The sequence below is a fragment of the Winogradskyella eckloniae genome, assembly GCF_013249045.1.
Lineage (GTDB): Bacteria > Bacteroidota > Bacteroidia > Flavobacteriales > Flavobacteriaceae > Winogradskyella > Winogradskyella eckloniae.
Window position 1 is genome coordinate 1 of record NZ_JABRWP010000009.1, and the last position, 57671, is coordinate 57671.

Sequence of the window (57671 nt, forward strand, 5' to 3'; positions counted from 1 at the left end):
TTAAGCCCGTTTGCGCCGATGGTACTGCTTAACTGTGGAAGAGTAGGTCGCCGCCTTTTTTACCGTAACATTCGGTATTGTAAAACCCTTACTATTTTTTTAGTAAGGGTTTTTTGTTTTGTGGTAAATTTTGTTTAAGGTTGGTCTGTGGTTGGGTAAAATTATAATAGACCTTATTTTTTCTTATGAAACATACTATTCATAATTGTATTAATGCCAATCGCAAGAAATACGATAGCAAGAAGGCATAATATGATTGATAAAATAAGAATTACTAGATATAATGGTTTGTCGTTATTACTAAATGCAATATGCAGCATCGTGGGACCTAAAAACATAAATATTAAACAAATTACTAACTGTTTAAGGCCCTTAGTCAATATGTCTTTATCTGTTTTATTATTGTTGTTTTCCATGTTTGATACTCTCTCTAACTGATTTATATTTTGTGAGTAAATCTTGAGCTTCATTTTCAGCAAGATTTAATTCTTCCATAATCATTTTTACCCCTCGTTTAACCAATTTATCATTGCTTAATTGCATATCAACCATTTTATTTCCTTTTACTTTACCTAATTGAATCATACTTGCGGTAGTAATCATATTCAAAATAAGTTTTTGTGCTGTTCCTGCTTTCATTCTTGAACTTCCTGTGACAAATTCAGGTCCAACTACAACTTCAATTGGAAACTCAGCGGTTAGAGATAGCGGACTATTTTTATTACAAGTAATACAAGCCGTTATTATATTGTTTTCATTACAGCGCTCTAAAGCATTTATAACATATGGTGTTGTACCTGAAGCGGCAATACCTATAACAATATCATCTTGAGAAATATTGAGTTCAGTTAAATCTTTCCAACCTTGAGTAATGGAATCTTCGGCATTTTCTACGGCACGTCTAATGGCAGTATCACCACCAGCTATTAAGCCAATTACTAAATGATGTGGAACACCAAAAGTTGGAGGGCATTCTGAAGCATCTAAGATGCCTAGTCTGCCACTTGTGCCAGCACCCATATAAAATAATCTTCCTCCTTTTTTAAGTTTAAATACAACTTGCTCAATGACTTTTTCGATTTGAGGAAGTGATTTTTCGACGGCTAAAGGAACGGTTTTATCTTCATTATTAATGGATGTAATGATCTCATTAATAGACATATGTTCTAAATGATTATAATGAGAATCTTGTTCAGTAGTTTTTTTAAATGCCATAATATAAAGATAAGGGTATTAGATTAAGTGTTCAATTATATTTTTAAACAATTATTCGATAATGTATATGGCTTCTTCAACTTCAGACAAACGAAAATACCCAAATGCGTAATGATCCTCATTTGTTGTATTTATGCAATTACCTCTAACGGTTGCAGGTTGTGTTTCAAATGGTCCTCCACCATCATTATTACCTTGTTGCAATAATATGTTCATAAATTCATAGTATTGTCTAGAAACACCATAATGTCTAATTGTTAATTCATTGCCTGCGCTTAAATCCTCTTCAGAATAAAATCCGAAAATTTGATTGCCATCAATAAATCTGTCTTCGGCCACATCTAAATTAGGCGAATCAGAAATATCAGAATAATATTCAAAAAAATAATAATTGTCTATATTCAATGGGTCGGTAAAATAAACCTTGATTTCGATTTCATCACCTAAAAACCCTCCTTCATTGTTTTGTTCTATATAATCAATAGGTACAACAGATTTTAATGTTTCAGTAGCCGTATAAATTTCATTGTTGTAATTAACAATTAAGGTATATGTTTCGTCAATGACTGGCGTAAAATTGGTAGTGTTATAGATACCAGAATTACCTTCTTCAATAAATGAAAATAGATTGCCATTACTATCTGTTATATGCACTATGGCATCATTGGCTGGTGGAACGACGTCTTCAAAAAAAGGTGCCGAAAGCGATAGTTTAATACTTTGAGAATTACCAGTTGTGTTTTTATACCAATCTATCGATGCTTCAATAACCAACCTAGGTTCTGTTTCATTTAAATCTACATCTATAACGTCTTCACAGTTATAGAGCGTTGTACATAGTATGACTAAATAAATAACTTTTTTCATAATTTAAAATTTAAAATTATAAGATATTGAAGGTACCATTCCAAAGATTGCGAGTTGTACCGCTTCATTAGTTCCTGTATCACTATTTTCTCTATAGGATATACTTGCAGCATTTTTGCGTCCGTAAACATTATAAATTCCAAAAACCCATTCACCTTTAAACGTTTTAGTGTTATTTGGTTTAGGGTTGTAGATCGCAGATACATCTAACCTATGATAGGCAGGTAATCTACTTGAATTTCTAGCTTCGTAATTTGGAATTACAAGCCCGTTATATTCATATTGGCTATTTGGATAGGTTGTAGGTTGACCTGTCTGGAAAATAAAATTGGAACTGAATGACCATTTATTATTCAATTCATAACTTCCGGTTAAGGAAACATCATGGGTTTTGTCATAGGCTGTGTTATACCATTGTCCGTTATTAATACCTGTTTCTGAAACCGTTCGACCTGGTGTTCTTTGTTCTGATTTAGAAAGTGTATACGCTAACCAACCGGTAAATCGTCCTTCATTTTTTCTGAGAAGAATTTCTAATCCATATGCTCTCGCTTCACCATTGAGAATTACTTGTTCTATAGCATCATTTGCTATTAAATCTGCACCATCAATGTAGTCTATTCGGTTTTTTATGGTTTTGTAAAAGCTTTCTACTTCAAGCGAAAATGTATTTTGCTTAAATGTTTTAAAATATCCGACGGCAATTTGATCTAGTAACTGAGGTTTTACATATTTTCCACTCGGTGTCCATACGTCTAAAGGTGTTGGCGATGTAGTGTTAGATAATAAATGTAAATATTGGCTCATTCTATTATAACTTGCTTTAACCGATGAGACATTATTTAATTGGTATGCTATAGCGAGTCTTGGTTCTAAGTTTGTAAATGATTTTATAACATCTGATTTATTAAATGTTTCTGTATCTATGGGTTCAGCTTTTTCATAAATACCAATCTCCTCATTAAACGTTAATGGTAAATCATTTTCATAAATATTTAATTCATCTTGCCCTAAACGAAGAAATGAGCTTAACCTAGTTCCATAACTTACAGAAAGCTTATTACTTAATTTATGTTCGGCATCAATGTAAACAGCATTTTCAAAAGCGTATTTATCTATAAGTTTATAGGGATTAATACCAGAAGTCTCTGTGGTCGGATTTATTTCTCCAGGATTAAAATCGTAGTACATGCTATTTAAACCATATTCAAGTTTAAAATTGTTATTTATGTAATGCTTAAAATCATATTTTAAATTGAAGTTTTTTATTCCAGAAACCCAGTCGAATTCTACAAAACTCAATTCTAACCCGTAATAATAATCTGAATAAATTAAGGACAAATTTGAAAACAATTTATCTGAGAATAAATGATTCCATCTAAAGTTAAGTACAGAATTTCCGAATGTATTTTGAAAACTATCTGAAATTTCAAATACATCACGACCAAAATATCCAGATAAGTAAATATTATTGTTATTATTAATATTGTAACTTAATTTGGTATTTAAATCATAGAAATAAGCTTTGCTATCGATATCAAAAAGAGGCAAAAACAAATGGGCATAACTACTTCTTCCTCCAATTAAAAATGAACCTTTATCTTTTTTTATAGGACCTTCGGCTAATAATCTACTAGAGATTAAACCAATTCCTCCATTCATATGAAACGATTTACTATTCCCTTCTTTTTGATAAATATCTAAAACTGAAGATACACGGCCACCATATTTAGCAGGAATTCCGCCTTTATACAATTTTAAATCTTTAATTGCATCAGGATTAAAAACAGAAAAGAACCCAAATAGATGAGACGAATTAAATATGGTTGCTTCATCTAAAAGAATAAGGTTTTGATCTGCTGCGCCTCCTCTAACATTAAATCCAGAAGCCCCTTCACCAGCATTAGTAACACCAGGCAGTAAGGTGATAGATTTAATAACATCGACTTCACCCAAAACCACAGGCATATTCTTTATGGTCTTTATAGATAATGAGTTCACACTCATTTGAGGTTTCTTGATGTTTAATTTTTCAATATTTTCTGTGATTACAACTTCGTCTAAGCTTTCTGCGGCTTCGATGAGTTTAAAGTTTTTTGTTAGGTTTGATGTGAGTTCTATAGATTCACTAATCGTGGTAAACCCTAGATAACTGATTTGTATTTGGTAGGTACCAGAAGGTAGTGTAATGGAGTAGAAGCCATATTCATTGGACATGGTTCCTGTTTGTAATTCCGGAATAATAATATTTACACCAATGAGTGTTTCATTGCTTTGATTATCAGTTATCGTACCACTTAATGTGAACTTTTCTTGAGCAAAGAGATTAATGCTGCATAAAAATAGGCAGAGAAAAAATCCTCTGGATAGTATTTTCATATGTGATGACTATTATAATGATTGATGATGAGTTTCTGTTATAACGAATAACTAATATTGATGTTACATTAAAAGTAAATTAAAAGCATAAAAAAAGCTTCTCGAAAGAAGCTTTTTAACATAATCTTATGGTAACAAAAATCAGTATTTAGTTTAAAATACCGTTAAATACGTTACTAGGACGCATTGCTTTTGAAACTAATTCTTCGTTTGGATAATAATAGCCATCAATATTTACAGACTCTCCTTGGCAATCTATTAATTCTTTCACTATCGTATCTTCATTAGAAGAAAGCGCTTTAAATATTTCTGTAAATTCAGCTTTAAGATCAGCATCTTTATCTTGGTTAGCTAATGCTTCAGCCCAATATAAAGCCAAATAAAAGTGACTTCCTCTGTTGTCTAATTCATTTACTTTTCTTGAAGGACCTTTTCTGTTTTCTAATAATTTATCAGATGCATCATCTAAAGTTTCTCCTAATACACTCGCTTTTTTATTGTTATTTACAATAGAAAAATGCTCTAGTGATACAGCTAAGGCTAAAAATTCTCCTAAAGAATCCCAACGTAAGTGATCTTCTTCTACAAACTGTTGAACATGCTTTGGAGCAGATCCACCAGCACCAGTTTCAAATAAACCACCACCATTCATTAATGGCACAATTGATAACATTTTAGCACTTGTACCTACTTCTAAAATAGGGAATAAATCTGTTAAATAATCTCTTAATACATTACCAGTTACAGAAATAGTATCCTCTCCAGCCTTAAGGCGTTCTAACGTAAAATTAGTTGCATCAATTGGAGACAAAATTCTAAGATCTAATCCGTCAGTATCATGATCTTTTAGATACGTATTTACTTTTTTAATTAATTCGGCATCGTGTGCTCTATTCTTATCTAACCAAAACACTGCTGGTGTTTGTGAAGCTCTAGCACGTGTAACTGCTAACTTTACCCAATCTTGAATTGGAGCGTCTTTCACTTGGCACATTCTCCAGATATCTCCTGTTTCAACATTATGGCTTGTTAATACATTACCATTAGCGTCGATCACTTCTACTTTTCCATCTGAAGCTATTTCAAAAGTTTTGTCATGAGAACCGTATTCTTCTGCTTTCTGTGCCATAAGGCCAACATTTGGCACTGTTCCCATAGTTGTAGGATCAAAGGCACCATGTTTTTTACAAAAATCTATTGTAGCAATGTAAACACCAGCATAACTACTATCTGGTATCACTGCTTTTGTATCTTGTTGTTTACCTTCAGCATTCCACATCTGACCAGAAGTTCTAATCATTGCTGGCATCGATGCATCAATAATAACATCACTAGGCACATGAAGATTTGTAATGCCTCTGTCTGAATTTACCATCGCTAAATCAGCACTGTGATCTAAGGCATATCTAATGTCATCTCTAATTTCGTCTCTTTTGTCTTCTGGTAATTCACTTAGTTTTTCTAGTAAGTTTCCAAAACCATTATTCACATCTACACCAATGGCATCAAATGTTTCTCCATGTTTTTCAAACAAATCTTTAAAAAATATTCTCACGGCATGGCCAAAGATAATTGGGTCAGAAACCTTCATCATCGTTGCTTTCATGTGTAAAGAAAACAATACACATTGATCTAATGCATCTTCTACTTGTTCTTCTAAAAACTCTAGTAATGCTTTTTTACTCATTACTGTAGCGTCAATAATTTCGCCTTTTAGTAAACTTAAACCTTCTTTTAAGTTTGTAGCATTGCCTTTAGCATCAGTGTGTACAATTTTTACTGTCGTTGCATCTGCAAGCGTAACTGATTTTTCGTTATGTGCAAAATCGCCTTGAGACATGGTTGCGACATGTGTTTTAGAATCTGCTGTCCAAGCGCCCATACTATGAGGATTTTTCTTAGCATAATTCTTAACCGCTTTAGGCGCACGTCTATCTGAGTTTCCTTCTCTAAGTACAGGATTTACAGCACTACCTTTAATTTTATCGTAGCGCGATTTGATTTCCTTTTCGGCATCATTTTGAGGCTCATCTGGATAATCTGGTATTTTAAAACCTTTATTTTGTAACTCTTCAATTGCAGCAGTAAGTTGTGGAACAGAGGCACTAATATTAGGTAATTTTATAATATTAGCTTCTGGTTTTTTTGCTAATTCTCCTAATTCAGCAAGTGCGTCTGCTACTTTCTGATCTTCGGTTAAAAAATCTGGAAATGTTGCTAAAATTCTAGCCGCTAAGGATATATCTTTAGTTTCTATAGAAATGCCAGAAGACTTTGTAAATGCTTTAACAATTGGTAAAAATGAACGTGTTGCTAAAGCTGGTGCTTCATCCGTTTTTGTATAAACAATCTTTGCTGTTTTTGTCATAAGTCTTGTAAATAATTTGAAAAATGGTTTGCTTAAAATTAAGCAGAGCAAATATACGAAAACGTTTGATTTTTCATGTGCTAGATTTGCACTAAAGGGCTTTAATATTTAAAGAATCAATAAATTTTTGTTTAAAATTATCGATTTATTATTTAATCTTTATTTTGAAGCATTTTAGCAATCCAGAAATGTTTTCAGTAGAGAATGTGGCGTTCTTTAATTGGTTGGTAGATGGGTTAATATTTAAGTGAATTGCAGAAGTAAAATCTGCATGTTGCATATTGGTTCTTTCAAAGGTTGAACCATTTAAATCACAATCTTTAAAAAGAACATGCTTGGCTTCAGCTTCTGTAAAATCTACTTGCTGTAATTTACAATTTAAAAATTGGGTATGATTTATTTTTAATTGATAAAAACTACTAAAATTTAATATACAATTTACAAACTTAAAGGACAGTAAAAATGGATTGCAATACTGAAATAAAACACCAAGCAATTTACAGTCTGTAAAGGAAACATCGTTAAAGGACGTATGCACTACATTAACATTACTGAAGTTACAATCTATAAAATTACATTCTATAAAGTTAATATTTGAGATATCTGAATTTTCAAAAGTACAATGGGTAAATGTACAGTCTGTATATTCTGCTTTAGGAAGTAGGAGTGAGGTAAAATATTCATTTTTAAAACTTTGCTGATCTATTAATTGGAGATTCATGAGATACATGTTCTGTTTAATTGTGTTGTTGAAGCGTTTTTTTTTTTTTTGATATAGTACATAAAAAAAGCCATATCACTCAGAACTATCTGTGTTGACATGGCTTTCATAGAAACAGAATTCACTAGACTTACTTAGTTTTCACTAACGCAACGTAATGACCAGTGTCATTAGTTTTTCAGTCATAGGATGGCTATTTCTAATGCGAAACATTTTATATCTTTCAAAATGTATTGACCTGATATGACTTTGTTTCTTAGGTTTGTTTTTCTTGATGATTTTCTCAGAAATTTAGACGTTTCTAAATTTATTGATAACCATTGCTCAGCGTTTTTTGTGTGCACTTTCGATTCCACTACTTTTCTGAACTTTCCACTTTAATAGTATAACCTACATGGTATGCTATAGTATCTTAGTTTCATGATTGTTTAACAAACACTTGAAAAATCAAGTTGTATACAATCTCAAAAAACAACCTCATAACATAAAGAACGAATCTCTATTTACAATTAACTTAAATTTAAATAGACTTCAAAACCAAACGGTGTTTGTTGTTAATTGCATGACTAAAGTACCAATATTTTTTTAAATTCTTATTTTTTTAACACTTTATATATCAACATGTTATAAACTGTAGTTATTAACAATTGTTAAAAACCAAAAAAGCCTTCTTTAAAAGAAGGCTCTTTAGTGTACTATATAAGTTGTACTTATCTTCTAACTTCTTTGATTCTTGCTTTTTTACCAGTAAGACCTCTAAAGTAATAAATTCTAGCTCTACGTACTTTACCACGTTTGTTAACTTCAACTTTCTGTAAAGCAGGTAAGTTTACTGGGAAGATACGCTCTACACCAATTGTTCCTGACATTTTACGAATTGTGAAGGTTTCTGAAGTACCACTTCCTTTACGTTGTAATACTACACCTCTAAAAAACTGAGTACGTACTTTTTCTCCTTCTCTAATTTCATAGTATACTGTGATTGTATCACCAGCACCAAATTCTGGAAAGTCTTTACGAGTTACAAATTCGTCTTGTACAAATTTTACTAAATCCATTTTATTTTAATTTATCAAAATTAATTTAAAGCAACATTCACGATTTTCGCCAGAGGTTGGTCCAAATTGGTTGGCAAAAGTAGTACTTTTTTGTTTATTTACAATAAATACGTGAATGTTTTTTAATGGTATTTATAATTATAGCCTGTATGGAATTAATTTTTGTTTTTTGAAAATTCTGTGAATGCAAACATCGTTAGACCTATAGCAAAAATGAGATATGAAATGCTTTGAACAATTGATGTTGTTGCTTGTATTAATAACATAGTCTCCATAGGTTTATTACTTAATATGGCATTTAGCAGAATACCACCTATAAATGACAGACAAGATAAAAGGTTACCAACTAGAATAATGGATGTCGCTAGTGTTCTTTTTTTAACAAAAAGTACAATAGAGGCAACTAAAATTAGAACTGCTGAAATGCTACCAATAATTGGACCTATATAGAAGAGTAATTCTGTAGAGTCGTTCATAATTATGTGTTAGTCCTCTAAAAGATCAGGTCGTCTTTCTTGCGTTCTTTTATAGGCTTGTTCTTCGCGCCATTTTTCAATTTTAGCAAAATTACCACTAAATAAAACTTCAGGAACTTTCATGCCATCATACTCTCTTGGTTTAGTGTAAATAGGAGGTGCTAATATATTATCTTGAAAGGAATCGGTTAATGCAGATGTTTCGTTTCCTAATACACCAGGAATTAACCTAATCACAGCATCACACAAAACCGCAGCTCCTAATTCTCCACCAGAGAGGACATAATCGCCTATTGAGATTTCTCTTGTGATAAATTTATCTCTTACACGTTGGTCTACACCTTTATAGTGTCCGCACAGTATAATGATGTTTTCTTTTAATGAAATTTGATTGGCAATACTTTGATTAAGTTGTTCGCCATCTGGCGTCATATAAATAATCTCGTCGTACTGACGTTCTTTTTTTAATTTTGAAATACATTTATCTATAGGCGCAATACTCATAACCATGCCTGCACCTCCTCCAAATTGTGTATCATCTATAGATTTGTAATTACCTGTGGCAAAATCTCTTAAATTATGAAAGTGAACCTCTACTAAACCAGCTTCTATAGCTCGTTTTAATATTGAGGCTTCAAACGGACTTTTTAAAAGTTCTGGTAAAACGGTAATAATATCTATACGCATGATAAGTGTTTATTGGTTGCGAAGATAAGGTTTATTGTTTTTTATTAAAGTCTAATTTTAGTTTTGATTACGGTTAATGCACCTCAAGAGCGGATCAAATAAGGTTTATTTATTTGAATCTATAAGCGCTTCTATGACGTCTGAAGTTAATTCAAAACCTTTTAAATCTGGCCATCCTTCCCAAACAACGATGCCATTAGGATCTATAATTACACAATGAGGTATACCTCTAATTTCAAAAATATCATTTAAACGCTTTTCTGTATCAATAGCACTGTAATATTCAATTTCTGGGTAATTTAGTTTTTTAACAGTGGCTTCTGTTTCGTCACTTAATCCAATGACAACGAGATCTTCACTAAATTCTTTATGGAATTTATTTAATTTAGGTATAGATCTTATGCACGGTCCACACCAAGTTGCCCAAAAATCTATAAGAATAAATTTACCTTCCATTTCTGGTTCATCTGACAACCATTTTTCTACCACTAATTCTGGTGCTTCTTTATTTAGAAAAGATTTCGCCCATAATTCTTTGTCTTGCGAAAATGCACTGACATTAATTAGCATTATAATGATAAGACTGAGTTTTTTCATCTGTAAACGTATTTAATGTGAAAGTTACTAAGGTAATAGTAAATTTTTAATATTGAAAAATGGCGTTAAATGAACCTTGAAAAATGGACTAATTTTTTTAATGGTTACAAAAAAAATCCGTAATTAAAATTACGGATTTATATTTTATATTCAATTAGCGTATCCCATTAAGATTTCTGCTTATTTAATTCATCTTGTAATTGACGTCTAACTTTTTGCTCGCGTTCTAAAGCGGTACGTCTGTGTTCTTCAAACTCAGTTTCTACTTCGTCTAATTTGTGTTTGGCTTCTCTAGTCGCAGAGTTGCTTCCTTTAAATTTATAGATAAACAATAACAAAAACGCTAACAAAGCTCCAATAATGGACCACATAATTACATTATAATTGGTTTTGCTGGTTTGCATACCTAATAATGCCATATTGTTTTTTTCAGAATCGGTTTGGTCTAAAATTGTTTGAGTGTCTACTAATTTTACTTTTAAATCTTCAATTTCTTTAGCTTGGTCTCCAACGACTTTTTCCGAATTTTCTAACTTCTTATACGTTGTTTTTAAAGAGTCTAGAACATGCGCTTTTAAGGTTAGTAACCATGCGTATTTTACGGCTTCGTATTTTTGGCCATCTGTTCCTTTGAAATTACCAGATTTCTTAAACACGTATTCAAACTGGCTATCAATAGTGCCACTATTTAAAGATAGCTTATCGTCTTCATCATCTTTATTGGTTTGTGCACTCACAAATTGTAAGCTAAATGTAACTATAAGAATAACAGATACTTTGGTTAGGAATTTCATCTAAGGAATGATTTTAGTTGTATGAGTTTAATTGGTTGCCAAGATAATAATTTTATGAGGAATTCATAAATAATTATGAAACAAATAGCCTCACAATTTTGTAAGGCTATTTTATATACGATTGATATGTGGATTTAGATGTTGATCACTTCAAACCTCAAAAATTTTATAAACGAAACCACCTTTTACAATGTCATTTTTCTTATAAAAAACCGTATTTAAAACACGAAGTTTCTGTGGTCAAAATTGAGGTTAATTGTATGATTACAGAATTAAAGTAGTGTTGGTATTTTAGTAAAATAGGAGGTGTGTCTTTAGGCTTATCTATAATGCAAAAAAAATCTTGTCTAGTTGACAAGATCTTTTTCATTTCCTTTTTCATGTATTCTAATAATAAGCATAGCGTCTTACCTTAGAAATATATTTTGCTAAACGAATTACTTGGTGGCTATAGCCATATTCATTATCATACCATATATATAGTATTGCATTTTTTCCATCTTTTCTTACAATGGTCGCTTTACTATCATATATTGAAGGTGCTGAACTACCAACAATATCGCTAGACACAAGTTCGTCACTCATTTCATATTTAATTTGCTCTACTAAATCACCTTCTAGTGCATATTTTTTCATTATTGTATTCATGCTTTCTACTGAAGTTTCATTTTTCAATTCTAAGCTTAGAATTGCTAAAGACCCATTAGGCACTGGTACACGTATGGCATTAGAAGTTAATTTACCTTCTAAGGATGGTAAGGCTTTGCTTACGGCTTGTCCTGCTCCTGTTTCGGTAATGACCATATTTAATGCAGCTGCTCTTCCTCGTCTATATTTATTATGAAAATTGTCGACTAGATTTTGGTCATTCGTATAGGCATGGATAGTTTCTAAATGCCCTGTGTTTATTCCGAATGAATCTTCTACTGCTTTTAAAATTGGTGTTATGGCATTTGTTGTACACGATGCTGCTGAAAATATTTTAACTTTATCAGGATCATGTTCTGTATGATTTACACCATGAACAATATTAGGAATGCCTTTTCCTGGTGCTGTGAGTAATACTTTTTCTACACCTTTAGCTTTTAAATGTCTGCTTAGTGCGTCTTTATCTCTAAAGGCGCCAGTGTTATCTATGACTAAAGCATTGTTTATACCAAATTTGGTATAATCAATATCTTCGGGCTTATTTGCCGAAATGATTTTTACTGTTGTGCCATTAATTATTAAAGCAGAATTTTTAACATCAATATTTACCATACCAGAGAAATCGCCGTGAACAGAATCATTTCTTAATAATGAAGCACGCTTTTCTAATACCGTTTCGTTAATGTCACCTCTAGTAACTATAGCTCTTAATCTTAATTGTGCACCTTTTCCTGTACGTGTCATTAATTCACGAGCTACTAATCGACCAATTCTACCAAAACCGTACAGCACTACATCTTTTGGTTCAATAGCTTTGTTCTTTTTAGAATTTCCAAGTTTAGCGGCAACAAACGCTGTTGCATTGCTGTACTTTTGGTCTTCCATATGAAACTCGTAAGTTAGTTTTCCTATGTCTAATTTAGCAGGAGGGAAGTTTAAAGCATTGATGGCTTGAGCAATTTCTACAGAATCAAAAATAGAAATTGGTTTTTGTACAAATTCACCAGCATACTCGTGCAAATTTAAAATTTCGCTAACATTTCTGTCTATTAATTGATTTCTAAATAAAACCAATTCAATGGACTTATCGTACCATAAATCACTTATGATTTTTATAAATTCTACTGTTGCTCTGCGACGATCAGCTTGGAAAGCTAATTCCTTTTCGTAAGTGGCATTAAAACTCATATTTTTGTTGTTTAGAGAATATATTAGTTGTAGTTTTTTTGCGAAAGTACTATATTTCAAACGTTTTCGTAGCACAATTTAACGAAAATAAAAACCCTTCAAAGAAAATTACTTTGAAGGGTTCAGTTTACTGGTATTTAATAGGTATTTATCTAAAATTAAAGACCACTTTTTCACCATTAATGTTTATGACTTCAATTTGTAATGGCTCATTTAGTTGCTTTGTTTTTATTGCACTTTGTGCATCTTCTATAGTATATAATTGAGTTCCGTTTATTTTTGTTACAATAGAACCTTCTTCTATACCATTCTTATTCCAGTATGGTTGGTAATTTTTGTCAAAGGACGCAATTTTTACACCATACTCTGTATTGTATTTTTTTAGTTCTTTTTTAGAGGCGTTTTTTATAAAACCAATGGTTTCTAGTTTATAAGTTGATGGTTTTAGTAATTTTACAGGGAATGTTTCTTCCTTACCGTCTCTTAATAATGTCACCTTTACGATGTCTTCTGGACTTTTGGTTTTTAAATATCCGGTTAAGTCAGAAAACTTATGGATTTTTACATTATCTATTTTATTAATAATATCACCCGATTGAATACCTGCTTTTTCAGCTCCAGTATCTTCCTGAACTTCACTTACATAGAATCCTTCTGCTGTTGATGTGCCAAATTCTTCTGCCGATTTACTATCTAAAGCACTGCCAACAACACCAAGTATACCATTTTGAACATTGCCATACTCCATGATATCATTAACAATTTTTCGAGCTATATTACTTGGCACAGCAAAAGAATAGCCAATGTATGAACCTGTTCTAGACGAGATGGCAGTATTAATTCCTATTAAATCTCCATTAGTATTCACTAAGGCACCTCCAGAGTTTCCTGGGTTTACAGCCGCGTCAGTTTGAATAAAAGATTGCGAATGATTACCAGATAGATCTCTAGATTTAGCACTAATAATGCCAGCAGTTACAGTAGATGTAAGATTAAATGGATTACCAACGGCTAAAACCCATTCACCCACTTTGGCATTATCAGAATCTCCAAACGCCATAAATGGTAACTCTTCATCGGTATCAATTTTTAATAAAGCTATATCTGTAGATTCATCTGAACCAATTAATTCGGCCATATACGCCTTATTATTGTTTAAGGTAATGCTAATTTCGTTTGCATTATTAATAACATGGTTGTTTGTAACGATATAACCCGTTGGTGAAATAATTACACCACTACCAGTACCCACTTGAGCACGTTGCGATTGTCGTCCATAGAATAAATCGCGCATAGACATAGGTGCGTTAATAATAGAAGTGTTTTTAACATGAACTACGGCGTCCAAAGACTTATCTGCGGCTTCAATAAAATCTGGTGTAATGGCGTTATTATTGTTAGCGACGTTATGTGTTGAGACAGGTAGAAATACAGGTAGATCTGTTGGTTCATTTACAACGAAGGATTGCGATTCTTTTTCTACAAAAAATTTATATCCACTTAATGTTAATAATCCACCTAAAGCAGACACAAATACTAATATTAAAACTTTTTTCATAATATATTATTTAGGGTTTACTTTTATCTAACGATTAAAATTAATTAATTATTGATTTTGTTTTTTAATTTAACGACATTTTAACTTCAATTTTAACGCGTGTTTAACAACTGTTTTTAATTCGTATTATTCTTATATTTGCCTTTAATTATGAATATGACTTTTTATAAATATCAAGGCACTGGTAACGATTTTGTAATCGTAGATAACCGATTAAATACAATAGATAAAAGCAATACAAAACGTATCGCAGAAATTTGCGATAGACGATTTGGTGTTGGAGCTGACGGATTTATTCTGTTAGAAAATGATGATAAAACAGACTTTAGAATGGTTTATTATAATGCAGATGGTAACGAAAGTACTATGTGTGGTAATGGTGGCCGTTGTATTGTAGCCTTTGCTAAATTTTTAGGACTTATTGAGAATGATACAGAATTCGTAGCTATAGATGGACTTCATCTGGCAAAGGTTGATGATGGTATTGTACATTTACAAATGCAAAACGTTTCTACCATAGAATTACATCAAAATCATCAATTTTTAGATACAGGATCACCACATCATATAGAGCAAGTTTCTAATATTTCTAATGTTGAAGTACAATCTACAGGTGCAAAAATTAGATATGGCGAGCCGTATAATGAAGCTGGTAGTAATGTAAATTTTGTAGAGCAGATTACGACTGATAGTTTTGCCGTTAGAACGTACGAAAGAGGTGTTGAAGATGAAACTTTGTCGTGTGGTACAGGTGTAACCGCTGTAGCTATTGCAATGCACAAAATTGGCAAAGTAAATGGTCAAAAAGTAAGTTTAAAAACACAAGGAGGTTGGCTTAATGTTAGATTTAATGCAGAGGACGATGGCTATAATGATATTTGGCTAATTGGGCCAGCAGAACAGGTGTTTAAAGGAGAATTGGAATGGTAAGTCTTATTGGAAAACAGGTGTTTTTAAGAGCTCTAGAGCCAGAAGACTTAGATTTTGTCTACGCTATAGAAAATGATACAGATTTATGGTATTTAAGCGATACACAAACACCATATTCTCGATTTTTAATAAAACAATACTTAGAAAATGCGCAACAAGATATTTTTGAAGCAAAACAACTAAGACTTGCTATTTGCAATAAAAAAAAAGAGATTCTTGGATTAATTGATGTTTTTGATTTTGATATAAAAAACAAGCGAGCAGGTATTGGTATTGTCATTCAAAAGCAAGAACATAGAAACTTAGGTTTTGGTAAAGAGGCTTTAGAATTATTGGTAAATTACTGTTTTTCATCATTACATTTACATCAAGTGTATGCCAATATTTCAGAACAAAATTTAGCGAGTTTAAAACTTTTTGAAGGAAACGGTTTTAAGAAAATAGGCCTAAAACAAGATTGGAGTTTTAATGGAGAACACTTCAGTAACGAATATTTATTACAACGAATTAACAAGTAACTATGTATATTAAAAAAATTCTTTGGGCTATAGCACTAATTGGCCTAGTCATTAGTGGTGCATTTGCCTATTACATTTATAATGCAATGTTTGCGCCAAATACAAAATTTAATAATGAAGTTGCTTATATTGAAGTGCCAACAAATGCTACGTATCTAGAAGTACGTTCTCAATTAGAACCTTTATTAGATGATATCGATGGTTTTGATGCATTGGCAAAACAGAAAAAATATACAACGAATATAAAAGCTGGTCGTTTTGCCATACGTAATGGTATGAATAATAATGCTATTATTAATTCAATTAGAAGTCAAAATCTTCCAATAAAAATTGCATTTAATAATCAGCATACTTTGGCAGATTTAGCAGGAAGAATTAGCACACAAATTGAAGCTGATAGTTTATCACTAATTACAGCAATGACAGATGAAGCGTTTTTAAATAAAAATGGATTTAATAAAGCAACCGCTTTAGGCATGTATTTGCCAAATAGCTATGAGTTTTTCTGGAATACCTCTGCAGAAACATTTAGAGATAGAATGTTAAAGGAATATAACCGTTTCTGGACAGCGGAAAGAGTAGTAAAAGCCAAAAAATTAAATTTAACGCCTAATGACGTAATTACCTTAGCTTCTATTGTGCATGAAGAATCTAAGCAAGCCACTGAGCAGCCTAGAGTTGCAGGAGTTTATCTAAATAGATTGAGGATTAATATGGCATTACAAGCAGACCCAACTTTGAAGTTTGCAGCATATCAATTACCAAAGTATCAACACACTGTAATAAGACGTGTTTTAAATATTCATAAAGAAATAGAATCTCCTTACAATACGTATAAATATGTTGGATTACCACCAGGACTTATTGCCATGCCAGATTTATCTGCGGTGAAAGCCGTTCTTAATCCTGAGAAACATAATTACTTATATTTTGCAGCAGATGCCAAGCGAATTGGTTATCATAAGTTTGCTAAAACTTTAGGCCAGCATAATAATAATGCACGTGAGTATCATCAATATTTATCCTCTCAAGGAATTAATAAATAAAATAAATAAGACGCATGCGTTTGTACGGCCATATTGTATTTTTCTTTTTGGTTAGTAGTTCGCTTTTAGCACAGTCTAAATTAAATTCTTTTCTAAAACCTAGTGATTCGTTGCATAAATCGCGACGTAATACTGTTGTCATTTCAGAATCCGTTTTAGCGTCTGCAACACTAATAGGTCTTAATCAATTGTGGTATGCAGATTATCCGCGTTCTAGTTTTAAAACTATAAATGATAGTGAAGAATGGTTACAGATGGATAAAATGGGACATGTGTTTTCTTCTTATCAATTAGGTCGGCTAGGAGCAAATTCTTTAGAATGGGCTGGAGTAAGTGAAAAAAATCAATTGATCTATGGTTCTACAATAGGATTCGGGTTTTTAACTGCTGTAGAAGTGTTGGACGGGTTTTCAGAAGAATGGGGATTTTCTTGGACAGATATGGCAGCCAATACAGCCGGAACAGGATTATATTTAGGTCAAGAATTATTATGGAAAGAACAACGTATTATTTTGAAATATTCCTTTCATAGAACAGCCTTTGCTCAACAACGACCAAACACGTTAGGCAATGGAATAACTGAAGAGTTTTTAAAAGATTATAATGGACAAACCTATTGGTTAAGTGCTAATATTAATTCGTTTTTAAAAACAGAAAGCCTTCCTAACTGGTTAAATTTTGCATTTGGTTATGGCGCCGAAGGTATGTTAACAGGTGAGGCTAATGATTTAAGCTTTGAAAATCAAAACAGGAGACGTCAATTTTACTTTAGCTTTGATGTGGATTTAACAAGAATAAAGACCAATTCTAATGTCTTAAAAACTGTTTTTAGCGTTTTTAACGTTATTAAAGTGCCTTTTCCGGCTTTGGAATTGCGTGACGATGGTCGTTCAAAGTGGCATTTTATGTACTTTTAAGTTAAAATTTTAACACTTAAGCGGCTGATTTTTAGTAAATATAAAATAGTTGTATATTTGCACCCGAAATTTGGTAACCTAATTTAGGAAATTATTTTACTGTATAAATTTAGCCGTTATGATTAAAAGTAACATTAAAAATATTTTACTACCGTTTTCAATATGTTTGCTTCTGGCGATATCCTTGTATCCAGATTCTGCTCTAAATCCAGAAACATATTCTACAGAAGGATTAGACCTAAACTATAATATTTCAGAAGATATTGCAATGACTGCTCAAGAGCAATCTTTTAAGTATAATATGTTTACGCCATATTTAGGGAAGTCATTTGAAGGTTTTAAAGAAGCCTTAGCATTTAAAGAATCTAGAGGAAACTATTTTACCGTAAATTCCTTGGGTTATTTAGGGAAATATCAATTTGGAAAAGAAACATTGAAGTTGTTAGGTATCTATACACCAAATCAGTTTTTGTATAATCCAGAATTGCAAGAAAAAGCATTTATAGCAAATATAGAACGTAACAAATGGGTACTTAGAAAGGATATTTCGCGTTTTGAAGGTAAGTTAATTTCAGGAGTAAAAATTACTGAATCTGGCATCTTAGCCGCAGCGCATCTTGCAGGTCCAGGAAGCGTTAAAAAATTCTTACGTAGTTATGGTAATGCTAATAGTTCTGATGCTTATGGCGCAACAGTAAAAACTTATATGAAAACATTTTCTGGATATGATACGTCTATGATTATCCCAGATAAGAAAGCGCGAGTAACATTGTAAGACAAGTTGCGCTCTATTTTAATCTTTCTGAATAATAAATATTGCAGGTCGCTTGTGCAAATCTTCTTTATTGTGTTTCCAATCTTTAGCTGGTTTTGTTCTAATAAACTCGGTAGGTAATGTTAAATCACAAGCCACACAAACTTTTGTGCTAGGATGTAAAGTGTTTGCCAAATCATCAAGCATTTTCATGTTTCTGTATGGTGTTTCAATAAAAATTTGTGCTTGATTGTGTTCTGAAGATAACCGTTCTAAGGTTTTTAATTTTGTTTTTCTTTCATGACGATCAATAGGTAAGTAGCCATTAAAAGTAAAGCTTTGGCCGTTCATACCAGAAGCCATGAGCGCCAAAGTAATGGATGAAGGCCCAACAAGAGGTACAACTTTTATGTTCATTTGGTGTGCCAAGGCAACGATATCTGCACCAGGATCTGCTATCGCAGGACAGCCAGCTTCTGATAATAATCCTATGGAATGCCCTTCTATACAACTGTTTAAATAAGTGTTACGTTCTGTTTCTGTTGTATACTTATTCAGCACCTTTAGTTTTAACGAAGGTTGTGATTTGCTCGGCGAAACACGTTTAATAAAGCGTCTAGCTGTCTTTTCGTTTTCAACAATGTAATATTCTACATCTTCAATGATTTTTTTTATAGATATAGGTAAAACTTCAAGTGGTGGATTATCACCTAATCGTGTAGGTATAAGATATAATGTTCCTTTAGTGGTGCTCATTAATTTTTAACAAGTTTATGAATGGATTGTTCGCCGTTTGTACTTTGTATGTTCAATAAATAAATACCTTCTGAGATATCTGAAGTTTCAATTTTTTGAATCGTATTGGTACTTCGAGGGATTGATTTTATTAATTTTCCTTGCAGATCAAAGATAAGAATGGTTGTGTATAGCTGGTTGGTATTGTTGATACCAAAATTAATATGGACTTCATTTTTAATTGGATTAGGATACACAGAGATCGATGACAATGAATTTTGATCCACACCTAAAGTATTATCAATTATTTTATAAATACTACCTGAGGTTAAATCAGACACGTACAATTCACCATTAAAATCTTCACCAAAAGCACTCCAGTTTCCATTGAAATCGTTTAAGGTTCTTAACCACGTGTCATTAGTTTCATCGTAATTTAGAAACCCAATTTCTTGACTGCAGTAATCTGCAAAAAAATATAAACCAGTTAAATTTGGAAATGCCGTTCCTCGGTATCTATAGCCACCTGTTATTGAGCATTTTGATTCGCCATCACCAAAATGATTATAACCACCAATAGGATAAGTATATGAGTTAGGTTCTGAGCAATCATCTGAGTTGTATACCGCATTACCTTCATAACAACGCCAGCCATAATTTAATCCTACAGCAGCATTGGCTGCGGTAGCAAAATTAATTTCCTCGTAGGCATTTTGCCCAACATCAGCAATCCATATATCACCATTTAACCGATCAAAAGAAAATTTCCATGGATTTCTCAGTCCGTAAGCCCATATTTCACCATTAACATTAGGGTTGCCTACAAACGGGTTATCTGCAGGTATGCTATAGTTATGTATTGGTGTGGTAGCATTTATATCTATTCTTAATATTTTGCCTAAATAATTTAATGTGTTTTGGGCATTATTTAACGGGTCACCTCCAGAACCACCATCACCTGTTGAAATATAGAGAAAGCCATCGGCTCCAAATGCTAAATCGCCTCCATTGTGGTTGCTGTAAGGCTGGTCAAATGAGAGAATATTAAATTCTGAATTTATATCTGCAAGCAAAGGGTTGGTAGCGTCTCTTGTAAATCTAGACACTACTGTATTTCCAAGATTATCAATGTAATTAACAAAAAAGTAACCGTTAGTCTCATAATCTGGATGAAAAGCTAAGCCCAAAAGACCTCTTTCGTTTCCGGTATCTATAACAAGGTTATCTATGTTTAAAAACGCTGTACTTTCTATTGATCCGTCTGGCTGAACTATTTTAATATAACCATCTTGTTCTACCACATAAAGTTTGTTGTCACCAGCATGTTTTATGTTTACAGGATTACTAAATCCTGAAGCAAAAAACTCTAAATCAAAATCTTGCGAAAATAATGATGGCATTGTGAAAATCGTAAAAACAATAAGTGCTAGCGTAAACTTCATCATAATGTTATTAATAATTCTAGCTACTAATTTACAAAAAACCAACTTAGTTCTCTTAAGTTTTATGGTTAAAGGATTTAATTAAGATATCACAAGTTTCATTAATTAATTGGTGGACATATTCAAAATCGCTTTGATCACCATAATATGGATCTGGCATATTTTTATTTTGAATATTTTCATTAGCATCTAGAAACAATTTAACTTTTGCGATGTCGTCATTATTTCGAGATAAATTAATAATATTAGCGTAGTTTGATTGATCCATAGCATAGATATAATCAAAGGCATCAAAATCTAAAACTGTAAATTGTCTTGCAGATTGTGAGCTAATATCAATGTTGTGTTTTTTAGCAACTGTAATAGAGCGTCTGTCTGGTGCATTACCGACATGGTAAGCGGCTGTGCCAGCAGAATCCACTAAAAAATGTTCTGTAGGAAGTTTAGACTGCATAATTCCGTGAGCTAATGGTGAGCGACAAATGTTCCCCAAGCAAACCATTAAAATACGCGTCATAATAGGTGGTAATTAAAGTGCTAGCTTTTTAGATAAATCTTCTACGTATTTTCTAAACTGCTTATCTGTTGAAGATAAATTGTCAACGGTTTTACACGCATGAAGTACTGTTGCATGATCACGTTGACCTATTTGTGATCCAATACTTGCTAATGACGCTTTGGTGTATTTTTTTGCAAAAAACATGGCTAATTGACGTGCCTGAACAATATGGCGTTTACGTGTTTTAGATTGTAACGTGTTAACATCCATTTGAAAATAATCTGAAACCACTTTTTGAATATAATCAATAGAGACTTCGCGCTTCGTGTTTTTAACAAACTTCTCAACGATATCCTTTGCCAGATTAATAGTGATTTCTTTTTTGTTGAATGATGATTGTGCAATTAATGAAATAATAGCACCTTCTAATTCTCTAACGTTTGTTTTTATATGCTTTGCAACGTATTCTATAATTTCTTCTGGCATTTCTACGCCATCTCTATAAAGCTTGTTCTTTAAAATAGAAACTCTAGTTTCAAAATCTGGAGTTTGTAATTCTGCAGAAAGTCCCCATTTAAAACGCGATAATAAGCGTTGTTCAATATCTTGCATATCCACAGGCGCTTTATCACTTGTTAGAATAACTTGTTTTCCATTTTGATGCAAATGGTTAAAGATATGGAAGAATACATCTTGCGTACCTGTTTTACCAGATAAGAATTGTACGTCATCAATTATTAAAACATCTATAATTTGATAGAAGTGAATAAAGTCATTTCTATTATTCTTTTTTACAGAATCAATATACTGTTGCGTAAACTTTTCAGCAGAAATATATAAAACTGTTTTCTCAGGATATTTGTCTTTAATATCAACACCAATGGCATGCGCTAAATGTGTTTTTCCTAAACCAACACCGCCAAAAATTAAAAGCGGGTTAAACGACGTACCACCAGGTTTATTTGCTACTGCAATTCCGGCATTTCTAGCTAATCGGTTAGAATCGCCTTCTAAGTAGTTTTCAAAACTATAACTTGGGTTTAGTTGTGATTCAATTTTTACATTTCTAATCCCAGGAATAATAAACGGGTTTCTAAGCTCAGGGCTTTTGTTGTTGAAAGGGACGTCTACATCTTGCGATTTTACTGCAGATCTGTTTGAGCTAGGAATTTTTTCTGTAAAAGGTTGTTTGTTGCCATAGGTGTTTTCCATTTTAATAACGTACACCAATTTAGCATCTTCGCCTAACTCTTTGGTCAGTGAAACTTTTAAGATTTTTACATAATGCTCTTCTAGCCACTCATAGAAAAACTTACTTGGTACTTGAATGCTTAATGCATTACCAGAAAGTTTAACAGCATCTATAGGTTCAAACCATGTTTTGTAGGCTTGTGGTTGTATATTATCCTTAATAAAGGCAAGACAATTACTCCATACAGATTGCGCTGTGTTCTCCATGCGTTTAAGATAAGTTTTTTGTTGTTAGTTATATTAGCAAAAAAAAAGAGAATTAGGATTCTCTAGTTGTTTTGAACGAGGCAAATATGTGAACAAAATTCTTAATAAAAAAATTAAAAAGTTTTGAATATTTAGAAATTTTTCCTCATGTTTAAAACGACTTTAAAATTACAAAATAAATCCTAAACAATTCTATATAAATGAATTTTAATGAAACGGAAATACGAGTACGTTATGGTGAAACAGACCAAATGGGTGTTGTATACCACGCTAATTACGCTGTATACTTTGAAGTAGGAAGAACGGAGTGGTTACGCGAGTATGGCCTTAGTTATAGTGGAATGGAAGCGGATGGTATAATGTTGCCTGTTGTATCACTTTGTATAAACTACAAAAGTTCAGCACGTTATGATGATGTGCTTAAAGTAAAAACTACACTAAAAAAAATGCCGTCTGCTTCAATAGAATTTGAGTATGAATTACGAAATGAAGCTAACATTTTATTAGCAACAGGAAGTACTGTTTTGGCTTTTATTGATGTGAAAAGAAATAGACCTATGCGATGTCCAAAATATCTTTTAGATAAACTGCAAAATTATTCGTTATAATTCTTTTATTTCAACGCCAAAAAATTGATTGAAGAGGTCAAAAATTCTTGAACCGTCATTTTTTCTGACAGATATTTCTAACAAACAATTCAATTCTAACGTTTGATTTGTGATTTCGACCTCATTTTCTTTTAATAATCGCATCACTTTACTCATGTTTTTATATTCAAATTTGAGTACATAAGTTGTGTTTATAGTTCTTTCTACAATCTTGCAAGCTTGCATAGTTAGTTGTGCTGCAGTTCTATAGGCATTTATTAAACCACCTACACCTAATTTTACACCACCATAATATCTCACAACGATGATTAAGATATTGGTGACTTCAAAAGATTGTATTTGTCCATAAATTGGCATACCAGCTGAATTGCTTGGTTCTCCATCATCATTGGCTCTATATTGAATAGTTTCTGTACCAATCTGGTAAGCGTAGCACCAATGTCTGGCAGAATAATGTTCTTTCTTTACGTCTTCAAGGTGTTGCTTAATTTGATCTTCATTGTTAACAGGAAATGCAAAACCAAAAAACTTACTGTTTTTATCTTTGAATATTTCGCCTTCTGCAGGTTCTAAAATTGTTTTGTATAAATCTTCCTCTGTCATTCTGTAAGATAGTTAATATCACTTCGACAAAAATACCAATACACTTATTATATAAACGCTATAATATAATTAATAGTCATTTTTTTCGATGTGAAGTGGGCTTTCTATGACAATTAATTTTATTAACAATTAGATTATTGTATAGAATACATTTTTTAATAAATAAAGTTTAAAATGTTCTATAAATTTACTTATATTTTAGTCTTAAATTTTAAATATCAATGGTGAAAATAAATTTACTAGTCTTCTTACTGTCTTTTAATGTTATTATGGCTCAAGATCAAGAAACGATTGGCTTAGTTTATAATGATTTTAATGAAACCAAATCAGAGGGCTATACATTAATTAAGCCTACAAATGATAATAGAGTGTTTTTAATTAATAACTGTGGAGAGGTTGTTAACCAATGGGATGCCACAGGAGATGGTGTGAGCAGATCTTATTTTTTAGAAAATGGGGATTTATTATTGAGTAATGGGAGTGATGCAGAAATTAGAGATTGGGATAATAATATAGTTTGGAGTATTTCTTATAGTGACCTTGGTTTTGTAACTCATCATGATATTGCTCCATTATCTAATGGTAATTTTTTAGTCTTAGTGAGAGATGTTTACTCTAAAAGTGAAATGGTAGGTCATGGGTTAGATGTTTCTTTTCCTGATGATGATTTTCAGCTTGAGCGAATAATAGAAATTGAGCCATTAGGCAGTAATTCCGCAAACATTGTCTGGGAATGGAAAGCTTTTGATCATTTAATTCAAGATTTCGATAGTTCTAAAGATAATTATGGTGTTGTTGCAAATAATCCACAATTACTTGATCTTAATTATGGAAATCAATCAAATTTTATGCATGTAAATGCTATAAATTATAATGAAGAATTAGATCAAATTGTATTTTCAGCAAGAAATTTAAACGAAATTTATATAATTGATCACAGTACTACAACCATAGAGGCAGGAGGACACGATGGTGGAATCTATGGGAAAGGAGGCGATATACTTTGGAGATGGGGAAACCCAGAAGTTTATGACAAGGGTGTAGTCGCAGACCGTAAATTAAATGGTCAACACGATGTAAAATGGATTACTGAAGGACCTAATCAAGGTAAAATTTCTGTATTTAATAACGCTGGTTATGGTAGTGATTTTGCTGCATCGTCTATTCATATTATCGATCAAAACCATATCGAAGGCGTCTACACTTTAAATTCCGGTAAATATTTACCTGAAGATTATTTTTGGTCATGGGATGGTGTAATAATGAATACTGTTATGCATGAAGGTAAAAAATGTGGCGTGCAAATTATGTCTAATGGTAATGCTTTAATTATCGAATCTGGCAAAGGAAGAATTACAGAAGTAGATAATATGGGTAATGTAATATGGGTTTATATTATTCCTGCAGGTAATAATTCTAATTATAATCAATTCTCACAGCCAGGTGTAAATGAAGCTTTTAGAGCGACCAGATATTCTGAAAATTATATTGGTTTTAATGGATTAACTTTTAATAACACCGGAATTATAGAAGATGTAAACTCTATTTCAGCTAATTGTGTTAATATGTTATCTGACGATGATTCTTACTTTGTGAATTTAAATGTATATCCTAATCCCACAAAAACTATTTTAAATTTCACAAAGCAAATCGATGAAATTAAAGTTTACGATATATCAGGAAAAGTTGTGCTAAACAAAGCTAACTCTGATTTTGTAAACCTTGAAAGTTTACGAATAGGTTTATATCTTATTAGACTTATTGAAGATGAGAAATCCGTGATTTTTAAAATTACAAAGAATTAAGGTTATCATTGATTTTAGTTTCTAAAAATTTGATTACGTTAATGTAACTAATACAATTGATACGATAGCGATAACTATTCCAATCCAGTTTTTGTTTGAAATATGTTCTTTAAAGAATAACAAGCCAATTAACGTAGAGATTGCTACTATAATCACATTATTAATAGTAAATACAGTAGAGCTTTCATAACCATCTACACGTAAGGCTTTTAATAAAAAATAAATTGAAGCATAATTAACGATACCGAGAGTAATACCAAAAGGTATACTTTTTAATTCGAAACGATTTTTTTCTTTTATAGCTTTGTAACTTAAAATTACTAATCCAATAGTTGCAGCGACACCAAAAATCGTAGCTGAAAATAAAGGAATATTATCGTCAGGAGCAAAATGATTAACTGATGTATCTATAATTCCAGAACCAAAGAATAGCATGACTGGTAGAAATATAGATGGCTTCAATACAGTGTTGTCTTTTGGTTTAATAGAGGTTAAATAAACGGCAAATAACGCTAATACTATACCAATGATTTTTTGAGTACCAATACTTTCGTTATATACATAAATACCAAAAAGGATAGGAATTATAACACTCATTTTACTGGCAACTGAAGCTACAGAAAGTCCGTTTTTCTGTGCTGTCAATGCCATGACATTAAATATAGCTATAAATAAAAAACCTAATCCAAGCGCTCCATAAAACCAGCTTGCACCTAAAATTTGAGAAATAATAACTTTACCATCGTAAAAGAATAAGCCAGCTATGCAGGCTGTAATATAATTTACAATTATAGCTTGTAGAGTATTAACCTTATGCTTGCTATAAAGTTTAAATAAAACAAATATTCCAGTTGATGATAGAATACTGAGAAGTAAATATATCAAAAGAGCGCTTTTTTAGTTTCAAATAGTGTCACCACATCTTCTGTTGTTTCATCAATATTCCATGTGTAAAACCCCATTTGGTCAGCAGTATCAGTGTTTTCTTTGGTGTCGTCAATAAATAGACATTCATTAGCGTTAAGCTTATTTTCTATCAAAACATATTCAAAAATATCTTTGTTTGGTTTTCTAAAATGAATTTGCTGTGATAAATAAAAAACATCAAAACACGATTTAAACTCTTCAAAAAACGGAACCGTTTCCTTTACATAATCAATATGCATATCATTAGTATTGCTCAGTAATATAAGTTTGTATTCCTTTTGAAGTGCTAAGTTTTTAATAAACGCTAAGCGATGCTCAGGAAAATCTTTAATGATACAATTCCAAGCCTTAATAAGGTCTGATTCGCTAATATTTGGAAATTTTGATTGGTAAAATGCAATAAATTCGGAAGTCGATATGTTCCCAACTTCGTAAAGTTGATTGGTTTCAATCATATCAGCATCAAAAGTCTCTAAGTTGAATAAATCTAAAGCATGTTGCATAGCGCCTTGCTTATCAAGGTTAATAAATACATCACCAAAATCGAAAATTAAATTTTTAATCTTTTGCATATCGTTTTAAAGTATCATTTTTAATAGTGGTTTCAGAAATCAAATGTCCAGTGAGTTGTGGTGCTTTGATACCTGATTTAAATTCGGTTTTTCCGATAAAAACTCTGGCTTCATCCCAAAGATTTTCGTCTATAAATGTTTGAAGCGTTTGCGAACCACCTTCAATAATTACAGAGTTTATATTTTCGTGATATAATAAGGTCGCAATTTGAATGGCAATTGGTTTTTCAAAATCAATAGTTTCAGACGTAATTCTAATGGTTTTAGCGTCGTTATTAAAAATTGAATAATCAGTATTTAATTTTGAAGTTCTATCCAAAACCACTCTAATTGGGTTTTCACCAGACCAATCTCTAACGGTTAAACTCGGATTGTCAGCTACAACCGTATTGGTTCCCACTAAAATGGCTTGTTCTTCAGCACGCCATTTATGGACTAATTGTCGTGAGTACTGGTTGGTTATCCAAACGGGTTTTTGTTCGTCCTTTTCTATAGGTGCCAAAAAACCATCAGCAGTTTCTGCCCATTTTAATAAAATATAAGGACGCTTTTTGTTGTGAAATGTAAAAAATCGTTTGTGATGCGCTTTGCATTCGGCTTCCAAAACGCCAACCGTTACATGGCAACCAGAAGCTCTAAGTTTTGCAATGCCTTTTCCGGCAACTTCAGGATTATCATCAATGCAACCTATAACCACGTTAGGTATGTTGTGTCTCACAATTAAATCGCTGCAAGGTGGTGTTTTTCCAAAATGACTGCAAGGTTCTAGTGTGACGTAAATCGTACTTTTGGCTAAAAGCGATTGGTCTTTTACGGCATTTATGGCATTAACTTCGGCATGATTGCCACCATAAGCGCTTGTGAATCCTTCGGCAATAATTTGGTCGTTATAAACAATCACAGCACCAACCATTGGGTTAGGCCTTGTAATTCCTAATCCGTTTTTGGCAATTTGCAAACAGCGTTTTATATAAGTTTCGTGCGTAGTCAACTAAAGTTTAATTTTTACATCTTGAATTTCGTCAACCGTATATATAGACGAATAACCCATAATTTTATATTTAATATCGCCTTTGTAATGCACTTTTAAATTTTGAGATATAAGGCTTCCCAGTAGTCCACCTAAACTACTCTTGTCAACAAGTTTTTCGGTATCAACGGCAACGGTTAATGGAATTGTGAAATTTTCGCGTTTAGGAACATCAAATTCGTCCGTTACAATTTTAGCGACTTCAATTTCATTGATGTAGACTTTAAAATCATCTGTTTTTAACGTGCCACCAACATGATTTTTGTTAAGAAACAAAGCATCTACTTTTAATGTAATTGATTTAGAGCTAGAGTCTACTATTTCAACATTATCGAGTCTAACAAATTCTGGTTTTTCTGTAACAGAACAGTTGAAAAGTAGTGTAAAAGTTAGGGAAAACATTAAGAGTCTTTTAAACATAAAAGTGTTTTTATATGTATTTTTGAAATTGTCTAAAAAATAGAATTTAGTGCGTAAAGATACTATTGTTATTCGAGAAATTGAAGCTAAGGATAATCCTAAAATTGCAAAGGCCATTCGTAGTGTTTTAATAGAAATGGGTGTGCCAAAAGTAGGTACAGCTTATGAAGATGCGGCTTTAGATTGTATGACGGAAACCTACAACGCGCCAAAGAAAGCGTATTTTGTAGTTGAAGCTGGTAATGACATTATTGGAGGCGCAGGAATTTCGCCTTTAGATAATTACGAAGGTAACATCTGCGAATTACAGAAAATGTATTTTATGCCTGAAGCTAGAGGTAAAGGTTTAGGCTCAGAAATGATGCAAAAATGTCTCGACTTTGCCAAGCAAGCAGGTTTTGAGCAATGTTATTTAGAAACTTTGCCTTATATGGATAATGCGCGCAAATTATACAGAAAAGTAGGTTTTAAGTCTATTGATAAACCACTTGGAAACACAGGGCATTACTCATGTACGGTTTGGATGCTTAAAGATTTGTAGGTTATGGTGCTAAAGGAACTTCAGAATATATTTCATAACGAATTAGATGCTATTTATGGTCAGCATGAAGTGAATAGTTTATTCTATTTATGCACAGAGCACTATTTAAATGTACCAAGAATTCAATTAACGTTAGAACCAGAATTAGCCATCACAAAACCTGAAACTGAAACGTTTTTTAAAGCCTTAGAACATTTAAAACAACAAAAACCAATTCAGTATTTATTGGGCGAAACCGAATTTTTTGGATTGCCTTTTACTGTAAATGAAAACGTGTTGATTCCACGACCTGAAACAGAGGAGTTAGTTGATTTAATAATCCGAGATGTAGCATCGCGTTCAGTGCAATCGTCCTTAAAGATTTTGGACATTGGTACAGGTTCTGGTTGCATAGCGATTTCTTTAGCTAAAAACTTACCGAATGCTGAATTTTATGCATTAGATGTCAGTCCAGAGGCTTTAAAGGTTGCAAAACAAAATTCGGAACTAAATAAGGTGGATATCAATTTTATCGAAGCTAATATTTTAGAGCTAGTTGAGAATTCTTCCCTTTGGGAAGATGTCGCTTTGCGACAGAAGGGCTCTTTCTTCGATATCATCGTTTCCAATCCACCATACGTTAGAAACCTAGAAAAACAAGAAATTAAACCCAATGTTTTAGACAACGAACCGCATTTGGCTTTGTTTGTAGAAGATGATAATCCATTAATTTTCTATAAAGCAATAACAGAATTCGCGATAAAAAACTTAAAACCTAAAGGGCAATTGTATTTTGAAATTAATCAATATCTTGGAGAAGACACCATGGCTTTATTAACAGATGCTGAATTTGAAGCTGTTGAGCTATTGAAAGATTTGAACGGGAATGACAGAATGTTGAAGGGAACTAGAATTTAAAAAAGAATTGTTTACATACTTTATTATATGAACACAAAACAACAAATAGAAGCACTAAGAGACGAATTACGTCAGCATAACTACAATTATTACATTTTAGATGATGCAACCATAAGTGATTACGAATTTGATATCAAATTAAAAGAGCTTCAAGCTTTAGAAGAAGCGCATCCTGAATTTTTTGATGCCAATTCGCCAACCCAACGTGTTGGTGGTGCGGTAACTAAAAACTTTAAAACAACCGTTCACGATTATAGAATGTACTCTTTAGATAATTCCTATTCTAAAGAAGATTTATTGGATTGGGAAACTCGAATCAAAAAAATGGTAGATGGCGACGTTAATTATATGTGCGAGCTAAAATACGATGGTGCATCTATGAGTTTAACTTACGAAAACGGTAAACTATTAAGAGCAGTGACGCGAGGCGATGGTGTGCAAGGTGATGAAGTCACTGCGAATATCAAAACCATAAATACAGTGCCTTTGCAATTAAAAGGCGATTTTCCAGAACGTTTTGATATACGAGGCGAAATCGTTCTGCCTATCGAAGGCTTCTTAAAAATGAATGCCGAACGTGTAGAAAACGAGGAAGAACCTTATAAAAACCCAAGAAATACAGCATCAGGAAGTTTAAAGCTTCAAGATAGTTCTGAAGTAGCAAAACGTCCTTTAGAATGTCTATTATATAGTATTGTAGGAAATAATCTAAATATCACATCGCAATACGAAGGTTTAGAAAAAGCGCGAGCTTGGGGATTTAAAGTCCCAAAGGAAGCCAAATTGGTAAGATCCATTGACGAGGTTTTAGAATATGTAGACTATTGGGACAAAAACAGACACAATTTACCATACGAGATTGATGGCGTTGTGGTAAAAGTCAACAACCTATACCAGCAAGATGAATTAGGTTTTACAGCCAAAGCACCACGTTGGGCTATGGCATACAAGTTTAAAGCCGAACAAGTCTCGACGCGTTTAAATGAAATTACGTATCAAGTAGGTAGAACAGGTGCCATTACACCAGTAGCTAATTTAGAACCAGTGGAATTAGCAGGTACAACCGTAAAACGTGCATCGCTACATAATGCAGACCAAATTGAAAAATTAGACATTAGAGTAGGTGATGAGGTGTTTGTAGAAAAAGGTGGTGAAATTATTCCGAAGATAATTGCAGTGGACCTTTCAAAACGTCCAGCAGATTCAGTACCAACAACATATATAACGAATTGCCCAGAATGTCATTCCGAATTAGTACGACTAGAAGGTGAAGCCAAACATTACTGTCCTAATGATATGGCTTGTCCACCTCAAGTAGTTGGAAGAATTCAACATTACATTTCTAGAAAAGCCATGGATATTGATGGACTAGGAGGTGAGACTGTTGCTTTGTTGGTCAAGGAAGGTTTGATTTCTAATTATTCTGATTTATATGAGTTAACGGTTGAGCAAGTGATTCCGCTAGAGCGTATGGCAGAAAAAAGTGCTGTAAACTTAGTGAATGGTATTGAAGCTTCTAAACAAATTCCATTTGAGCGCGTACTATTTGCATTAGGAATACGATATGTCGGTGAGACGGTCGCTAAGAAATTAGCTAAGCACTATAAATCTATTGATGCATTAATGATTGCTTCGGTTGAAGATTTGGTTTCGGTAGATGAAATAGGTGAGCGTATTGCACAGAGTGTTATGGCGTTTTTCTCTATGGAGGAAAATAAACATATTATAGAACGCTTAAAAGGCTTTGGTGTGCAATTAGAAATCTCTGCAGAACAATTAGAAAACCAAACGGATAAATTAAAAGGGTTATCTATAGTGGTTTCTGGTGTTTTTGAGACGATATCTAGAAATGAGCTTAAAAAACTCATAGAAGATAATGGTGGAAAAGTATCATCATCTATCTCATCTAAAACAAATTACCTTGTTGCAGGCGATAAAATGGGTCCAAGTAAACGTACAAAAGCTGAAAATCTCAATATTGAGATACTATCTGAAATGGACTTTTTAGACAGGTTGAAATAAATTCCTACGTAAAATCGACTATTTATTCGACGAAATACATAATTTTAACGTTAAAGTGTAAAAAAAATGTTTATATTTGCTTCAGAAATAAGGGAGTATAATAATGTTGATAAACAGAATAATAAAGATTGCGTTGCTACTTTTTGGAGGCGTTTATGTTTTATTACAAGGATTAGCCTTGGAAATAGAAGGTGCTTTTCTGGGTGCAGTGCTGCTTAGTATACTCACAGTGTTATATATTGGTTGGACAAAGCATAAGTCTAAATTTTTTATTTCCTTTTTGGTGACCTTTACTTTAGGGCAAATTTTAGGAGCGATTTCTTGGCATTTGCCAGAAACAAAACCCAATGATATAAATTACTTATACTTTATTACGAATGCGCTGTATATTTTAGCTTACGTTCTACTTATATTAAAAACGATAAAACAGCTAAATTTAAGAACGGTATTTTCAGAATTAACAATACCTATATTAGTCTTGGTGGTTTTAGATATTTTTTGTGTGACATTAATTTCAAACACCACAATAGACGTATTAACAACGTCACAATATATTTTGGAATATGTTTATAATGGTGTTATTATGGCGTTATTATCTATTGCGTTGATTGATTACATGTATCGCAATAATTCTAAGTCTATGCTGTTTTTATTAGCGACTATATTTATAACGTTTTCTGAAATTATTCAATTAGCCTATTTTTATATTTTAAATGACGAGAACTTAGGATTTGTCTACGCGTTATTCCTGATAGTGGCCTTTTTCTTTTTTTACATTCAATCGCAATACAAGGTTACAGATCCTGTAGCCGATTATATAGAAGAATCATTAGGTGTTGAGAACACTAAAGCCTAATAATAAAATATATACTTAACGTATTAACTATACCATAATAGAAGCACCATCTGCTTTTATGTTTTTTCCAGAACTGAAATAAAAGTCCACTTTTCCAAGATACAAACCATAGCAACCAACTTGGTTTACCAATACGTCTTTACCTTCGCTATTTTTTTCAATGGTCGGTTTTGGTAAAAATGTATGTGTATGGCCACCAATGATGAGATCTATATTTTTTGTAGCACGAGCTAATTTTATATCACTAACCTTATTTGGTTTATTTTTGTATTCATAACCAATATGTGATAAACAAATAATTAAATCACATTTTTCTTCTTCCTTTAAAATTCGAGACATGTCTTGTGCTTTTTCAATAGGATCATGATACACGGTTTCTTTGTACATTTTTTTGTCTACAAGGCCTTCTAATTTTATACCTACACCAAAAACACCTATGCGTATACCGTCTTTAATTAAAATTTTATAAGGTTTTATATGTGTGTCCATAACCGTATTAGAAAAATCATAATTAGCCGAAACGAATTCAAAATCAGCATGAGGAATTTGAGCGTAAAGCCCATCAATTCCATTATCAAAGTCATGGTTACCTATTGTTGCTAAGTCGTACTTTAGCATACTCATTAACTTAAATTCTAATTCGCCACCATAATAATTAAAGTAAGGTGTGCCTTGAAAAATATCTCCAGCATCTAATAGGAGTGTGTTAGGATTTTCGAGTCTTATAGATTCTACCAATGTTGCGCGTCTTGCCACACCACCTTTATTTGCATTTCTTCCATCATCTGGTCCAAAAGGGTCAATATGGCTATGCACATCATTGGTGTGTAGAATGGTAATTTTTTTCGTTTTAGACGAATCAAAGGATTGTAAACTAAGTCCGCCAACACCAGCTAATAGTGTTGCAGCAGTGGATTTTTGAATAAATTGTCTTCTTTTCATCATTAGTTCTTTAATTTGATAAATCTGTTATCGCGTTTTGGACTTAAGGTATCTGTTTTCTTAAAATTATCTATTAATACGTTTCTAATTTTATAATCTAAAACGGTTAAGCCTTCGTTTGGTTGAAAAAAGGTCATGCCGTCGCCACCATTATAGAGGTAATCGTTAGTGGCAACATAATAGATTTTATTGACATCAATAGGTGAATCTAAAACAGTCGCAGATTTAATTTTGTCGTCTGCTGTTAAAGTGAGTTGTAATTGTTTTGAAACAGGATGAGCACGTTTTGCTTTAGCCAAATAAGTCATCATTTCATTAACTTTATTACCTTTCATGGCTACAACGACTACAGCGTTTTCAAAAGGCATTACTTCGTAAGCTGTTCTTGTAGTAATGTTTCCTTTAGAAATTATGGCCCGAATTCCACCGTGATTTAGTAAAACAAAATCAATGTTTTTTCCCGTTTTTTCTGAAAACACCGGATTGCTTTCTGCGAATACAGCATCAGCCATTAAATTGCCAATAGCTGTGTTTAATTCACCATCAGATTTTGAGTAGGTTTCTGGTGCATAGGATATTATGTTGTTCATGTCTTGGTTAACATGTTCTCTGTAAGGTTTAATAAATGCTTCTACGGCTTTATTGGATTCTATATGTTCATCGATATTAAGACGTTTGCCTTCAATTTTTGAAACTTTTTGCGTAGAACAAGAAAAAATGAGAAGTAAAAAACAAAGTTTTAAAGTATGTTTGATAGTCATTGAATAACTTATATAAAGTTTGTATTAAAATGTGAGTGCTTTTATTAAATTTGCACAAAGGCTAAAGATAAATGATTTTAAAAGCATTTAAAGAAAAATCAAATCGAAAATATGTGAACAAATTGTTGGCAGAACGTAAATCTTCTGTAAACAATGATAAAGTTAAGACAGTTGCGGTTTTATTAAATGCTAGTGAATTTCATGAATTTGAGGTGTTTAGGGTGTATTTTAAAGAATTAGGATTAAATTCTCCTAAGCATAAAATTGTGGCCTTTACTATGGACGATAAGTTAGAGCATAATCAATGGAATGCGCATTTTAGTCCTAAAGATTTTGGCTGGAACGGAAAAATAAAAAATTTAGATTTGCAATCTTTTATTGACGAACCATTTGATATGTTGATTTGTTTTTTTAAAAATCCGGTTTTACAATTAAATCAAATGACAGCAGTCTCTAATGCCAATTTTAAAGTTGGAATATCAAAAGAAGATGAAAGACTTTATGATTTAATAATTGATGTAGAGTTAAAAAACATCAACATTTTTAAACAAGAATTAAAGAAATATTTAAACATACTAAAAAAATTATAATGAAAAAGTTTATAGGAACTGGTGTTGCACTAATCACACCTTTTAATTCAGATTTGAGTATAGACTTTGATGCATTAGAGCGTCTTGTAGAATATAACATAGCCAACGGAACTGATTATTTGGTCATAAGCGGAACAACAGGAGAAAGTGTTACAGTAACTGCTGAAGAAAAAAAGGAATTAATTGCTTTTATTGTTAAAGTAAATAATGGAAGACTACCTTTAGTTTTAGGTATAGGAGGTAACAACACTGCAACTGTAGTAAAAGAAATAAAGACTACAGATTTTTCTGCTATAGATGGTATTCTGTCAGTATCTCCATATTATAGCAAGCCAACACAAGAAGGGATTTATCAACATTTCAAGGCGATTGCAACAGTAGCACCTAAACCTATAATATTATATAATGTTCCAGGTAGAACGTCTTCTAATATGCTACCAGAAACAACAATAAGATTAGCAAAAGATTTTGATAATATAGTTGCCGTAAAAGAAGCAGGTAATAATGTGCATCAGTATTTAGAGCTATTAAGAACAAAGCCAAAAGAATTTTTGGTACTATCTGGTGATGATGATTTAGCTTTGGGTGTAGCTTTAGCAGGTGGTTCTGGTGTTATTTCGGTTATAGGACAAGCGTTACCAAAGGAATTTTCTGAAATGATACGATTAGGTATAGCTCGAAAAGCCAAGGAAGCTTATGATATTCATTTTAAATTAATGCCAATAGTAGGTTTAATATTTTCAGAGAATAATCCTGCAGGAATAAAAGCCGTTTTAGAATGTCTTAATATTTCAAATTCGTATGTGCGTTTGCCATTAGTAGAAGCTACAGAAAACCTAAAGCACGAGATAAAAGAAGCGCTAAAAGTATTAGGTAAAAGTTAAACTTTATATAAATACGAAGTTAGCCTAGAAACAACCATTAATTTAGCCAATAATAATTGTTTTTAAATTCCGTTTATAATGTTTACTTTTGCATTCTGTTTAAAATTTATGAAGAGAGGATTCTATATATTAGTTCTAGCCATAGTTTTGGTGTCGTGTAGTGATTTTCAGAAAACCTTAAAATCTGAAGATACATCAGCTAAGTTTGAAATGGCAGAAGAACTTTACAATACTGGAAAGTGGTCTAAATCATTTAGACTATTAGATCAAATTCTTCAAAAGTATAGAGGGAAGCCTCAAGCAGAAAAATTAACATTTATGCATGCCATGTGTTTGTATAATATGAAAGAATATTACAGGTCGAGTTACCATTTAGATAAATTTACAGATATATATCCTCAAAGTGAAAAGGCTGAAGAAGCGTCATTTTTATCTGCAAAAGGCTATTATTATAATTCACCAGTGTATTCTAAGGAACAAAAAGAAACGATTGAGGCCATTGAAAAGTTTCAATTATTTGTGAATGCGCATCCAAATTCTCAATATTTAAATGAAGCGAATTCACTTGTAAAAGAACTAGATTTTAAATTAGAGAAGAAAGCATTTGAAATTGCTAAGCAATACGATTTAATAAAGGATTATAAAGCTTCAATTAAGTCATTTAATAACTTCTTGTTAGAGTTTCCAGGAACTACCTTGAGAAGTGAAGCGTTTTACTACAGACTCGATGCTGCTTATAATTTAGCGATTTTAAGTGTAGATTATTTAAAAGAAGAACGATTAAATGACGCCATAGGTTATTATAATGCATTAAAGAAAGCATATCCCAACACAACAAATCTTGAGAATGCAACCGTAATGTATAACCATTTACAAGAGGAGTTAAAGACAATAATGACAAAAAGTTAAACTATTATAACAATGGATTTAAAAAAGACAGATGCACCAGTAAGTTCAGTAACTTACAATAGAAATGAGATAGATGCGCCTACAGACAATATTTATGAGGCAATTTCTGTTATTGCAAAGCGTGCAGAGCAAATTAATACAGATATAAGAAGAGAGTTAATTGACAAGCTAGAAGAGTTTGCAACATATAACGATAGTCTTGAAGAAATTTTTGAAAACAAAGAACAAATAGAAGTTTCTAAGTTTTATGAAAAATTACCAAAGCCACATGCATTAGCTGTAAAGGAATGGTTAGATGATAAGATTTATCATAGAAATACTGACGATCCTCAGCCTTAATTAAATGTCTATTTTAAAAGACAAAAACATTTTATTAGGCATTACAGCTGGTATTGCCGCATACAAATCTGCTAACTTAGTACGATTATTCATAAAAGCAGGTGCTAACGTTAAAGTCGTTATGACACCTGCTTCTAAGGATTTTATAACACCACTTACCCTTTCTACTTTATCTAAAAATCCTGTGTTCTCATCTTTTACAGAAGAGGAGGATGACAGTCAGGTTTGGAATAATCACGTTGATTTAGGCCTTTGGGCGGATCTTTTTATAATTGCGCCTGCAACCGCAAATACTATGGCTAAAATGGCAAATGGTGTTTGTGATAATATTTTATTGGCAACGTATTTATCTGCTAAATGTCCTGTGTATTTTGCACCAGCAATGGATTTAGATATGTATAAGCATCAGTCTACAAAAGCTTCGTTTGAAAAATTAAAGGCATTTGGAAATAAAATGGTTCCGGCAGGAACGGGCGAACTTGCCAGTGGTTTAGTTGGCGAAGGTAGAATGGCAGAACCAGAAGATATTGTAGAATTTATTGAAAAAGACATTTTAAATCAATTACCACTTAACGGAAAAAAGGTTTTAATTACAGCTGGTCCAACATATGAGGCCATAGATCCTGTTCGGTTTATTGGTAACCATTCTAGTGGGAAAATGGGATTTGAGATTGCTAAGGCAGCATCAAAATTAGGTGCTGAGGTTATTTTGGTTTCAGGTCCTACACATCAAACCTTATCTAATAGTTTAGTTTCTATTCAATCTGTAGTAAGTGCAGAAGAGATGTATACAGAGGTTCATAAGCATTTTAAATCAATGGACATCGCTATACTATCTGCAGCAGTAGCAGATTATAGACCTAAAAATGTGGCCAGTCAGAAAATAAAAAAGAAGACATCTACGTTTACTATAGAGTTAGAAAAAACAAAGGATATTTTAAAATCGCTTGGAGACATAAAGACACACCAGTTTTTAGTAGGTTTTGCATTAGAAACAAATAATGAAATTGAACATGCTAAAGGGAAGCTTAAGTCAAAAAACTTGGATCTAATAGTGCTCAATTCATTACGAGACAAAGGAGCAGGTTTTGGCGTGTCAACAAATAAAGTTACATTTATAACATCGGCAAATAAAGTTATAGAAAATGACTTAAAGTCTAAAGCGGAAGTGGCAGACGATTTAATGAAACTTATATTAACACAATCAAATGCGTAAACTTTTATTTTTATTTTCTTTTTTGATATTAAGCAATGCGTTTTCGCAAGAGCTTAATTGTACAGTCAATGTTATAGCGCAACAAACAGGTAACGAAAATGATGTCATTTTTAAAACCTTAGAAAAGCAGTTAACAGAATTTATTAATAATACAAAATGGACAAATAAATCATTTAAACCACATGAGCGTATTAATTGTGGTATGGTTATAAATGTAAGAGAAAACAATAATGATGCTTTTTCTGCAACAATACAAGTGTCATCTTCGCGTCCAATATATAATTCTACGTACAGTTCACCAGTTTATAATTATAATGACAAGGATTTTAATTTTCAATATTTAGAATTTCAAAATTTAGTTTTTAACGAAAGTCAATTCGAATCTAACTTAGTTTCAGTTTTAGCTTTTCATGTTTACATGATTTTAGGGATGGATGCTGATTCATTTGAGCTAAATGGAGGTGATGACTATTTTAAACAAGCACAAACTATAGCAGGTTATTCTCAGCAATTAAGTGGTCAAGGTTGGAAATTAGAAGATGGATTACAATCTCGTTTTGCATTGATAGATAACATAATGTCGCCGTCTTTTAAAAGTATTAGGAAAGCAAATTATATGTATCATATAGAGGGTTTAGATATAATGAATGAAAATCAAAAAGATGGAAAAACTAAAATTATTTCGGTTTTTAATGAATTGCAAAAAGTGCATAAAATTCGTCCAAATTCTTTTTTAATGCGTGTCTTTTTTGATGCTAAGGCAGATGAAATTTTAGATATCCTCAATGGCGGACCTAAAGTAAATATTGCTCAGGCAAAAGAATTGCTTATCAAAATTGCGCCAATGTATTCTCAAAAGTGGCAAAATATAACATATTAGTTTTAGCGTTACCCTAATTTTGTGATCTAGTTTTATTTTAGAAACTTAATTTTTTTTCTTCATTCCTTTTCATTTTTTTAGCGATAATCACTTAATTTCGTAGTGTAAAAAACTATATAAGATTGCTTACATCACTTTACATAAAAAACTATGCGCTCATTGATGAGTTAAGCGTTTCCTTTAATAATGGTCTTACTATTATAACGGGTGAAACAGGAGCAGGGAAATCTATTCTATTAGGTGGTTTGTCGTTGGTTTTAGGGAAACGAGCAGATTTAAGTCAGGTAAAAAACACTGCGGAGAAGTGTATTATTGAAGCGAGCTTTGATCTTGGTAACTATAATTTAAAAGCATTATTTGCAGAATTAGACTTAGACTATGACGTGCAAACTATAATAAGGCGAGAAATTTTACCATCAGGTAAATCTAGGGCTTTTATTAATGATACACCAGTAAACCTAGAACGATTAATAGCATTGAGTAAGTATTTAATAGATATTCATTCACAACACCAAACTCAGCAACTAACACAAGATGATTATCAGTTTAAGGTCATCGATGCGCTAGCCGAAAACCAGCTGAATTTAGAACAATTTTCTAATAAATTAACGGCATATAAGTCAATTCAAAAAGCCTTAGAAGAATTAAAAGGATCTCGAGCTGAGTTAATAAAAGAATACGATTATAATTTGTTTTTGTCTAAAGAGTTAACAGAGATTAATTTAGAAAAAATAAATTTAGAAGAATTAGAAACGCAGTACGAAGCGCTTAATAATGTAGAAATTATAGGAGAGAAGTTAAGTAGCTCAAAATCTATATTAGAGGCAGAGTCATTAGGCGTTGTAGATCAGATTAATTTAATACGACAAGAACTTTCTAAAATTGAAAGCTTCGGTCCATCGTATGAAACTTTAAAGGAACGCATTGTAAGTATAGGAATAGAAATTGATGATATACTTATAGAAATAGATAATTTAGATGAAAAATTAGCGACAGACCCTCAAGAGTTAGAGCAGATAAATTATAAGCTTCAGGTGGTCAATAATTTATTTCAAAAGCATTCGGTTTCTAGTATTTTAGAATTAAATGCTATTAAAACAGAATTAAAATCAAAAATTGATAATACTGAAAGTCTTGATGAAGTCATCAGTTTAAAAGAACAAGAACTCGTAGAGGTAGAAGGGCATTTAAATAAAATTGCATTAAAAATTCATAAAAAAAGAGAACAAGTTATTCCAGTATTTGTGTCTAAATTAGAATTAATTTTAAACGAATTAGGAATGCCTAATGCGAAATTTAAAGTAAATTTAGAATCTAGAGATGCCTTTGCAGCTAATGGAAAAGATAATTTGCAGTTTCTGTTTATGGCAAACAAAGGGTCTAATTTTAATGAGCTCAAAAAATCGGCTTCAGGTGGTGAGTTATCACGTATAATGTTAGCGATTAAATCTATATTGGCAACTTATATACAATTACCTTCAATTATGTTTGACGAAATTGATACAGGTGTTTCTGGAGAAATTTCGAATAAAATGGGTGAGATAATGAAGCAAATGAGTACGCATATGCAAGTATTTACGATTACACATTTACCGCAAATTGCGGCAAAAGGGGATTCACATTTTAAAGTATTTAAGACTGATATTAAAGACATAACGCATACACAGCTTAAAAAACTAAATGAAGAAGAACGTGTGGTAGAAATTGCCCAAATGTTGGGAGGTTTAAGTATTACAGATTCTGCTTTGGCACACGCCAAACAGCTATTAAATTAATAATTTTTTAAAGCGCAAATAAACTTAATAATTTTTGACTAGATTTAATTAACTAACAACTAAACACTATGTCTTACAACTTACTAAAAGGAAAAAGAGGAATCATTTTTGGAGCATTAGATGAAAATTCTATTGCATGGAAAACAGCAGTTAGAGTCCATGAAGAAGGCGGAACATTTGTTCTTACCAATGCACCAGTTGCAATGAGAATGGGCCAAATAAATGAACTCGCAGAACAAACAGGGTCTCAAATAATCCCAGCTGACGCAACCTCTGAAGAGGATTTACAAAACTTAGTAGAACAATCAATGGAGATTTTAGGTGGTAAAATTGATTTTGTTTTACACTCTATAGGAATGTCTATTAATGTTAGAAAAGGAAAACATTATACAGATCAAAATTACGCATGGACTCAAAAAGGTACAGACGTATCTGCAATGTCTTTTCACAAAGTGATGCAAACATTATACAAGGCAGATGCCATGAATGAATGGGGAAGTATTGTTGCCTTAACATATATGGCTGCACAACGCGTGTTTCCAGATTATAATGATATGGCAGATAATAAAGCTTATTTAGAAAGTATTGCACGTAGCTTTGGTTATTTCTTTGGACGTGATAAAAAAGTAAGAGTAAATACAATATCTCAATCACCAACACCAACAACAGCAGGTAGTGGTGTTAAAGGTTTTGATGGCTTTATTGCTTACGCAGAAAAAATGTCGCCATTAGGAAATGCCTCTGCCATGGATTGTGCAAATTATACCATAACACTATTCAGTGATTTAACGAAACGAGTAACTCTACAGAATTTATATAATGATGGTGGATTTAGTAATATGGGTGTAAGTGATAGCGTAATGGAAACCTTTGTTAATAATCAATAATTAATTACGTTTACGTAAGAAAGGCTATAATACAAGTTGGTGTATTATAGCCTTTTTTTGTTTTTGAATTTACCGAATTTTAAAATTTAATGACTCTTTATTTAAAAATGAGATATAGTAAATGAGATTTACGTTATTTATCGTCCTTTTCTACATTTCATCGATTTGAAAGTTAAAGCTATCAGTGTTGCATAGAATTAACATATTTTTAGGGAATTACTAACTATTAATCCATTTTTATGAAAAAAAATTTACTACTAACAATTATTGCATTTTGCTTTATCACCTTTGGCTTTTCCCAGGCTGATTGCGCGAATGCATTAGTATTAACTCCAGGGACACCACAAGTAGGTGATACAACTGGACAATCAGGAAGCTTCTCCGATTCTAATACTGCACCAGAAGTTAACCCTTGTAGCGGAAGCTACAATGATCTTGAATATTGGTTTCAGTACACTGCTGTTGAGACAGGTGAAACTCTAGATATTACAATATCTGACCTTACCAATACTTACTATGGTGTATTTGTAATTGATAATTGTCCTGATTCATCACCAAGTTGTGTTGCATCTACTACTAATGGTGGATCTTCTGCTGATCTAGTATTAACTACACCTGCTTTAACAGCAGGAGTCGTTTATTACATTGTATTATCAGATTGGATTCAAGGACCAACGACATTTACTATGACTAGTGCTGTAACTCCTCCACCTACATGTTTAGTTCCAACAGATTTAACTGCGACTGGTATTACTGATTCTTCAGCAGAATTAGCTTGGACAGAGGCAGGAACAGCTACTGTATGGAATATAGAAATTGTTGATGCAGGAAATGCGGCTACAGGTACACCTACAGCAACTGGCGTTTCAAACCCATATTCAGCTATGAACTTAACAGAGAATAGTGATTATGAGTTTTATGTACAAGCAGATTGTGGTATGGCAGATGGTGTATCAGAATGGGCTGGACCATTTGCATTTTCAACGATATGTTCATCAATCACTCCAGATTATTTAGCTGATATGTCTGCAAATGCTCCTGATTGTTGGGAAGAGGCAAACAGTGGTGACGCTGCAAGTGGACCAATGGATTTAGGTTCAGGATTATGGTATGCGTCTAATCATAATGGCACACCAAGTAATGCCATTAACATGTGGTCTGATGTAAGAAGCGATTGGATAATATCTCCAATGTTTGATTTATCGACTGCTGCACCTAGCGAACTGAATGTATATGTAGCTTTAACAGAAAGTTCAACAAGTGGTGCTAATGCAGATTTAGGATCTGATGATAATATAGAATTATTAATGACTACAGATGGAGGTACAACTTGGGTTTCAATGCAATCTTGGACTCAAGGAAATGTACCAACTGATGTTGGAGAAGAAATTACATATGATCTATCTGCAATTACAGGGACTGTACAATTTGCCTTTTTAGGTGATGAAGGAGAGGTAAATGATACAGAGGATGTTTATTTCCATGTAAGTAAATTTCAAGTAAGGGAAACACCTTCTTGTATTGAGCCTTCAGCTTTAATGGCTTCAGGTGAAACAATGAATTCAGTAGATTTAGCATGGACTATTGGAGATGCTGAGACGTTATGGGATATTGAATTGGTTGATATTACGGCTGGAGCTACTGCAACAGGAACAGCAACAACAACAGGTATTACAACTAACCCTTATACTTTAACGGGTCTTGATGCTAATAATGATTACGAAGTATATTTAAGATCAGATTGTGGTGCAGGTGGAACGTCTACTTGGATTGGGCCAGTTGCTTTTTCTACAGCATGTGATGCTGAAGTAGCACCTTATTCTCAAGATTTTGAAAATGCAGGTGATATTCCTTCTTGTTGGACAAGTTCTTCATCAACGGCTAGAGTTTGGGCATTTGCTACGACGCCTACATTTGGAAATTCATATACTGATCATACATCAGGTTCTGGTTATTTTGCGTTTGTTGATGCTTCAACTGCAACAACTACTACTGATGCAACGTTAACATCACCAATGGTAGATGTTTCAGGACTAACTGCACCTGCGTTAAAATTTTATGCTTATCATTTTGTTTCATCAGGAACAAATTCAAATACATTAACGGTTGAAGTTTGGGATGGTGCAGCTTGGAACCAAGTTTACACAGATGCTGATGGAAATTTAGATGAATGGGAAGCGATTATTATTGACTTATCGTCTTTAACTATAACTGGAAACATTCAAGCTAGATTTATTGTAGATACAGAGTCAAATTCAAATTTCTATAATGATATAGCAATTGATGATGTTTCATTTGACGAAGCACCTTCATGTTTTGATCCTACAACTTTAGCAGCTTCAAATATTACTTTTGATTCTGCAGAGTTAAGTTGGGTAGAAGCTGGTTCTGCAACATCATGGAATATTGAATTGGTAGATGTTACAGCAGGAAATTCTGTTACAGGAACGGCTACAGCTACAGGTGTGGCAAATCCTTATATGCTTTCTGGTTTAACAGCTGATAATGATTACGAGTTTTACGTTCAAGCAGATTGTGGCGCAAGTGGCACATCAGCATGGGTTGGACCGTTTGCTTTTTCGACTACGGTATTATGTCCTGAACCAAGCGCATTAGATGCAACTAATATTACAGATGATTCAGCTAGTTTAGAATGGACAATGGGAGCAACTGAAGGCTTATGGGATATTGAATTAGTGGATGTTACTGCAGCTGGTGCAGCTACAGGAACTCCAACGGAAACAGGAGTTTCTAACCCTTATATGGCTACAGGATTAACAGCTCAGAATGATTATGAATTTTATGTAAGAGCTGATTGTGTTGCTAATGGTACATCGGAATGGGTTGGTCCATTTGCATTTACTACGGCATGTTCAACATTTACACCAGACTATACTGAAAGTTTTGATACGTTTGTACCAGACTGTTGGATAGAAGCTGGTGCTGGTGATCCTACAACGGGTCCATCTGATTTAAATTCTGGTTTATGGAATCATACTGATTTTGTAAATGCTGGTGGTAGCAATAATTCTGCTAAAATTAACTTGTATTTCAATAATAGAGAAGATTGGTTACTATCTCCTTCATTTGATTTATCAGCTGGTGGATATGAGTTGGTTTATACAGTTGCCGTTACGGATTGGAATAACTCTAATGTACCTGAGTTAAATGGTATGGGTTCTGATGATGAAGTTCAGGTATTAATTTCAACAGATTCTGGAGCAACTTGGACTAATTTAGCAACGTATAATCAATCTAATTTCCCTTCAGAAACTGGAGATGAAATAATAATTGATTTATCTGCATATACAGGTACTGCTCAATTTGCTATTTGGGCAACTGATGGAACTGTTGATGATACAGAAGATTATGATTTCTTTGTAGATGAATTTAAAGTAAGAACACCTTTAGCTTGTGTTAGTGCTGAGGTTGATTCTTCGGTAGTAGTTGATGATTGTGCGAATGGACAATTTAGTGTTAACGTTGATGTTACTACTGTAGGTGACGCTACTCAAATTAGTGATGGAACTAATGTATATGCAATTACAGGGACAGGCGTATTAGTGGCAGGTCCATATACGGAAGGGACGACAGTAACTCTTACTGTTGAGCACGCTGACGTATCATGTAACTTTAGTTTAGGAGACTTTACTTTTGCATGTCCTCCAGTCAATGATGACATAGCAGCAGCTATTGCTGTAGTGGTAGATGAAGGCTACTGTGATGGTACTAATACTAATGGTAATATTACTGCTAGTACAGATTCTGGAGAAGGTGATGGTTCTTGTTTCCTTGGTGGATCGAACGATGTTTGGTTTACATTTACAGTGCCAGCTGGTGTAGCAACAGTAGATGTTTCTACAGATTTTACAGGTGGAACATTAGTTGATTCTGAAATCGCAGTGTATTCTGGAGTTTCTGGTTCGTTGGTAGAATTAGGATGTGATCAAGATAGTGGTACAACTATTTTATCTAATGGTTCTTCATGGAATTCTATTATTAGCGATTTAGCGGTTACTGTTGGAGAAACATACTATGTTCAGGTTTCTGGATATTTTGGTTCAGAAGGTAGTTTCTGTTTAGATATCGTAACGAATCAAGTATTAGGGACTGATGATTTTGAAAGCGAGTCTGCTTTTACTTATTATCCTAACCCAGTGAAGCACACATTAACATTGAATGCTCAAAATAATATAGAGCAAGTAGCAATGTTCAATGTATTAGGTCAAGAAGTTTTAAGAGCTACGCCTAATGCAATAGACAGTGAAGTAGATATGTCTCAATTACAAAATGGTGCATATTTTGTTAAAGTAACTATTGCAAATGTTACTCAAACAATAAAAGTGATTAAAGAGTAATTTTAATCGCAATTATAAATATAAAGGCCACTTTTAACAGTGGCCTTTTTTTTGTGAAATAGTTTAGCCATCAACAGCCTTATTTGTTCTATTCGCTTCATTTTGTTTTTGGTTTATTTACCTTTGTGATCTATGAAAGTAATTCGTTTTTCATTTATTATTCCTGTATATAATAGACCAGATGAGATTAAGGAACTTCTAGAGAGTTTTCTAAATTTTGATGATGCTATACCATTTGAGATTGTAATTGTGGAAGATGGCTCTACAGAATCTTCAGAAAATGTTGTGAAACATTATAGTGATCAGCTAGATATATCTTATTATTTTAAGTCCAATTCAGGTCCAGGAGATTCTAGAAATTTCGGAATGAAAAAGGCAAAAGGTAATTATTATATTATTTTAGATTCTGATGTTATCATGCCATCAAACTATTTAAATGAGGTAAATACGTTTTTACGTGCAAATTATTACGACTGTTTTGGTGGTCCTGACGCTGCACATGATTCCTTTTCAAATGTACAGAAAGCCATAAATTTTGCAATGACATCATTTATTACAACAGGTGGCATTAGAGGAGGCGAACATCAGGTGGAGGATTTTCAGCCAAGAAGTTTTAATATGGGATTGTCTAAAAACGCGTTTTTGGCTTCAGAAGGTTTTGGTAAGATTCATCCAGGTGAGGATCCCGATTTATCCTTAAGACTTCACAAATTGGGATTTAAAACCACTTTGATTAAAGATGCTTTTGTCTACCATAAACGACGAATTTCTTGGTCTAAATTTTATAAGCAGGTTAATAAATTTGGTATGGTAAGACCCATTTTAAATCAATGGCATCCAAATTCTAAAAGTGTGGTGTATTGGTTTCCAAGTTTATTTAGTTTAGGTTTTGTTTTTTCCTTGCTTTTGTTACTAATAAACATTTATATACCATTTTATTTATTTGGGTTATATTTTGTCATTGCGTTTTTGTTAGCTTTAATGACTAACAAGAATATAATTATAGCAGTACAGTCTATATTAGCAATACTGATTCAGTTTTTTGGATATGGAATTGGGTTTTTAAAATCAACGTTTTATGTCGCTATATTAAAAAGAAATCCTAAAGACGTATTTCCAAAATTGTTTTTTTAGTATGAGATCTAGGAATAATATAAGCATTTTAGACTACTTTAAAAAAAGAAACTATAAGCGATTTAGTTTGTTTTTTATTGCAGCGTTTATATTATTAATTTTTTCAAAACTATCGAGTGATTATAAGCAAACGATAAAACTAAAAGTAAAATTAGTTAATTTAGAGGATGAGGTTATTATTGAAAATGATACATCCAATTACATCGAAGCTTACGTAGAAGCAAAAGGATTTTCGTTACTGCCTTTGGTTTTTAATGATTCAAAAGAGTTAATTGTAAATTCTAATAGTAATATATCAACAAAAGGACGATCTTATATTTTTGATGTTCAAAAACATAAGTTTTTAATTGAAGGACAACTGGGAAGTTCGTTTAAATTGTTGTCAGTTTTGCCAGATACAGTTTATATTTCTTATTCTAAAAGTGCTTCAAAACTTGTACCTGTTACATTAATAGAGCATATAAATTACGCAGTTGGTTATGATTTAAAAGATGATTTTGAATTGAGTATTGATAGTGTAAAAGTAGTAGGCTCATCAGTTCTTTTAGATTCCATTACAAAAATAAGCACAACAGATGTCATATTAAATAAGGTAAAGAATGATATCAATAAAACTGTAAAGCTCGATGTTTCGAAGTTTGAAAACATAGAGGTCTATCCTGAAACTGTGCATATTAAAGGTAAAGTGTCGCGGTTTACAGAAGGCATTATGGTCATACCAGTTGAAATTATAAATCAACCCAACGACGTAACGATAAATTACTTTCCAAAAACGGTAAGTGTTTCATTTTATGTAGATCTAGAAAATTATAATTCCGTAAAGACCGAATATTTTAGTGTAGTATGCAACTTTGCAGACCTAGTACATAATCAAGATTTTTTAATGCCAAAGGTGGTAAAAAAACCTTCAAGTGTTAAGCATGTAAATATTAAGCAAAAACGGATTGATTTTATTAAGTTATAAATTATGATAGTAGTTGGTTTAACAGGTGGCATTGGTAGTGGTAAAACTACGGTTCTTAATTATTTTAAATCTTTAGGAGTGCCTGTATATATTGCAGACGATGAGGCAAAAGCACTAATGCATAGATCTAAGGTTATTAGAAGAAAACTAATACACTTATTTGGTGAAGAGGCCTATAAAGATAATGCGTTAAATAAGGCTTTTTTAGCGTCAAAGATTTTTAACGATAAAGGGTTATTAGAAAAAATGAATGCAATAATACACCCAAAAGTTGCTTCACATTTTAAGCGTTGGCTTAAAAAACAAGATGCCTTATATGTGATAAAGGAAGCTGCTATTATTTTTGAAAACAATCTAGAACATCAATACCATTACATTATTACAGTGATCGCAGATGAGGATATAAGAATACAGCGTGTTATTAAACGAGATCAGTCTTCAGAGAAAAAAATAAAAGCCATTATTAACAATCAATTATCTGATGCAGAAAAGATTAGAAAATCTGATTTTGTCATTGTTAATAATGATTTGTTAGTAGCTAAGGACCAAGCGCGTAAGGTTCATGAGGATATTCTAAAAAGAATAAAGCGCAAATAAAATTCTTTCTTTTGTTAACGTTAGGTTAAACATAATTTGTGCTAAATGTTAAAATGTTAAATTTGGCTGATGAGCAAAAAGCTATTTGTATTATTGATAGTCCTTATGAGTTTGTCACTCATCGGTATAATTTTTGTACAGTATTTTTTTATTAATAAGAGCATAGAGAATGAGGATAAAAACTTTACATTGAGTGTAAAGCGCTCTTTAAGCCTTGTCTCTAAATCAATTGAAGATATGGAGTTTAGAGATGCATACTCTAAATTACAACCAGCTCTTAATAAAGATAACAAAGTAGATTCTGTAAAGATTAGACAGCTTTTTGTTAAAACAGAAGATGAAATTAATGATCTCACAATTGTAAATCGCAGTACAGTTTTTGAGGAATATTATAAAGTTCCACCTTCTTTGTTCTTTGAAATTGATGCAGATAGTTTAAATATTAGTAAACTGACTAACGAAAAGGTCACGGAAGTTTATAATAATGTAAGATTAGATGGTAGCAAGTCTGTAGAGCCAATACAACGTCTGGTAGAGATTACCTCAATGCCTACGATTGTAAGGCAAATGTATGAGGATGTTTTTAAACCATTGTTAAAAACAATTCCTATTTATAAACGTATTACGACCCAACAAGTTGAATTATTTTTAGATAAAGAATTAAAGGATGAAGGCATAGATTTAGATTTTGAATTTGGGATATATGACAATGATTTAGCGACTAAAATACAATCGGAAAATTTTGATATGTCCAATGCCTATAAAGGTGTTCAAATTTTTTTAGATAATAATGATAAGAGTAGTTATAATTTATGGGTAGAGTTTCCGGAAAGAAAAAAATACCTGTTATCATCCATAATTTGGATGATAGTGTTATCTATAGTTTTTACTAGTATTATAATTATTGCATACGCAAGTGCTATTTATCAATTAATAAGACAACGTCAAATATCACAGATTAAGACCGATTTTATTAATAATATGACGCACGAGTTTAAAACGCCAATAGCTACCATAAACTTGGCATTAGACTCCATAAAAAACCCAAAAATTCTTAATGACCAAGACAAGGTTTTACGTTATTTAGGAATGATTAAGGAGGAAAATAAACGTATGCACGCTCAAGTAGAAAATGTTTTACGAATTTCTAAATTAGAAAAAAACGAACTTAATATTAGTAAGGAAAGACATGAGTTGCACGACTTAATAGAAGATGCTATTACACATGTAGAACTCATTATAGAAGATAGAAAAGGATACGTAAAAACGCATTTAAACGCAGAGCATACTTCAATTTTAGCGAACGAATCACATTTTACAAATGTGTTAGTTAATATATTAGATAATGCCATTAAGTATTCGGAAAATGCACCGAAAATTGATGTATATACCGAAAATGTAGGTAACAACATTATTTTAAAAGTAGCAGATCAAGGAAACGGTATGTCTAAAGCAGTAGCTAAACGTGTTTTTGAAAAATTTTATAGAGAACACACTGGCAATGTACATAATGTAAAAGGGCATGGGCTAGGTTTAGCTTATGTAAAAAGAATAGTAGACGACCATCAAGGTCATATATCAGTAGAAAGTGAAAAAGGAAAAGGCAGTACTTTTATTATAAAAATGCCGTTAATATCATAAAAACAGAATTATGGAAGAGCAAAATAAAAAAATACTATTAGTTGAGGATGATCCTAACTTCGGCACCGTTTTAAAGGACTATTTAATGATGAACGATTATGACGTTGTCCATGCAAAAAATGGTATGGAAGGTTTTGAGAAGTTCAAAAAAGATGATTATGATCTTTGTATTTTAGATGTGATGATGCCTTATAAGGATGGATTTACATTAGCTAAAGAAATACGAGAAAAAAACACAGATGTTCCTATTATTTTCTTAACGGCAAAAGCGATGAAAGAAGATGTTCTAAAAGGCTACAAAGTGGGTGCTGATGATTATCTTAACAAACCTTTTGATAGTGAAGTTCTTTTAATGAAAATAAAGGCTATAATGCAACGTAAAGCTACTGATACAGTTGCAGATAGTAAACAATTTGAATTTAAAATTGGTCGTTTTGACCTTAATTCTAAATTACGCTTCTTAAAGTTTGATGGTGGTGATCCTACAAAATTATCTCCAAAAGAAAATGAGCTATTGCGTTTATTAGCCTTGCACGAAAATGATTTAATGCCTAGAGAATTAGCCCTTACAAAAATATGGAGAGATGATAATTATTTTACATCGCGAAGTATGGACGTTTATATAGCAAAATTGCGTAAATATTTAAAGCTAGATCCTAATGTTGAAATTTTAAACATTCATGGTGAAGGGTTTAGATTAGTAATTAATAACCAATAAGGTGTTATTGATACCAAATAGTGATCCAGTTCTTTGAGCTGGATTTTTTTTTAAGTCTCATTTTTAGTACCAATATGAATACGTTGTTTAAAGCCATTGCCTTGGTGTTTGTGCTTTTTATTTGTTATATAATTTATGCAGCAAATACAGGTCTTGATTCAATTTTTTTTGATGTTGTAAACGGATTACCATTTGGTGATAAGATGGGACATTTTTTCTTGTTTGGCGTCTTAACGTTACTAATAAACTTTGCACTTAAGTACAAAGAATTTAAATTATTTATTAAGCTGCCCATTGGCACGTGTATCGTCGCTATTGTTGTTTTAATAGAAGAAATAAGTCAAGGTTTTATACCAAATAGAACATTAGATATAACTGATCTCTTAGCAGATGTTTTGGGGATTTTGTTGTTTAGTTACCTAGGTAAAATATGGTATAATCTATCTTTTCAACGTAGGAGCACAAAAACTTAGAATTAAGATATTTTAATTGTAGTCTTTATATGCTCAATTATTTCGTTAATATCTGTTTTAAAATCAAACCAAGTAATAGATTCATCTTTTTTAAACCAAGTTAGCTGACGTTTAGCAAAGCGTCTTGTATTCTTTTTTATTTCAGAAATCGCAAAATCAAGCGTCCAAGTGCCTTCAAAATAATTAAACAATTCTTTATAGCCAACCGTATTCAGCGCATTAAGGTGTTTGTAGGGTAGAAGAGACTTCACTTCTTCTAATAACCCGTTTTCAATCATTATATCCACACGCTGATTAATTCTATCATAAATAATAGAGCGTTCTGCATTTAGACCAATACTGATGGTTTTAAAATCTCTATTTTTTTCAGAATTCGTAAGAAACGATGAGTAAGGTTTTCCTGTGCCAATACAAATTTCTAATGCTCTTATTACACGTTGTGGGTTAGCAATAGCGATGGTTTTAAAGGCTTCTGGATCTAGCATCTGCAATTGATTTTGCAAAGCGGAAAGGCCATTGTTTTCAAATTGAGTATTAAGTTCAGTTCTAATATTGGGATCAATCTCAGGGAAATAATCTAGCCCTTTTGTAACTGCTTTTACATATAGGCCAGATCCGCCAACCATAACCACAACCGGGTTTTTATGGTGTAAATTTTCTATTTTGGTAATGGCTTCTTGTTCAAAGTCGCCTACATTATAGTGATCTGTAATAGATTTGTTTTGAATAAAATAGTGTGTAGCAGCTTCTAATTCTTCTTTAAAAGGTACAGCAGTTCCGATAGCCATTTCTTTAAAAAATTGACGAGAATCTGCTGAAATTATTTCTGCATTAAAATGATTTGCCAATTTAATGCTTAAGGCTGTTTTACCTATCGCTGTTGGTCCAACTATAGATATTAAAAAATTAGTCATGTTTTAATTTACATCCGCATTTATGACAAAATTCTGCATCGTCTTGATGTTTTACCGTTAAGCAATTGATACAGCATTGAGAATTTAATTGTACTTCTGGCTCTGTATGGCTTGGTGAAGCATTGTCTTTTTCATGATCTTCCTTTAAGCTACTTTTTGCATATTCTGCCGAGACAATACCAGTTGGTACAGCTATTATGCCGTAACCTAATATCATAATAATGGTGGTTATAAATTGCCCTAAAGGAGTTTGTGGAGCAATATCGCCAAAACCTACAGTGGTTAAGGTTACAATACACCAATACACACTTTTTGGAATATTGGTAAAGCCGTTAGCTTCGCCTTCAACTAAATACATAATTGTTCCAAAAACTATAGAGGATACCATAACTGCAAACAGAAAAACAAGAATTTTTACACGACTGGCAATTATAGAATCTTTTAATTGGTTAGAGGCTCCTAAATAACGAGCTAGTTTTAAGATTCTAAATACTCTTAGTAATCGTAAAGCTCTTAAAGTAACTAAAGCATGCGCACCTCCAAATAAAAAGGTTAAATACATAGGAATGGTAGATAGAAAATCTATGATGCCAAAAAAACTAAAAATGTATTTAAAAGGTTTTCTTACGCTAATAACACGTAAAATATATTCTATAGAAAACAATATGGTTACGATCCATTCACAAACATAAAGAATGTTATGATACTTATTGTCAATACTTGATACACTTTCTAGCATAACAAGAACAATACTCACTAAAATAAAAACTAAAAGTAAAACATCAAATAATTTACCTGATGGCGTATCTGCTTCATAAATAATCTCATGCAGTTTAGATTTCCAATTATGTTTGTTACTCGTTTCCATAGCTTAAAAGTACAAAAAGTAAAGCTATTGCTTTTCTAAAACAATGACTGAATTATTTTGAAGTTCTACAACCTTGTCCATAAATACCTTTAAATATGGGTAATATTCTGGCGTATAAATGGCTGAGTTAAAGTTAACTTTAAAATATAAAATGAGTGTATCTTCAGTGAGTTCTGAATTAAAAATGAGACTTCCGGCTTTATTAGGTAAGGAATAGTTTACAGCCTTTGGAGCTTCTAATATTTTGATGTTTTCATCTAGATTTATCTTCATCGAATACATGTAAATGTCTTTGTATCCAAAATCAATAGGGTAAGAACGCTCTTGAAGCTTAAATGGGTTTTCGTCAAAAAACGTAAGTAAAAAAGGATTTAAATAAATTTTGTTACCAATAAATTCTGGTTCTACAGTGATTTCTAAGTTTTCTTTAATTTCGGATTTAGAATTGTCAAAATCAACAACCTTATGGTTTTCTATATTGATATGATCGTAATCATTGATTTTCTGTTCATAATAGGCTGTAGAGTTTTCTACATATTGTTGTTTAGAATAGTGCGAATGATATCCTGTAGATTTACTTGTAATCTTTCCTATAAATTCATCGTCTGTAAACGAAGATAATTCTACAATATGCGATCTTGTTGAGTAGTCCTTTACGGCAATATCTTGCCATTTACTACCATTTTCAAAATCAATAAGCCTTCCATATTGGTTAAGTGCTCTAAATGGTAATTCGCCAAAGATGTGGTATTTATTAGTGGCATCTAAAAAGTAGTTTTTATCGCCAATACTAACTTTTAGAATCACATAGTTAAAATCAGTAAGCACAGGAAACAACTTGGTTGCGAATGCATTGCCTCTAGTAGATAACAGTACAGCGTTGGTTTTAATATTTTCACTAGTTAATAGGTTTTCTAATAATAGATTTATTTCAAAAACGCTTCCTACTTTTTCTTTAATTAAGTTTTTTACTGACACATCGTAACGTTCTGATTTTCCATTCCAAGTATAAGTGTCTAAAACAAATTGGTATATGGCTTTGGCCTTTTTTAGAGGATCAGAAATAGACGTAATAGTCGCAGGCAATACATTTTTTACCAAACTACTTTTACTTAATTGCTTTCCAAAATCCGAATCGACCTTAAGTTCATGGTCAGCATCCTTCCATGTTTTTGTGATTTTGTCTATTCTACCATCAAAACCATGAAATACGCTCAGTTCATATTCTATCCTAGAAATATAGTTTAAGGACGTTGTAGTGTAATCTTCTTCTATATAAGCAGGTATATTAGTCATAACATATCTGCTGTCGGTACAATCGGAGTGTCCGCCATTTCCAACGGTTAAACATTCGCGTCTTATTTTGGCTTCATTTACATCTAATGGAATATTGCCAACAAGTTTAACATGATAATCATAATTTCCAGGTATACTTGTATTATACTCACTATATAAGACAGGGTCATTTCCTTGAAAATACCATGGCTGAAATTTGGCCATAAACCTTGAATGGGTTTCATAGCTGACTGTTATAATACTGCCAACTTGTACATTTGGAAGCACAAATTTTACAAGCGTATAATTTTCATTTTCTTCTCTAAATATGGCCTTTTCTTCTAAATACGACTTAACGATTTTTCCATTTTCTAAATTATAGGTAATGCCTTTTATATCTTCAATTTTTTCTTTCGTGTTTTTATTTTTATAGAGTTTTATTTCATACTCACCACGATCGATGCCTTCTGGACGTAAAACTTTTATTTTTTGTTTTATTTGCACATTTAGCCAAAACGTTTTATCATTTACAAAACTATTTCCGTAATCATAAATCACTAATGCATTGGCTGTAGAATCTTTGGCGTAACTGGTGTTTTCTAATTCATTTTTGGTCACTGACATATCAGTGTTGTAGGTTTGAGAGAAACTAAAAAGTGTAGTAAAAAATACTACAATAAATAATCTGTGTTTCATTGACTATTATTTAAATCTATAATTTTTACGCGTTTATTTCGTCTTAAATAACTTTGAATAATATGCTGAGAGTCTCTATCATTAGTCATTGGAGTAATGACAGATTTCAATATTTTTCTGTTGTTAATCTGCAGGTTGAGATCAAAATAACCCATTCCTTTAAAAATGCCATTTTCAATTAAAAACACCACCTTTTCACTGATATCTCTACCTTTATCTATAATAAGCATGTTCTTATTGTCGTAACTGTATTTTTCTTTTAGTTGTGCTATACGTTTGTTATACGCTTCAGGTGGTTCTTCGTTAATGCAAGCACCTTCACATTCTTTAACTTCGTACTTAAAACAGCTAGTTTTGGAAGTGTACAATCCTGTAAGCTTTTGGCATAGATTAAAGTCTTCTACGGCTTTAAATAAAAAATGTTTTCCGTTAGCTCTTGTGCTAAAGGTTGTGATAGGTTGGTCCTTTCTATCTGCTTTGTCTATTTGTAAATTGATAAAACCGTTACTGTCTGTAAAACTATAAAGCGCATGGGTAAAGATACTACGTCTTAAAGCTCTATTAAAAATAGGCTTATTCTTTTTTATTTCTGCACTTTCTTTTAGTAAAGCGGCTAGTTCACTTCCTGTTTTTTCGTAAGTAACAGTACTGACTAATTTCTGAATTTTTTTAGATTTAGAATTGGTTCCTGTAAAATGCTGAATTATGCGCTTTCTTATATTTTTACTTTTACCAATATAAATGATGTCGCCATCTGCATTATGAATATAATAAACACCTGTATCTGCAGGCAATTCATCTATAATTGTATTGAGTTTTGGCGCAATTTTAGATTTTTGTTCAATCTTAACTGCACCTTTTACTATAACTTTGTCTAAATCTTTGTTTAATAGCATTTTAAACAACTTTACAGTAGCCATAGCATCACCACTTGCTCTATGTCTATCACTCATTGGTATACCAAGAGCTCTGGTTAATTTACCTAAACTGTAGGATTCCATATCAGGTATCAACTGTTTAGATAACTCAACGGTACAAAGGGTTTTTCGTTTATAAGGAAAACCAAGGCGTTTAAATTCGGTTTTTAGAATTCTGTAGTCAAAAGAAGAATTATGAGCTACGAGGATACAATCTTCAGTAATTTCTACAATACGTTTTGCAACCTCATAGAATTTAGGTGCATTTCGTAACATGTTAGAATTTATACCTGTGAGATTAACCACAAAAGGCTGAATTTCGCGTTGCGGATTTACTAATGAAATAAATTGATCTGTTACTTTATGACCATCAAACTGATAGATAGCAATCTCTGTAATTCCTTCTTCATTGTACTTTCCACCAGTGGTTTCTATGTCTAATATTGCGTATATAATGTTAGGTTGTTTGGGTCTGAAGTCGAAGGTAATAAAATTGAGGCAACGACTGTTAATTATTTATTATAATTTCTTACTCCAAATATACTACTTCCTACGCGAACCATAGTACTTCCGCAGTTAATTGCTAACTGATAATCGCCACTCATTCCCATACTTTTTATTTTTAAATCTGGATTAGAGTTTTTAAGGTCTGAAAACGTGCTGTTTAGAAGTTTAAATTCTTGTTCCACCTGCTTCATGTTATCTGTAAAAGTGGCCATTCCCATTAAACCAACAACTTTTATATTTTTTAATTCTGAAAATTCCTCAGATTGAAGTAGCGTGGAAGCATCTTTTGC

55 protein-coding genes (1 of these 55 running past the window's edge) are annotated in these 57671 nt (G+C 32.3%); 26 read left to right on the forward strand and 29 right to left on the reverse strand.

All coding sequences use genetic code 11. From position 1 onward, the window contains the following. Positions 1 to 173: 173 nt before the first annotated feature. The 13 genes from HNV08_RS16370 to HNV08_RS13795 form a co-directional block, all read right to left on the reverse strand. Positions 174 to 470, reverse strand: a complete 297-nt coding sequence (locus HNV08_RS16370) for a DUF6095 family protein (protein ID WP_317170251.1) — start codon at positions 468 to 470, stop codon at positions 174 to 176. After that, the gene (gene murQ, locus HNV08_RS13740) at positions 400 to 1215 is read right to left on the reverse strand and encodes an N-acetylmuramic acid 6-phosphate etherase (RefSeq protein WP_173281930.1); all 816 of its coding nucleotides are present in this window, start codon (positions 1213 to 1215) and stop codon (positions 400 to 402) included. The genes HNV08_RS16370 and murQ overlap by 71 nt, the downstream gene beginning before the upstream one ends. Positions 1216 to 1266: 51 nt before the next feature. Then, complete coding sequence (locus HNV08_RS13745; RefSeq protein ID WP_173281931.1) at positions 1267 to 2082, reverse strand: DUF4249 domain-containing protein; 816 nt, start codon at positions 2080 to 2082, stop codon at positions 1267 to 1269. 3 nt (positions 2083 to 2085) lie between these two features. Further along, positions 2086 to 4461 carry a TonB-dependent receptor gene (locus HNV08_RS13750; RefSeq protein ID WP_173281932.1) on the reverse strand — a complete coding sequence of 792 codons (2376 nt, stop codon included), beginning with the start codon at positions 4459 to 4461 and terminating at the stop codon, positions 2086 to 2088. A 148-nt stretch (positions 4462 to 4609) separates the two neighbouring features. After that, positions 4610 to 6829 (reverse strand): NADP-dependent isocitrate dehydrogenase, encoded by a 2220-nt coding sequence (locus HNV08_RS13755; protein WP_173281933.1) that lies wholly within the window; start codon positions 6827 to 6829, stop codon positions 4610 to 4612. 148 nt (positions 6830 to 6977) lie between these two features. Next, a complete protein-coding gene (locus HNV08_RS13760; protein WP_173281934.1) occupies positions 6978 to 7550 on the reverse strand; it encodes a pentapeptide repeat-containing protein in 573 nt (190 codons plus the stop codon). A 710-nt stretch (positions 7551 to 8260) separates the two neighbouring features. Next, positions 8261 to 8608, reverse strand: coding sequence for a 50S ribosomal protein L19 (rplS, locus tag HNV08_RS13765; protein WP_173281935.1), 348 nt, complete (start codon positions 8606 to 8608; stop codon positions 8261 to 8263). A 155-nt stretch (positions 8609 to 8763) separates the two neighbouring features. After that, positions 8764 to 9084, reverse strand: a complete 321-nt coding sequence (locus HNV08_RS13770; protein WP_173281936.1) for a hypothetical protein — start codon at positions 9082 to 9084, stop codon at positions 8764 to 8766. A 9-nt stretch (positions 9085 to 9093) separates the two neighbouring features. Continuing rightward, positions 9094 to 9771, reverse strand: a complete 678-nt coding sequence (trmD, locus tag HNV08_RS13775) for a tRNA (guanosine(37)-N1)-methyltransferase TrmD (RefSeq protein WP_173281937.1) — start codon at positions 9769 to 9771, stop codon at positions 9094 to 9096. A 105-nt stretch (positions 9772 to 9876) separates the two neighbouring features. Further along, the gene (locus tag HNV08_RS13780) at positions 9877 to 10368 is read right to left on the reverse strand and encodes a TlpA family protein disulfide reductase (protein WP_173281938.1); all 492 of its coding nucleotides are present in this window, start codon (positions 10366 to 10368) and stop codon (positions 9877 to 9879) included. Between the two features lie 167 nt (positions 10369 to 10535). Continuing rightward, positions 10536 to 11162, reverse strand: coding sequence for a tRNA (guanine-N1)-methyltransferase (locus HNV08_RS13785; RefSeq protein WP_173281939.1), 627 nt, complete (start codon positions 11160 to 11162; stop codon positions 10536 to 10538). Positions 11163 to 11549: 387 nt separating this feature from the next. After that, entirely contained in the window at positions 11550 to 12998 is a 1449-nt protein-coding gene (locus HNV08_RS13790) for a glyceraldehyde-3-phosphate dehydrogenase (protein ID WP_173281940.1), read from the reverse strand. A 148-nt stretch (positions 12999 to 13146) separates the two neighbouring features. After that, positions 13147 to 14556 carry a trypsin-like peptidase domain-containing protein gene (locus tag HNV08_RS13795; RefSeq protein WP_173281941.1) on the reverse strand — a complete coding sequence of 470 codons (1410 nt, stop codon included), beginning with the start codon at positions 14554 to 14556 and terminating at the stop codon, positions 13147 to 13149. A 150-nt stretch (positions 14557 to 14706) separates the two neighbouring features. Between HNV08_RS13795 and dapF the strand changes: the two genes are divergently transcribed. From dapF to HNV08_RS13820, 5 genes are all read left to right on the forward strand, one after another. Continuing rightward, entirely contained in the window at positions 14707 to 15486 is a 780-nt protein-coding gene (gene dapF, locus HNV08_RS13800; protein WP_173281942.1) for a diaminopimelate epimerase, read from the forward strand. Then, a complete protein-coding gene (locus tag HNV08_RS13805) occupies positions 15480 to 16004 on the forward strand; it encodes a GNAT family N-acetyltransferase (RefSeq protein WP_173281943.1) in 525 nt (174 codons plus the stop codon). Before dapF ends, HNV08_RS13805 begins: the two co-directional genes overlap by 7 nt. 2 nt (positions 16005 to 16006) lie before the next feature. Further along, the gene (mltG, locus tag HNV08_RS13810; RefSeq protein ID WP_173281944.1) at positions 16007 to 17050 is read left to right on the forward strand and encodes an endolytic transglycosylase MltG; all 1044 of its coding nucleotides are present in this window, start codon (positions 16007 to 16009) and stop codon (positions 17048 to 17050) included. 14 nt (positions 17051 to 17064) lie between these two features. Continuing rightward, complete coding sequence (locus HNV08_RS13815; protein WP_173281945.1) at positions 17065 to 17967, forward strand: DUF2279 domain-containing protein; 903 nt, start codon at positions 17065 to 17067, stop codon at positions 17965 to 17967. Between the two features lie 118 nt (positions 17968 to 18085). Further along, a complete protein-coding gene (locus HNV08_RS13820; RefSeq protein WP_173281946.1) occupies positions 18086 to 18742 on the forward strand; it encodes a lysozyme family protein in 657 nt (218 codons plus the stop codon). A gap of 18 nt (positions 18743 to 18760) precedes the next feature. Here HNV08_RS13820 and HNV08_RS13825 read toward each other — a convergent pair whose 3' ends face one another. From HNV08_RS13825 to dnaA, 4 genes are read right to left on the reverse strand one after another with little or no spacing between them, the layout of a single operon-like run. Beyond that, positions 18761 to 19477: an SAM-dependent methyltransferase gene (locus HNV08_RS13825; RefSeq protein ID WP_173281947.1), complete on the reverse strand. Its 717-nt coding sequence runs from the start codon at positions 19475 to 19477 to the stop codon at positions 18761 to 18763. Beyond that, the gene (locus tag HNV08_RS13830) at positions 19477 to 20898 is read right to left on the reverse strand and encodes a PQQ-dependent sugar dehydrogenase (protein WP_173281948.1); all 1422 of its coding nucleotides are present in this window, start codon (positions 20896 to 20898) and stop codon (positions 19477 to 19479) included. Before HNV08_RS13830 ends, HNV08_RS13825 begins: the two co-directional genes overlap by 1 nt. A 55-nt stretch (positions 20899 to 20953) precedes the next feature. Beyond that, on the reverse strand, positions 20954 to 21415 hold the full coding sequence (locus HNV08_RS13835; protein WP_173281949.1) for a low molecular weight protein-tyrosine-phosphatase: 462 nt from the start codon (positions 21413 to 21415) through the stop codon (positions 20954 to 20956). 12 nt (positions 21416 to 21427) lie between these two features. Continuing rightward, positions 21428 to 22855 (reverse strand): chromosomal replication initiator protein DnaA, encoded by a 1428-nt coding sequence (gene dnaA, locus HNV08_RS13840; protein ID WP_173281950.1) that lies wholly within the window; start codon positions 22853 to 22855, stop codon positions 21428 to 21430. A gap of 200 nt (positions 22856 to 23055) precedes the next feature. On the opposite strand from dnaA, the gene HNV08_RS13845 reads away from it, so the two are divergent. Then, positions 23056 to 23463 (forward strand): acyl-CoA thioesterase, encoded by a 408-nt coding sequence (locus HNV08_RS13845; protein ID WP_173281951.1) that lies wholly within the window; start codon positions 23056 to 23058, stop codon positions 23461 to 23463. Here HNV08_RS13845 and HNV08_RS13850 read toward each other — a convergent pair. Next, positions 23458 to 24066: an IMPACT family protein gene (locus tag HNV08_RS13850; RefSeq protein ID WP_173281952.1), complete on the reverse strand. Its 609-nt coding sequence runs from the start codon at positions 24064 to 24066 to the stop codon at positions 23458 to 23460. The genes HNV08_RS13845 and HNV08_RS13850 overlap by 6 nt on opposite strands. Positions 24067 to 24287: 221 nt before the next feature. Between HNV08_RS13850 and HNV08_RS13855 the strand changes: the two genes are divergently transcribed. Beyond that, positions 24288 to 25871 (forward strand): aryl-sulfate sulfotransferase, encoded by a 1584-nt coding sequence (locus HNV08_RS13855; protein ID WP_173281953.1) that lies wholly within the window; start codon positions 24288 to 24290, stop codon positions 25869 to 25871. Between the two features lie 33 nt (positions 25872 to 25904). Here HNV08_RS13855 and HNV08_RS13860 read toward each other — a convergent pair whose 3' ends face one another. Genes HNV08_RS13860 through HNV08_RS13875 form a run of 4 tightly spaced genes read right to left on the reverse strand, consistent with a single transcriptional unit; the run spans position 25905 to position 28802 of the window. Next, complete coding sequence (locus HNV08_RS13860; RefSeq protein WP_173281954.1) at positions 25905 to 26756, reverse strand: EamA family transporter; 852 nt, start codon at positions 26754 to 26756, stop codon at positions 25905 to 25907. Continuing rightward, the gene (locus HNV08_RS13865; RefSeq protein WP_173281955.1) at positions 26753 to 27370 is read right to left on the reverse strand and encodes an HAD-IA family hydrolase; all 618 of its coding nucleotides are present in this window, start codon (positions 27368 to 27370) and stop codon (positions 26753 to 26755) included. The genes HNV08_RS13860 and HNV08_RS13865 overlap by 4 nt, the downstream gene beginning before the upstream one ends. Further along, on the reverse strand, positions 27357 to 28361 hold the full coding sequence (ribD, locus tag HNV08_RS13870; RefSeq protein ID WP_173281956.1) for a bifunctional diaminohydroxyphosphoribosylaminopyrimidine deaminase/5-amino-6-(5-phosphoribosylamino)uracil reductase RibD: 1005 nt from the start codon (positions 28359 to 28361) through the stop codon (positions 27357 to 27359). The genes HNV08_RS13865 and ribD overlap by 14 nt, the downstream gene beginning before the upstream one ends. After that, positions 28362 to 28802, reverse strand: a complete 441-nt coding sequence (locus HNV08_RS13875; RefSeq protein ID WP_241697231.1) for a hypothetical protein — start codon at positions 28800 to 28802, stop codon at positions 28362 to 28364. It abuts the gene before it with no gap. A 67-nt stretch (positions 28803 to 28869) separates the two neighbouring features. Between HNV08_RS13875 and HNV08_RS13880 the strand changes: the two genes are divergently transcribed. The 4 genes from HNV08_RS13880 (at position 28870) to HNV08_RS13895 (ending at position 33136) form a co-directional block, all read left to right on the forward strand. Further along, on the forward strand, positions 28870 to 29361 hold the full coding sequence (locus HNV08_RS13880; protein WP_173281958.1) for a GNAT family N-acetyltransferase: 492 nt from the start codon (positions 28870 to 28872) through the stop codon (positions 29359 to 29361). Between the two features lie 3 nt (positions 29362 to 29364). Next, positions 29365 to 30258, forward strand: coding sequence for a peptide chain release factor N(5)-glutamine methyltransferase (gene prmC / locus HNV08_RS13885; protein WP_173281959.1), 894 nt, complete (start codon positions 29365 to 29367; stop codon positions 30256 to 30258). A gap of 27 nt (positions 30259 to 30285) precedes the next feature. Then, on the forward strand, positions 30286 to 32280 hold the full coding sequence (gene ligA, locus HNV08_RS13890; protein WP_173281960.1) for an NAD-dependent DNA ligase LigA: 1995 nt from the start codon (positions 30286 to 30288) through the stop codon (positions 32278 to 32280). 103 nt (positions 32281 to 32383) lie between these two features. Next, positions 32384 to 33136: a hypothetical protein gene (locus tag HNV08_RS13895; protein ID WP_173281961.1), complete on the forward strand. Its 753-nt coding sequence runs from the start codon at positions 32384 to 32386 to the stop codon at positions 33134 to 33136. Between the two features lie 27 nt (positions 33137 to 33163). On the opposite strand, the gene HNV08_RS13900 is transcribed toward HNV08_RS13895, so the two are convergent. Together HNV08_RS13900 and HNV08_RS13905 are read right to left on the reverse strand one after the other, a co-directional pair. Further along, positions 33164 to 34078: a bifunctional metallophosphatase/5'-nucleotidase gene (locus HNV08_RS13900; protein WP_173282050.1), complete on the reverse strand. Its 915-nt coding sequence runs from the start codon at positions 34076 to 34078 to the stop codon at positions 33164 to 33166. 2 nt (positions 34079 to 34080) lie between these two features. After that, positions 34081 to 34839 (reverse strand): 5'-nucleotidase C-terminal domain-containing protein, encoded by a 759-nt coding sequence (locus HNV08_RS13905; protein WP_173281962.1) that lies wholly within the window; start codon positions 34837 to 34839, stop codon positions 34081 to 34083. Positions 34840 to 34910: 71 nt separating this feature from the next. Between HNV08_RS13905 and HNV08_RS13910 the strand changes: the two genes are divergently transcribed. The 15 genes from HNV08_RS13910 to HNV08_RS13980 all read left to right on the forward strand — a co-directional run bounded on the left by HNV08_RS13910 (position 34911) and on the right by HNV08_RS13980 (position 52204). Then, on the forward strand, positions 34911 to 35429 hold the full coding sequence (locus HNV08_RS13910; RefSeq protein WP_173281963.1) for a DUF6913 domain-containing protein: 519 nt from the start codon (positions 34911 to 34913) through the stop codon (positions 35427 to 35429). Further along, entirely contained in the window at positions 35429 to 36313 is an 885-nt protein-coding gene (dapA, locus tag HNV08_RS13915) for a 4-hydroxy-tetrahydrodipicolinate synthase (protein ID WP_173281964.1), read from the forward strand. The genes HNV08_RS13910 and dapA overlap by 1 nt, the downstream gene beginning before the upstream one ends. A 108-nt stretch (positions 36314 to 36421) precedes the next feature. Further along, entirely contained in the window at positions 36422 to 37222 is an 801-nt protein-coding gene (locus tag HNV08_RS13920; protein ID WP_241697232.1) for an outer membrane protein assembly factor BamD, read from the forward strand. Positions 37223 to 37234: 12 nt separating this feature from the next. Beyond that, on the forward strand, positions 37235 to 37561 hold the full coding sequence (locus HNV08_RS13925; protein WP_173281966.1) for a DNA-directed RNA polymerase subunit omega: 327 nt from the start codon (positions 37235 to 37237) through the stop codon (positions 37559 to 37561). Between the two features lie 4 nt (positions 37562 to 37565). Next, a complete protein-coding gene (coaBC, locus tag HNV08_RS13930) occupies positions 37566 to 38777 on the forward strand; it encodes a bifunctional phosphopantothenoylcysteine decarboxylase/phosphopantothenate--cysteine ligase CoaBC (protein WP_173281967.1) in 1212 nt (403 codons plus the stop codon). Then, positions 38770 to 39657 (forward strand): type IX secretion system protein PorD, encoded by an 888-nt coding sequence (gene porD / locus HNV08_RS13935; RefSeq protein WP_173281968.1) that lies wholly within the window; start codon positions 38770 to 38772, stop codon positions 39655 to 39657. Before coaBC ends, porD begins: the two co-directional genes overlap by 8 nt. Before the next feature lie 122 nt (positions 39658 to 39779). Continuing rightward, the gene (gene recN, locus HNV08_RS13940) at positions 39780 to 41432 is read left to right on the forward strand and encodes a DNA repair protein RecN (protein WP_173281969.1); all 1653 of its coding nucleotides are present in this window, start codon (positions 39780 to 39782) and stop codon (positions 41430 to 41432) included. Between the two features lie 68 nt (positions 41433 to 41500). Beyond that, complete coding sequence (locus tag HNV08_RS13945; protein ID WP_173281970.1) at positions 41501 to 42319, forward strand: enoyl-ACP reductase FabI; 819 nt, start codon at positions 41501 to 41503, stop codon at positions 42317 to 42319. Positions 42320 to 42558: 239 nt separating this feature from the next. Next, positions 42559 to 46677, forward strand: coding sequence for a fibronectin type III domain-containing protein (locus HNV08_RS13950; protein ID WP_173281971.1), 4119 nt, complete (start codon positions 42559 to 42561; stop codon positions 46675 to 46677). A gap of 132 nt (positions 46678 to 46809) precedes the next feature. Continuing rightward, entirely contained in the window at positions 46810 to 47811 is a 1002-nt protein-coding gene (locus HNV08_RS13955) for a glycosyltransferase (RefSeq protein ID WP_173281972.1), read from the forward strand. A 1-nt stretch (position 47812) separates the two neighbouring features. After that, positions 47813 to 48775 carry a YbbR-like domain-containing protein gene (locus tag HNV08_RS13960; RefSeq protein ID WP_173281973.1) on the forward strand — a complete coding sequence of 321 codons (963 nt, stop codon included), beginning with the start codon at positions 47813 to 47815 and terminating at the stop codon, positions 48773 to 48775. 3 nt (positions 48776 to 48778) lie between these two features. Next, positions 48779 to 49372, forward strand: coding sequence for a dephospho-CoA kinase (gene coaE, locus HNV08_RS13965; protein WP_173281974.1), 594 nt, complete (start codon positions 48779 to 48781; stop codon positions 49370 to 49372). Between the two features lie 69 nt (positions 49373 to 49441). Beyond that, positions 49442 to 51013 carry a sensor histidine kinase gene (locus tag HNV08_RS13970; protein ID WP_173281975.1) on the forward strand — a complete coding sequence of 524 codons (1572 nt, stop codon included), beginning with the start codon at positions 49442 to 49444 and terminating at the stop codon, positions 51011 to 51013. Between the two features lie 10 nt (positions 51014 to 51023). Then, complete coding sequence (locus tag HNV08_RS13975; RefSeq protein WP_173281976.1) at positions 51024 to 51731, forward strand: response regulator transcription factor; 708 nt, start codon at positions 51024 to 51026, stop codon at positions 51729 to 51731. Positions 51732 to 51805: 74 nt separating this feature from the next. Beyond that, the gene (locus HNV08_RS13980; protein ID WP_173281977.1) at positions 51806 to 52204 is read left to right on the forward strand and encodes a VanZ family protein; all 399 of its coding nucleotides are present in this window, start codon (positions 51806 to 51808) and stop codon (positions 52202 to 52204) included. Between the two features lie 2 nt (positions 52205 to 52206). Here HNV08_RS13980 and miaA read toward each other — a convergent pair whose 3' ends face one another. The 5 genes in view from miaA to HNV08_RS14005 are tightly spaced (at most 59 nt apart) and all read right to left on the reverse strand, a layout consistent with a single transcriptional unit that may run on beyond the window. Next, the gene (gene miaA, locus HNV08_RS13985) at positions 52207 to 53118 is read right to left on the reverse strand and encodes a tRNA (adenosine(37)-N6)-dimethylallyltransferase MiaA (RefSeq protein ID WP_173281978.1); all 912 of its coding nucleotides are present in this window, start codon (positions 53116 to 53118) and stop codon (positions 52207 to 52209) included. After that, entirely contained in the window at positions 53111 to 53986 is an 876-nt protein-coding gene (locus HNV08_RS13990) for an ion transporter (protein ID WP_173281979.1), read from the reverse strand. The genes miaA and HNV08_RS13990 overlap by 8 nt, the downstream gene beginning before the upstream one ends. Before the next feature lie 24 nt (positions 53987 to 54010). Next, the gene (locus HNV08_RS13995; protein ID WP_173281980.1) at positions 54011 to 55957 is read right to left on the reverse strand and encodes a DUF3857 domain-containing protein; all 1947 of its coding nucleotides are present in this window, start codon (positions 55955 to 55957) and stop codon (positions 54011 to 54013) included. After that, positions 55954 to 57327, reverse strand: a complete 1374-nt coding sequence (locus tag HNV08_RS14000) for an exonuclease domain-containing protein (RefSeq protein WP_173282051.1) — start codon at positions 57325 to 57327, stop codon at positions 55954 to 55956. Before HNV08_RS14000 ends, HNV08_RS13995 begins: the two co-directional genes overlap by 4 nt. 59 nt (positions 57328 to 57386) lie before the next feature. Then, on the reverse strand, positions 57387 to 57671 hold the end of the coding sequence (locus tag HNV08_RS14005; RefSeq protein WP_173281981.1) for a YggS family pyridoxal phosphate-dependent enzyme. The gene runs 378 nt beyond the window's last position; the window shows 285 of its 663 coding nt (coding positions 379–663); its start codon lies beyond the right edge, outside the window; the stop codon is at positions 57387 to 57389.

Coding starts and splice junctions, on each gene's coding strand:
- HNV08_RS16370 (WP_317170251.1), bottom strand. CDS start 470: ATGAAGCTCAAGATTTACTCACAAAATATAAATCAGTTAGAGAGAGTA.
- murQ (WP_173281930.1), bottom strand. CDS start 1,215: ATGGCATTTAAAAAAACTACTGAACAAGATTCTCATTATAATCATTTA.
- HNV08_RS13745 (WP_173281931.1), bottom strand. CDS start 2,082: ATGAAAAAAGTTATTTATTTAGTCATACTATGTACAACGCTCTATAAC.
- HNV08_RS13750 (WP_173281932.1), bottom strand. CDS start 4,461: ATGAAAATACTATCCAGAGGATTTTTTCTCTGCCTATTTTTATGCAGC.
- HNV08_RS13755 (WP_173281933.1), bottom strand. CDS start 6,829: ATGACAAAAACAGCAAAGATTGTTTATACAAAAACGGATGAAGCACCA.
- HNV08_RS13760 (WP_173281934.1), bottom strand. CDS start 7,550: ATGAATCTCCAATTAATAGATCAGCAAAGTTTTAAAAATGAATATTTT.
- rplS (WP_173281935.1), bottom strand. CDS start 8,608: ATGGATTTAGTAAAATTTGTACAAGACGAATTTGTAACTCGTAAAGAC.
- HNV08_RS13770 (WP_173281936.1), bottom strand. CDS start 9,084: ATGAACGACTCTACAGAATTACTCTTCTATATAGGTCCAATTATTGGT.
- trmD (WP_173281937.1), bottom strand. CDS start 9,771: ATGCGTATAGATATTATTACCGTTTTACCAGAACTTTTAAAAAGTCCG.
- HNV08_RS13780 (WP_173281938.1), bottom strand. CDS start 10,368: ATGAAAAAACTCAGTCTTATCATTATAATGCTAATTAATGTCAGTGCA.
- HNV08_RS13785 (WP_173281939.1), bottom strand. CDS start 11,162: ATGAAATTCCTAACCAAAGTATCTGTTATTCTTATAGTTACATTTAGC.
- HNV08_RS13790 (WP_173281940.1), bottom strand. CDS start 12,998: ATGAGTTTTAATGCCACTTACGAAAAGGAATTAGCTTTCCAAGCTGAT.
- HNV08_RS13795 (WP_173281941.1), bottom strand. CDS start 14,556: ATGAAAAAAGTTTTAATATTAGTATTTGTGTCTGCTTTAGGTGGATTA.
- dapF (WP_173281942.1), top strand. CDS start 14,707: ATGAATATGACTTTTTATAAATATCAAGGCACTGGTAACGATTTTGTA.
- HNV08_RS13805 (WP_173281943.1), top strand. CDS start 15,480: ATGGTAAGTCTTATTGGAAAACAGGTGTTTTTAAGAGCTCTAGAGCCA.
- mltG (WP_173281944.1), top strand. CDS start 16,007: ATGTATATTAAAAAAATTCTTTGGGCTATAGCACTAATTGGCCTAGTC.
- HNV08_RS13815 (WP_173281945.1), top strand. CDS start 17,065: ATGCGTTTGTACGGCCATATTGTATTTTTCTTTTTGGTTAGTAGTTCG.
- HNV08_RS13820 (WP_173281946.1), top strand. CDS start 18,086: ATGATTAAAAGTAACATTAAAAATATTTTACTACCGTTTTCAATATGT.
- HNV08_RS13825 (WP_173281947.1), bottom strand. CDS start 19,477: ATGAGCACCACTAAAGGAACATTATATCTTATACCTACACGATTAGGT.
- HNV08_RS13830 (WP_173281948.1), bottom strand. CDS start 20,898: ATGAAGTTTACGCTAGCACTTATTGTTTTTACGATTTTCACAATGCCA.
- HNV08_RS13835 (WP_173281949.1), bottom strand. CDS start 21,415: ATGACGCGTATTTTAATGGTTTGCTTGGGGAACATTTGTCGCTCACCA.
- dnaA (WP_173281950.1), bottom strand. CDS start 22,855: ATGGAGAACACAGCGCAATCTGTATGGAGTAATTGTCTTGCCTTTATT.
- HNV08_RS13845 (WP_173281951.1), top strand. CDS start 23,056: ATGAATTTTAATGAAACGGAAATACGAGTACGTTATGGTGAAACAGAC.
- HNV08_RS13850 (WP_173281952.1), bottom strand. CDS start 24,066: ATGACAGAGGAAGATTTATACAAAACAATTTTAGAACCTGCAGAAGGC.
- HNV08_RS13855 (WP_173281953.1), top strand. CDS start 24,288: ATGGTGAAAATAAATTTACTAGTCTTCTTACTGTCTTTTAATGTTATT.
- HNV08_RS13865 (WP_173281955.1), bottom strand. CDS start 27,370: ATGCAAAAGATTAAAAATTTAATTTTCGATTTTGGTGATGTATTTATT.
- HNV08_RS13875 (WP_241697231.1), bottom strand. CDS start 28,802: ATGTTTTCCCTAACTTTTACACTACTTTTCAACTGTTCTGTTACAGAA.
- prmC (WP_173281959.1), top strand. CDS start 29,365: ATGGTGCTAAAGGAACTTCAGAATATATTTCATAACGAATTAGATGCT.
- ligA (WP_173281960.1), top strand. CDS start 30,286: ATGAACACAAAACAACAAATAGAAGCACTAAGAGACGAATTACGTCAG.
- HNV08_RS13895 (WP_173281961.1), top strand. CDS start 32,384: ATGTTGATAAACAGAATAATAAAGATTGCGTTGCTACTTTTTGGAGGC.
- HNV08_RS13900 (WP_173282050.1), bottom strand. CDS start 34,078: ATGAAAAGAAGACAATTTATTCAAAAATCCACTGCTGCAACACTATTA.
- HNV08_RS13905 (WP_173281962.1), bottom strand. CDS start 34,839: ATGACTATCAAACATACTTTAAAACTTTGTTTTTTACTTCTCATTTTT.
- HNV08_RS13910 (WP_173281963.1), top strand. CDS start 34,911: ATGATTTTAAAAGCATTTAAAGAAAAATCAAATCGAAAATATGTGAAC.
- dapA (WP_173281964.1), top strand. CDS start 35,429: ATGAAAAAGTTTATAGGAACTGGTGTTGCACTAATCACACCTTTTAAT.
- HNV08_RS13920 (WP_241697232.1), top strand. CDS start 36,422: ATGAAGAGAGGATTCTATATATTAGTTCTAGCCATAGTTTTGGTGTCG.
- HNV08_RS13925 (WP_173281966.1), top strand. CDS start 37,235: ATGGATTTAAAAAAGACAGATGCACCAGTAAGTTCAGTAACTTACAAT.
- coaBC (WP_173281967.1), top strand. CDS start 37,566: ATGTCTATTTTAAAAGACAAAAACATTTTATTAGGCATTACAGCTGGT.
- porD (WP_173281968.1), top strand. CDS start 38,770: ATGCGTAAACTTTTATTTTTATTTTCTTTTTTGATATTAAGCAATGCG.
- HNV08_RS13945 (WP_173281970.1), top strand. CDS start 41,501: ATGTCTTACAACTTACTAAAAGGAAAAAGAGGAATCATTTTTGGAGCA.
- HNV08_RS13950 (WP_173281971.1), top strand. CDS start 42,559: ATGAAAAAAAATTTACTACTAACAATTATTGCATTTTGCTTTATCACC.
- HNV08_RS13955 (WP_173281972.1), top strand. CDS start 46,810: ATGAAAGTAATTCGTTTTTCATTTATTATTCCTGTATATAATAGACCA.
- HNV08_RS13960 (WP_173281973.1), top strand. CDS start 47,813: ATGAGATCTAGGAATAATATAAGCATTTTAGACTACTTTAAAAAAAGA.
- coaE (WP_173281974.1), top strand. CDS start 48,779: ATGATAGTAGTTGGTTTAACAGGTGGCATTGGTAGTGGTAAAACTACG.
- HNV08_RS13970 (WP_173281975.1), top strand. CDS start 49,442: ATGAGCAAAAAGCTATTTGTATTATTGATAGTCCTTATGAGTTTGTCA.
- HNV08_RS13975 (WP_173281976.1), top strand. CDS start 51,024: ATGGAAGAGCAAAATAAAAAAATACTATTAGTTGAGGATGATCCTAAC.
- HNV08_RS13980 (WP_173281977.1), top strand. CDS start 51,806: ATGAATACGTTGTTTAAAGCCATTGCCTTGGTGTTTGTGCTTTTTATT.
- miaA (WP_173281978.1), bottom strand. CDS start 53,118: ATGACTAATTTTTTAATATCTATAGTTGGACCAACAGCGATAGGTAAA.
- HNV08_RS13990 (WP_173281979.1), bottom strand. CDS start 53,986: ATGGAAACGAGTAACAAACATAATTGGAAATCTAAACTGCATGAGATT.
- HNV08_RS13995 (WP_173281980.1), bottom strand. CDS start 55,957: ATGAAACACAGATTATTTATTGTAGTATTTTTTACTACACTTTTTAGT.